The 57,671-nt window shown below is 41.7% G+C and carries 56 protein-coding genes (1 of these 56 running past the window's edge); 3 read left to right on the plus strand and 53 right to left on the minus strand.

Features of this window, described 5'->3' with window-relative positions; genetic code table 11:
• From AB4298_RS17605 to rfaH, 14 genes are all read right to left on the minus strand, one after another.
• The coding region (locus AB4298_RS17605) for an O-antigen polymerase (RefSeq protein ID WP_371987720.1) at nucleotides 1-1,216 on the minus strand (1,216 nt) is incomplete at its 3' end.
• The gene (locus tag AB4298_RS17610) at nucleotides 1,204-2,079 is read right to left on the minus strand and encodes a glycosyltransferase (RefSeq protein ID WP_371987721.1); all 876 of its coding nucleotides are present in this window, start codon (nucleotides 2,077-2,079) and stop codon (nucleotides 1,204-1,206) included. The genes AB4298_RS17605 and AB4298_RS17610, both read right to left, overlap by 13 nt.
• 46 nt (nucleotides 2,080-2,125) lie before the next feature.
• Complete coding sequence (locus tag AB4298_RS17615; RefSeq protein ID WP_371987723.1) at nucleotides 2,126-3,349, minus strand: O-antigen translocase; 1,224 nt, start codon at nucleotides 3,347-3,349, stop codon at nucleotides 2,126-2,128.
• Nucleotides 3,350-3,372: 23 nt separating this feature from the next.
• The gene (locus AB4298_RS17620; RefSeq protein ID WP_371987724.1) at nucleotides 3,373-4,476 is read right to left on the minus strand and encodes a DegT/DnrJ/EryC1/StrS family aminotransferase; all 1,104 of its coding nucleotides are present in this window, start codon (nucleotides 4,474-4,476) and stop codon (nucleotides 3,373-3,375) included.
• Nucleotides 4,473-4,922 carry an acyltransferase gene (locus AB4298_RS17625; RefSeq protein ID WP_371987726.1) on the minus strand — a complete coding sequence of 150 codons (450 nt, stop codon included), beginning with the start codon at nucleotides 4,920-4,922 and terminating at the stop codon, nucleotides 4,473-4,475. Before AB4298_RS17625 ends, AB4298_RS17620 begins: the two co-directional genes overlap by 4 nt.
• Entirely contained in the window at nucleotides 4,912-5,316 is a 405-nt protein-coding gene (locus AB4298_RS17630) for a sugar 3,4-ketoisomerase (RefSeq protein WP_371987727.1), read from the minus strand. Before AB4298_RS17630 ends, AB4298_RS17625 begins: the two co-directional genes overlap by 11 nt.
• Nucleotides 5,313-5,861 carry a dTDP-4-dehydrorhamnose 3,5-epimerase gene (gene rfbC / locus AB4298_RS17635; RefSeq protein ID WP_371987728.1) on the minus strand — a complete coding sequence of 183 codons (549 nt, stop codon included), beginning with the start codon at nucleotides 5,859-5,861 and terminating at the stop codon, nucleotides 5,313-5,315. The genes AB4298_RS17630 and rfbC overlap by 4 nt, the downstream gene beginning before the upstream one ends.
• A 4-nt stretch (nucleotides 5,862-5,865) precedes the next feature.
• The gene (rfbD, locus tag AB4298_RS17640; protein ID WP_371987730.1) at nucleotides 5,866-6,747 is read right to left on the minus strand and encodes a dTDP-4-dehydrorhamnose reductase; all 882 of its coding nucleotides are present in this window, start codon (nucleotides 6,745-6,747) and stop codon (nucleotides 5,866-5,868) included.
• Nucleotides 6,747-7,634, minus strand: a complete 888-nt coding sequence (gene rfbA / locus AB4298_RS17645) for a glucose-1-phosphate thymidylyltransferase RfbA (protein WP_371987732.1) — start codon at nucleotides 7,632-7,634, stop codon at nucleotides 6,747-6,749. The genes rfbD and rfbA overlap by 1 nt, the downstream gene beginning before the upstream one ends.
• Complete coding sequence (rfbB, locus tag AB4298_RS17650) at nucleotides 7,634-8,749, minus strand: dTDP-glucose 4,6-dehydratase (RefSeq protein ID WP_371987733.1); 1,116 nt, start codon at nucleotides 8,747-8,749, stop codon at nucleotides 7,634-7,636. The genes rfbA and rfbB overlap by 1 nt, the downstream gene beginning before the upstream one ends.
• Before the next feature lie 231 nt (nucleotides 8,750-8,980).
• Nucleotides 8,981-9,988, minus strand: a complete 1,008-nt coding sequence (locus AB4298_RS17655; RefSeq protein ID WP_371987734.1) for a Wzz/FepE/Etk N-terminal domain-containing protein — start codon at nucleotides 9,986-9,988, stop codon at nucleotides 8,981-8,983.
• A gap of 63 nt (nucleotides 9,989-10,051) precedes the next feature.
• Nucleotides 10,052-10,447: a four helix bundle protein gene (locus tag AB4298_RS17660; protein WP_371987735.1), complete on the minus strand. Its 396-nt coding sequence runs from the start codon at nucleotides 10,445-10,447 to the stop codon at nucleotides 10,052-10,054.
• 69 nt (nucleotides 10,448-10,516) lie between these two features.
• A complete protein-coding gene (locus AB4298_RS17665) occupies nucleotides 10,517-13,258 on the minus strand; it encodes an SLBB domain-containing protein (protein ID WP_371987736.1) in 2,742 nt (913 codons plus the stop codon).
• A 742-nt stretch (nucleotides 13,259-14,000) separates the two neighbouring features.
• Complete coding sequence (rfaH, locus tag AB4298_RS17670; RefSeq protein ID WP_371987738.1) at nucleotides 14,001-14,519, minus strand: transcription/translation regulatory transformer protein RfaH; 519 nt, start codon at nucleotides 14,517-14,519, stop codon at nucleotides 14,001-14,003.
• Between the two features lie 431 nt (nucleotides 14,520-14,950).
• On the opposite strand from rfaH, the gene AB4298_RS17675 reads away from it, so the two are divergent.
• Nucleotides 14,951-16,423, plus strand: coding sequence for a peptide MFS transporter (locus tag AB4298_RS17675; protein WP_371987740.1), 1,473 nt, complete (start codon nucleotides 14,951-14,953; stop codon nucleotides 16,421-16,423).
• 189 nt (nucleotides 16,424-16,612) lie between these two features.
• Here the strand turns inward: AB4298_RS17675 and AB4298_RS17680 are convergent, their stop codons facing one another.
• Both AB4298_RS17680 and AB4298_RS17685 read right to left on the minus strand, forming a co-directional pair.
• The gene (locus tag AB4298_RS17680) at nucleotides 16,613-17,719 is read right to left on the minus strand and encodes a response regulator (protein WP_248997864.1); all 1,107 of its coding nucleotides are present in this window, start codon (nucleotides 17,717-17,719) and stop codon (nucleotides 16,613-16,615) included.
• Between the two features lie 96 nt (nucleotides 17,720-17,815).
• Complete coding sequence (locus AB4298_RS17685; RefSeq protein ID WP_248997865.1) at nucleotides 17,816-18,586, minus strand: MlaA family lipoprotein; 771 nt, start codon at nucleotides 18,584-18,586, stop codon at nucleotides 17,816-17,818.
• Between the two features lie 403 nt (nucleotides 18,587-18,989).
• Here AB4298_RS17685 and AB4298_RS17690 point away from each other — a divergent pair, with 403 nt between their 5' ends.
• Nucleotides 18,990-20,735, plus strand: coding sequence for a hypothetical protein (locus AB4298_RS17690; RefSeq protein ID WP_371987742.1), 1,746 nt, complete (start codon nucleotides 18,990-18,992; stop codon nucleotides 20,733-20,735).
• Nucleotides 20,736-20,782: 47 nt separating this feature from the next.
• Complete coding sequence (locus AB4298_RS17695; protein WP_371987743.1) at nucleotides 20,783-21,091, plus strand: EscU/YscU/HrcU family type III secretion system export apparatus switch protein; 309 nt, start codon at nucleotides 20,783-20,785, stop codon at nucleotides 21,089-21,091.
• 103 nt (nucleotides 21,092-21,194) lie between these two features.
• Here AB4298_RS17695 and AB4298_RS17700 read toward each other — a convergent pair whose 3' ends face one another.
• The 37 genes from AB4298_RS17700 to AB4298_RS17880 all read right to left on the minus strand — a co-directional run.
• Complete coding sequence (locus tag AB4298_RS17700; RefSeq protein ID WP_371987744.1) at nucleotides 21,195-21,599, minus strand: DUF2802 domain-containing protein; 405 nt, start codon at nucleotides 21,597-21,599, stop codon at nucleotides 21,195-21,197.
• 175 nt (nucleotides 21,600-21,774) lie between these two features.
• A complete protein-coding gene (locus tag AB4298_RS17705; RefSeq protein WP_248997868.1) occupies nucleotides 21,775-22,266 on the minus strand; it encodes a chemotaxis protein CheW in 492 nt (163 codons plus the stop codon).
• Between the two features lie 233 nt (nucleotides 22,267-22,499).
• Nucleotides 22,500-23,438: a chemotaxis protein CheW gene (locus AB4298_RS17710; protein WP_371987746.1), complete on the minus strand. Its 939-nt coding sequence runs from the start codon at nucleotides 23,436-23,438 to the stop codon at nucleotides 22,500-22,502.
• Complete coding sequence (locus tag AB4298_RS17715; protein WP_371987747.1) at nucleotides 23,422-24,213, minus strand: ParA family protein; 792 nt, start codon at nucleotides 24,211-24,213, stop codon at nucleotides 23,422-23,424. The genes AB4298_RS17710 and AB4298_RS17715 overlap by 17 nt, the downstream gene beginning before the upstream one ends.
• An 87-nt stretch (nucleotides 24,214-24,300) precedes the next feature.
• Nucleotides 24,301-24,975, minus strand: coding sequence for a hypothetical protein (locus tag AB4298_RS17720; RefSeq protein WP_371987748.1), 675 nt, complete (start codon nucleotides 24,973-24,975; stop codon nucleotides 24,301-24,303).
• A complete protein-coding gene (gene cheB, locus AB4298_RS17725; RefSeq protein WP_371987749.1) occupies nucleotides 24,968-26,146 on the minus strand; it encodes a protein-glutamate methylesterase/protein-glutamine glutaminase in 1,179 nt (392 codons plus the stop codon). The genes AB4298_RS17720 and cheB overlap by 8 nt, the downstream gene beginning before the upstream one ends.
• Nucleotides 26,147-26,237: 91 nt before the next feature.
• Entirely contained in the window at nucleotides 26,238-28,442 is a 2,205-nt protein-coding gene (locus AB4298_RS17730) for a chemotaxis protein CheA (RefSeq protein WP_371987750.1), read from the minus strand.
• A 12-nt stretch (nucleotides 28,443-28,454) separates the two neighbouring features.
• Nucleotides 28,455-29,192 carry a protein phosphatase CheZ gene (locus AB4298_RS17735; protein ID WP_248997874.1) on the minus strand — a complete coding sequence of 246 codons (738 nt, stop codon included), beginning with the start codon at nucleotides 29,190-29,192 and terminating at the stop codon, nucleotides 28,455-28,457.
• Between the two features lie 13 nt (nucleotides 29,193-29,205).
• The gene (cheY, locus tag AB4298_RS17740) at nucleotides 29,206-29,589 is read right to left on the minus strand and encodes a chemotaxis response regulator CheY (protein ID WP_012276572.1); all 384 of its coding nucleotides are present in this window, start codon (nucleotides 29,587-29,589) and stop codon (nucleotides 29,206-29,208) included.
• Nucleotides 29,590-29,650: 61 nt separating this feature from the next.
• Nucleotides 29,651-30,370, minus strand: coding sequence for an RNA polymerase sigma factor FliA (locus AB4298_RS17745; protein ID WP_248997875.1), 720 nt, complete (start codon nucleotides 30,368-30,370; stop codon nucleotides 29,651-29,653).
• On the minus strand, nucleotides 30,363-31,244 hold the full coding sequence (locus AB4298_RS17750; RefSeq protein WP_248997876.1) for a MinD/ParA family protein: 882 nt from the start codon (nucleotides 31,242-31,244) through the stop codon (nucleotides 30,363-30,365). Before AB4298_RS17750 ends, AB4298_RS17745 begins: the two co-directional genes overlap by 8 nt.
• A 4-nt stretch (nucleotides 31,245-31,248) precedes the next feature.
• Nucleotides 31,249-32,658, minus strand: a complete 1,410-nt coding sequence (gene flhF, locus AB4298_RS17755) for a flagellar biosynthesis GTPase FlhF (RefSeq protein WP_371987752.1) — start codon at nucleotides 32,656-32,658, stop codon at nucleotides 31,249-31,251.
• 11 nt (nucleotides 32,659-32,669) lie between these two features.
• Nucleotides 32,670-34,769, minus strand: coding sequence for a flagellar biosynthesis protein FlhA (flhA, locus tag AB4298_RS17760; protein ID WP_248997878.1), 2,100 nt, complete (start codon nucleotides 34,767-34,769; stop codon nucleotides 32,670-32,672).
• Nucleotides 34,770-34,920: 151 nt separating this feature from the next.
• On the minus strand, nucleotides 34,921-36,054 hold the full coding sequence (gene flhB, locus AB4298_RS17765) for a flagellar biosynthesis protein FlhB (RefSeq protein WP_248997879.1): 1,134 nt from the start codon (nucleotides 36,052-36,054) through the stop codon (nucleotides 34,921-34,923).
• Between the two features lie 80 nt (nucleotides 36,055-36,134).
• Nucleotides 36,135-36,935, minus strand: a complete 801-nt coding sequence (gene fliR / locus AB4298_RS17770) for a flagellar biosynthetic protein FliR (protein ID WP_371987754.1) — start codon at nucleotides 36,933-36,935, stop codon at nucleotides 36,135-36,137.
• Nucleotides 36,936-36,958: 23 nt separating this feature from the next.
• A complete protein-coding gene (gene fliQ, locus AB4298_RS17775; RefSeq protein WP_248997881.1) occupies nucleotides 36,959-37,228 on the minus strand; it encodes a flagellar biosynthesis protein FliQ in 270 nt (89 codons plus the stop codon).
• A 7-nt stretch (nucleotides 37,229-37,235) separates the two neighbouring features.
• The gene (fliP, locus tag AB4298_RS17780) at nucleotides 37,236-37,982 is read right to left on the minus strand and encodes a flagellar type III secretion system pore protein FliP (RefSeq protein ID WP_248997882.1); all 747 of its coding nucleotides are present in this window, start codon (nucleotides 37,980-37,982) and stop codon (nucleotides 37,236-37,238) included.
• Entirely contained in the window at nucleotides 37,979-38,377 is a 399-nt protein-coding gene (gene fliO / locus AB4298_RS17785; RefSeq protein ID WP_248997883.1) for a flagellar biosynthetic protein FliO, read from the minus strand. Before fliO ends, fliP begins: the two co-directional genes overlap by 4 nt.
• A gap of 19 nt (nucleotides 38,378-38,396) precedes the next feature.
• Nucleotides 38,397-38,774: a flagellar motor switch protein FliN gene (fliN, locus tag AB4298_RS17790; RefSeq protein ID WP_371987755.1), complete on the minus strand. Its 378-nt coding sequence runs from the start codon at nucleotides 38,772-38,774 to the stop codon at nucleotides 38,397-38,399.
• A gap of 12 nt (nucleotides 38,775-38,786) precedes the next feature.
• On the minus strand, nucleotides 38,787-39,815 hold the full coding sequence (gene fliM, locus AB4298_RS17795) for a flagellar motor switch protein FliM (protein WP_248997885.1): 1,029 nt from the start codon (nucleotides 39,813-39,815) through the stop codon (nucleotides 38,787-38,789).
• Nucleotides 39,816-39,853: 38 nt separating this feature from the next.
• Nucleotides 39,854-40,372: a flagellar basal body-associated protein FliL gene (fliL, locus tag AB4298_RS17800; RefSeq protein WP_371987756.1), complete on the minus strand. Its 519-nt coding sequence runs from the start codon at nucleotides 40,370-40,372 to the stop codon at nucleotides 39,854-39,856.
• A 73-nt stretch (nucleotides 40,373-40,445) separates the two neighbouring features.
• A complete protein-coding gene (locus tag AB4298_RS17805; protein WP_371987757.1) occupies nucleotides 40,446-41,996 on the minus strand; it encodes a flagellar hook-length control protein FliK in 1,551 nt (516 codons plus the stop codon).
• A 274-nt stretch (nucleotides 41,997-42,270) separates the two neighbouring features.
• Nucleotides 42,271-42,717 carry a flagellar export protein FliJ gene (gene fliJ, locus AB4298_RS17810; RefSeq protein ID WP_248997888.1) on the minus strand — a complete coding sequence of 149 codons (447 nt, stop codon included), beginning with the start codon at nucleotides 42,715-42,717 and terminating at the stop codon, nucleotides 42,271-42,273.
• Between the two features lie 27 nt (nucleotides 42,718-42,744).
• Nucleotides 42,745-44,085 carry a flagellar protein export ATPase FliI gene (fliI, locus tag AB4298_RS17815; protein WP_248998064.1) on the minus strand — a complete coding sequence of 447 codons (1,341 nt, stop codon included), beginning with the start codon at nucleotides 44,083-44,085 and terminating at the stop codon, nucleotides 42,745-42,747.
• A complete protein-coding gene (fliH, locus tag AB4298_RS17820) occupies nucleotides 44,057-45,055 on the minus strand; it encodes a flagellar assembly protein FliH (protein WP_371987758.1) in 999 nt (332 codons plus the stop codon). The genes fliI and fliH overlap by 29 nt, the downstream gene beginning before the upstream one ends.
• Nucleotides 45,055-46,104, minus strand: coding sequence for a flagellar motor switch protein FliG (gene fliG, locus AB4298_RS17825; protein ID WP_248997890.1), 1,050 nt, complete (start codon nucleotides 46,102-46,104; stop codon nucleotides 45,055-45,057). Before fliG ends, fliH begins: the two co-directional genes overlap by 1 nt.
• A complete protein-coding gene (fliF, locus tag AB4298_RS17830; protein ID WP_371987864.1) occupies nucleotides 46,094-47,794 on the minus strand; it encodes a flagellar basal-body MS-ring/collar protein FliF in 1,701 nt (566 codons plus the stop codon). The genes fliG and fliF overlap by 11 nt, the downstream gene beginning before the upstream one ends.
• Nucleotides 47,795-47,836: 42 nt before the next feature.
• Nucleotides 47,837-48,169: a flagellar hook-basal body complex protein FliE gene (gene fliE / locus AB4298_RS17835; protein ID WP_248997891.1), complete on the minus strand. Its 333-nt coding sequence runs from the start codon at nucleotides 48,167-48,169 to the stop codon at nucleotides 47,837-47,839.
• Nucleotides 48,170-48,538: 369 nt separating this feature from the next.
• Complete coding sequence (locus tag AB4298_RS17840; RefSeq protein ID WP_371987759.1) at nucleotides 48,539-49,891, minus strand: sigma-54-dependent transcriptional regulator; 1,353 nt, start codon at nucleotides 49,889-49,891, stop codon at nucleotides 48,539-48,541.
• On the minus strand, nucleotides 49,884-50,981 hold the full coding sequence (locus tag AB4298_RS17845) for a sensor histidine kinase (RefSeq protein WP_248997893.1): 1,098 nt from the start codon (nucleotides 50,979-50,981) through the stop codon (nucleotides 49,884-49,886). Before AB4298_RS17845 ends, AB4298_RS17840 begins: the two co-directional genes overlap by 8 nt.
• Nucleotides 50,982-51,379: 398 nt before the next feature.
• The gene (locus AB4298_RS17850) at nucleotides 51,380-52,813 is read right to left on the minus strand and encodes a sigma-54 dependent transcriptional regulator (protein ID WP_283107177.1); all 1,434 of its coding nucleotides are present in this window, start codon (nucleotides 52,811-52,813) and stop codon (nucleotides 51,380-51,382) included.
• Between the two features lie 279 nt (nucleotides 52,814-53,092).
• The gene (gene fliS, locus AB4298_RS17855; protein WP_248997894.1) at nucleotides 53,093-53,503 is read right to left on the minus strand and encodes a flagellar export chaperone FliS; all 411 of its coding nucleotides are present in this window, start codon (nucleotides 53,501-53,503) and stop codon (nucleotides 53,093-53,095) included.
• Nucleotides 53,504-53,510: 7 nt separating this feature from the next.
• Nucleotides 53,511-53,837, minus strand: coding sequence for a hypothetical protein (locus tag AB4298_RS17860; RefSeq protein ID WP_371987761.1), 327 nt, complete (start codon nucleotides 53,835-53,837; stop codon nucleotides 53,511-53,513).
• Between the two features lie 38 nt (nucleotides 53,838-53,875).
• Complete coding sequence (gene fliD, locus AB4298_RS17865) at nucleotides 53,876-55,246, minus strand: flagellar filament capping protein FliD (protein WP_248997896.1); 1,371 nt, start codon at nucleotides 55,244-55,246, stop codon at nucleotides 53,876-53,878.
• 42 nt (nucleotides 55,247-55,288) lie between these two features.
• Nucleotides 55,289-55,666, minus strand: a complete 378-nt coding sequence (locus AB4298_RS17870; RefSeq protein ID WP_371987762.1) for a flagellar protein FlaG — start codon at nucleotides 55,664-55,666, stop codon at nucleotides 55,289-55,291.
• A 147-nt stretch (nucleotides 55,667-55,813) separates the two neighbouring features.
• Nucleotides 55,814-56,632 (minus strand): flagellin N-terminal helical domain-containing protein, encoded by an 819-nt coding sequence (locus AB4298_RS17875; RefSeq protein ID WP_248950756.1) that lies wholly within the window; start codon nucleotides 56,630-56,632, stop codon nucleotides 55,814-55,816.
• A gap of 332 nt (nucleotides 56,633-56,964) precedes the next feature.
• A protein-coding gene (locus tag AB4298_RS17880; protein WP_248997899.1) for a flagellin N-terminal helical domain-containing protein crosses the window boundary here: on the minus strand, nucleotides 56,965-57,671 show its 3' portion. It continues 115 nt past the right edge of the window; 707 of the gene's 822 nt are visible here — the last part of the coding sequence; the start codon falls outside the window, past its right edge; the stop codon is at nucleotides 56,965-56,967.

Raw genomic sequence — 57,671 nt, forward strand, 5'->3', positions numbered from 1 at the left:
ACATTGTAGAAATCCAAATTTGAGGATTATATATTAAAGTATAAGCACCTATAGCAATAATAGTATAAAATATTAAATGGGCTTCATTTTTCAACCTAGGTCTATACTTTGCAAAGAAACCAACAAAAATACCTATAAAAATAGAAATTACGTATGAAAAATAATTGAAATAAACATAATTAAATATATCAAATGTAGATGATGGCCCAATATTATCCTTTAAATAAGGATAATGAATATGCATAACCTTTACGCCTAAAGAAGGGCCAGTAAGCTGCACTCCAAAAATGGAAAAAAGCCCTTTAAGTTCAAAAAACAAAATGCTTAGAATATCTTCTCCGTTATATAACTGGTCAACATAACCATTGGGCAAAGATAAAATTTGCATATCGCCTGACATCGCTAAACGTTGAACAACCAACTGTAATGGATTTACAGTAGTACCATTCGTATATAACTGATTAAAAAAAACTCCACCTAATACAACTACAAAAAACAATGTCGACAAAAATAATACTTTCTTAACCTTTTCTCGGTCTAATCTAATACCAAATAGAAAATGCACAAGGTAATAAATAAAAAAATATGAAAGGAAAAACATTTTTGAACCGGAAAGTAAACCTGTTACAAGTAAAATAAAAATAATAAACTTATCAAAATAACTAAGCTTAATTTTACGAATTACTTTAATAGTAATAAATACAATTATAAAAATATAAGTAGAACTTCCTAATCGACCTATTATTCCAGCTAAAGGAATAGATGAAAAAACAGACCATTTACTATTTTCAAATAATGGTATCCCAAAAGCTATATATGTAACTAAAATTGAAAAAATATAAATATAACATGACAATTTATATGAAAAATTAAATCCTGTGGAGCAATTAAAACCAATAGAGTTAAATCTATCAATCCTATCTACTGACAGTCTACTAACAATAAATATTGAAAAAAAGAAACCTATCCAGAACAGTGCCTGAACCATATAGAAGTAGTAGGCATATTTACTTTCTATATAACCAAGTATATCTAGGTAGATAACACCAACCAGTGCAAATTGATAATTAAAAAAAACAAAAAAAACAACAGGGTGAAAATACTCAAATCGACATAATTTTAACAAAATGAATGATAGAAACATCACACTGAAAAGTACACTATAATATAGATATGGATTATCAAAAAATAGCAACCAAAAATCTAACTTAGACATATTTTTCCGATAATCTTTTTATAAATTAGTTTAATGGTTTTTTGTGGATAAACTATAAAACATTGAAATTTGGAGCCAAAATGAAACATTAACCATGCTCTATATGAGCTTTCTAGATTACCTGAACTCCCATAGGTACCACTTTCTAATTTACTCAATATCTTATAGTAATCTTTTTGCAGCATAGGATTTATACCCGATGTAGATACACCACCAGTTTTATAATATATAATAACCTTACTTAGATGATAAATTTTGGTCCCTTTGGACAGTGATTTTAGATAAAAAGGTAAATCTTCTAATAGCCTAAAATCTTCGTCGAAATAACCCAAATTTTCAATAAAGCTTCTCCGATAAGAAGTCCTAGCTCCAGAAATAAAATTCCCGTATTGCAAGATGTGAGCTAAAATACATTCCGAGCTTAATTGAAGTAATGCTCTATCTTTCTTTTTTGGTAATAGACTGCCTATCTCTTTAGATGGCTCTTCATCATATACTAAACAGTCATAAGTGACTAAATTGACGTTTCCTTTATTAAAAGCAAAAGCTATTTCTTTAACAGATGTATGATCATAAAACACATCTCCTGAAGATAAGGGGATAATAAGTTCACATGACGTTTTTAATAAGCAAAAATTAAAAGCTTTTACTGTGCCCTGATTTTCTTCTTTTCTTATATAAGTAACATTTTTTCTGTTTACTATTAAATCAAATAACTCTGAGATAACGCTATCATCTAAAACACTAGAACCATCATCATAAATAATATATTGATAATCGAAGTCCTGCTCCAAAACAGAATTAACTGTCTTTATTAGAGAGTTATAATTATTGTAAATTAACGTAACAATACAAGCTTTCATTTTTGCCTTATCATAAATAGCTTTTAGCCTATTGAGGGAAGTAGAGTCATCGAACTATTTTTTTTATATTAAAAAATAAAAGAGCAAAATAGATAGAGTAGTTAATAAAATAAGCAAGATTCGCACCTTGAGTTTGATACTCTGACACTAAAATATACGTTAGAAAAACAAAACTAAAAGCAAACAATATTTCTGATGTGATAAATATTTTTGTTTCGCCACGTGAGATCATAGGAAAAGCATAAATCCAACTTGCGATTTTCATAACGTCCCCCATTAACTGGACACTAAATAGTTCTCGCGCAGAATAGAACTCTTTAGTAAATAACAACCAAATAGCTAAATCACGAAATAGGTAAACAACCAAAGATAGGAGCATCACTAAAGGTATTATGAATTTTGCGGTTTGATGTATTTCAGCGATAATTTCATCAACTTTACTAATGGATGAAAGCCTTGGCAAGTAATACGTTCCCAATGCTACTGTTATGACTCCTAAATATACCTCTGAAATTTTCCATACTGCCTGCCAATGTCCTGTTTCATCCCAACCGACTTCGCCTATCAGTATATTCCGGACAAAGATTAACGCAATAGGAAGTGATAACCCGGATGTAATAGCCATCAAAATATAGCCACCAATATCCATTTTTGCCTTGGAAGTACTCCGCCCCCAGCAATACTTCAACTTTAACCATGGCTGCCTAATATTGACTAAGAACATAAAAGCACCAATGATTGCTGATTGTGAGGCTGCAGCTAACAGAGCTCCTTCTATACCAGCCCACCAAATCATTAGAGACATTATAAAGCTAGATATCGTAACCGCTATCATACCCAAACATACATAGCGTCGATATTGTTGCTGCCCGTTAATAACAGAATTGCAAAAAGTCCCCAACGCAGCAATAGGTAGGAGTACAACTGAAATCTCTATAACCCAACGATACTTAACGTCGTGAAATAACCACAAAGCGACATATTCAGAAACAAATAGGCCTACCGGAATAATTATCAATGAGAGTATAACAACCCATTGAACAGAAGCTCGCCACCATGGCGAGCAACTTATAAAACCTTCCTTATGATTCTCAGAGGTAAATCTTACTACTCCGTTACTCACAGGGGCTGTGACTAAACTATTTAAAACACTAATCAGACTTTGGACTTGCCCCAAAACAGCCATACCGGAAGGTCCGGAATATATAGCTATTAACTTTGCAATAACAAAACCCATTAACATTTTTAGTAGCGTCAACAAACCGGTCATGGATGTAACTTTGATTAGTCTTTTCATTTACAAAAACTATTGATAGTTCTTACTACGAAATCAACATCTTCTGCTCTCATAGTTGGATCCATGGGTAAAGATAATACTTCTGTATGAATACGCTCAGTTATAGGCAATGACATATTGTGAAAATCTGAATATGCTTTTTGCTTGTGTACAGGTATAGGGTAATGTATTAATGTTTCTATACCTTGTGTACCCAAAAATTGTTGTAGATCATCTCTGTATTTTGTTCTTATAACAAACAAATGCCAAACATGCTCATACTTACATTCAACTTTCGGTGTAACAATAAGAGGATTATCGATGCCATTTATATAGCTTTGAGCTATCAACCTTCTTTTCTCAATATCAGAATCTAAAAAAGCTAATTTTACTCTTAACATAGCAGCTTGAATTTCATCCAAACGACTATTTGTTCCTTGATAAAGATTTTCATATTTTTTATGAGAACCATAATTTCTTAGTGCTTGTATTGTTTCTGCAAGCTCTTTATCATTAGTTGTAACAGCTCCTGCATCCCCTAAGGCCCCTAAGTTTTTCCCAGGATAGAAACTAAATGCTCCAGCATCACCCCAAGCTCCAGCTCGTACATTTCCAATTGAAGAACCGTGTGCCTGAGCACAGTCCTCTAGAACCAATAAATCATGTTGTTTTGCAAACGCCATAATTTCTTTCATAGGCGAGATTCTACCGTATAAATGCACTGGTAAAATTACTTTAGTTTTTCTGCTTATACTTTTTTTAATGTTATCTATTGTAAGATTGAAAGTAAGGGGATCTGGTTCCACTAAAACAGGAGTTAAATTATTATTAGATATTGCAATAACTGATGCTATATAAGTGTTTGCAGGGACTATTACTTCATCACCATCTTTTAACTTACCTAGCTCTTTCCAAGCTTTCAAAACAAGCGTCAAGGCATCTAAGCCATTCGCAACACCGATTACATTTTGGCTATCACAATACTCAGCAAACTCCTTTTCGAATGATGCTAATTCATTTCCCGTAATATACCAACCAGAATCAATTACACGCGAACAAGCTTTCTTTAATTCTTTTTCATATTTTTGATTTATTGCCTTTAAATCTAAGAAAGGGATCATTTAATTATTTCTCTAGCAGGATTACCGATAACGGTGGAGTATGGTTTAACATCTTTAGTAACTACAGAGCCCGCACCTATCATTGCAAATTCCCCAATAGTAATTCCGGGCAAAATAGTTGAGTTAGCACCTATAGATGCATTTTTCTTAATAATTGTTTTAAAAAAGTAGTCTGGATATTCTTTTGAGCGTGGTGACTTATCATTAGTAAAAGTTACATTTGGACCAATAAACACATTATCCTCAACTTTTATACCATCCCAAATTTGCACGCCACTTTTAATAGTAACTCTATCGCCAATCTCTACATCGTTTTCTATCAAACAATGAGAACATATATTACATTCTTTACCTATTTTAGCTTGGGGTAGAACAACACAGAACTGCCATATATTTGTATCATTTCCAATATCTATTGATTGAACGTCCGATAAGTTATGAATCATCTTTCGCGATCTCCAAAAAAGACTGATAGTCTCTAATATAATCAGTTTCATCATAAAATGAGTCTGCTAAAACCAATAAAACACAGTCTTCAGAAAAGTCAAACATCTCTCTCCAGATAAATGATTCAATAAATAATCCTTGGGATGGATTATCTAGCAGCAACTCAATTTTTTCTTTCCCGTCATCTAACATAAAACGACAAGAACCTTTAAGTACAATAGCTAATTGCTTTAGCTGCTTATGAGCGTGAAAGCCACGTCTCACATTTTTTTTAGTATCAAAAATGTAATAAGCTCGCTTGATTGTAAAAGGAATATTCTTATGATCTTCTAATGAAACTAAGGAACCGCGTTCATCACCGTGACTTTGAAACTGTATAAATTTAATGTTCATTTCAATATGCCTATTTGACTAATACTTAATCCATTTTTATCTTTTCCTGAAAGTATAACTGGGCCATTCAAAGGCCATTTAATTCCTATATCAGGATCATTCCACAAAATACTAATTTCAGAATCAGGATGGTAATAGTTACTACATTTATAAACAAACTCTGCTTCATCGCTAGTCACATAAAAACCATGTGCAAAGCCTTCAGGTACCCAGAGTTGACGTTTATTCTCCGCAGAAAGATATTCACCAACCCATTGGCCAAATGTTGGAGACCCCTTTCTTATATCCACAGCCACATCAAATACCTCCCCGGAAACGACACGGACTAGTTTTCCTTGCGTATTTTCAATCTGGTAATGCAAACCACGCAAAATCCCTTTTTTAGATTTAGAGTGGTTATCTTGTACAAATTGTGTAGGCTTGCCTGTTACTAATTCTTCGAAGCGTTTTTTATTCCAGGTTTCCATAAAGAAGCCGCGTTCGTCGCCAAACACGCTAGGCTCAATAATTTTTACATCAGGTATACGGGTATTTATGACTTTCATACTTCTATCCTGTATATGCTTGAATATTATTTAACGCCATTTTCCAATCACTTGCTTCAATAGAAAATACATTGTTAATTTTATCAGTACATAGACGAGAACTACTAGGTCGCTTTGCCGGTGTTGGATATTTCTCAGTAGTAATACTATTAAGGCTAGGCTTTTTGTGGATTAGGCCTTGTCTGACTGCTGTATCAAAAATAGTCTCTGCAAACTCGTACCAACTTACATGTGGTAAACCAGAAAAATGATATATACCAAACTCAATAGCACCACCTTGTTCAATGCGCTTCGCTATTTGTATTAATGCATTAGCAATATCACCTGCGTAGGTTGGTCCACCATACTGATCACCAACAATACTCAATTTATCTTGCGCAGCCCCTAAGCGCAGCATAGTTTTTACAAAGTTGTTGCCATTCTCACCAAACACCCAAGCAGTTCGCAGAATTACGTGCTTACTGCATGCTTCAGATACAGCGATTTCACCTGCCAACTTACTGTTGCCATAAACACCTTGTGGATTTGTGATGTCACTTTCTACATATTCACCGACTTTATTGCCTTCAAAGACATAATCAGTAGATATATGGAGTATTGCAGCCCCTACGTCTTGCGCTGCTTGAGCTAAATATTTCGGGCCATCACGGTTAATCGCATAGGAAAGTTCAACTTCTTCTTCTGCTTTATCAACTGCAGTATGCGCTGCTGCATTAATGATGATCGTAGGTTTAAACTCGGTAACAGCTGCATTAACGGCTTTTTGATTCGTAATATCAAGGCTATCTCTATCAAGCGCTAATACTTCTGTATTCGTGTCCTTAGCTAATTGCTCAGTAAGGCTAGAGCCTACTTGTCCATAACATCCTGTAATTAGTACTCGCATTAACTCAAAGCCTTCTTTTGGTTTTCATTAACAAAACGAGTCAAATACTGTCCGTATTCATTCTTCATCATCGGCTTTGCAAGGGATAACACTTGCTCATTAGTCAACCAACCATTACGCCATGCTATTTCTTCTAAACAGGCAACTTTTAGACCTTGAACATTTTCAATGGTTTGAACAAAAGAAGAGGCTTCATGAAGGCTTTCATGAGTGCCGGTGTCTAACCAAGCAAAACCGCGTCCTAATAATTCGACGTTTAATAAGCCATCATTAAGATACATTTCATTCAAGGTAGTAATTTCAAGTTCGCCACGATGAGAAGGTTTAACTTGTTTTGCCATTTCAACAACACGATTGTCGTAAAAATAAAGACCTGTAACAGCATAGTTTGATTTTGGTGTCTCAGGCTTCTCTTCAATCGATATAGCTTTCATATCTTCATCAAACTCAACTACACCAAACCGCTCAGGGTCTTTCACTTGATATCCAAAAACAGTTGCTCCGGATTTACGTGAAGCAGCATTTTTTAATGTACTTGAAAAAGATTGGCCATAGAAAATGTTATCGCCAAGTACCAAACAAACGCTATCATCACCAATAAACTCTTCACCAATAATAAAGGCTTGTGCTAGACCATCTGGACTTGGTTGAATAGCGTACTCAAGATTAATACCAAAATCAGAGCCATCACCTAATAAACGTTGAAAGCCCGCATTATCTTCAGGAGTTGTTATGATTAATATATCTTTGATGCCAGCCAACATTAAAGTCGAGATAGGATAAAAAACCATTGGTTTATCATAAATAGGGAGGAGTTGCTTTGATACCCCCCTAGTCAATGGGTATAAACGAGTTCCACTTCCACCGGCTAATACAATACCTTTCATTACGCTTCTTCCTTCGTAGTCAGTGACTCTACACCTAAACGTTCTCGCTGATAACTGCCATCTTGTACGTGTTGACACCATTCTTGGTTAGTTAAATACCATTCAATAGTCTTTTTCAGACCTGTTTCAAACGTCTCTACTGGCGTCCAACCAAGTTCACGTTGCATTTTACTTGAGTCAATTGCGTAGCGTCTGTCGTGGCCAGGTCTATCAGTTACATAAATTATTTGCTCTTGGTACTGAGTTTCCTTTGGCACTAAAGAATCTAAAATTGTGCAAATAGCTTGAACGACTTCTAGGTTCTGCTTTTCGTTATGACCACCAATGTTATAGGTTTCTCCGACTACACCTTCAGTGACAACTCTATAAAGTGCCCTTGCGTGATCTTCAACATATAGCCAATCTCGAATTTGGTCACCTTTACCGTAGATAGGTAGTGACTTTCCTTCTAGTGCATTTAAAATAACTAATGGGATCAGCTTTTCAGGAAAGTGGTATGGACCATAATTATTTGAGCAATTGGTTACTATAGTTGGTAGACCATAGGTTCTTAGCCAAGCGCGAACTAGATGGTCGGAACTTGCTTTAGATGCAGAGTAAGGGCTCGATGGTTCGTATGCTGTTGTTTCAGTAAACAGCGATAACTCTTTATTCGCTGAAGGCTCTGTACCATCTTCAATATCGTCAGGGTGCGGTAAATCGCCATAGACTTCATCGGTAGATATATGATGGAAACGGAATGCTTTCTTAGCATCTTCAGATAATGTGTTCCAATATGCTCTTGTAGCTTCGAGAAGAGTGTAAGTACCCACGATATTCGTTTGGATAAAATCAGCTGGTCCAGTGATCGAACGATCAACGTGAGATTCTGCTGCCAAATGCATAACAGCATCGGGCTGACATTGACTGAAAACCCTGTCTAGTTCAGCGCGGTCACAAATATCAACTTGCTCGAAAACATAACGCTCACTTGACTCAACACTCACTAACGACTCGAGGTTACCAGCATAGGTTAATTTGTCGACATTGATAACACTATCTTGTGTCTTATTGATGATATGACGCACTACCGCTGAGCCAATAAAGCCTGCTCCACCTGTGACTAAAATTTTCATTTTTATGCTTCCAAGATGTATTACTTGTCTAACAACAAGTTCAATTTAGACGTTGTGAATTGAATAATCACACTTTCCAATCTCAGCCTGTAAATCCAGGCTGAGACACTTTTAATCCATTTTGAGACAGTCGCTCTTATTGCTAAGTAAGCGCTATCCCTTATAAGCCTTGGGTTTCGTTGTTTTTCTGCTCTTTCTCTTAAAACAGTCCCAATAGGCAAACAGAAGGTCCTAGGTCCTAGGTCCTAGGACGTCTTCTTTTCTAACGAAATGTCTTATTAAAACAATCATTACAGCTAGCATGCCGCCTAACATTGTACCAAGCACACATATTAGCGCTCTTTTAGGGCCGGCTTTTTCTTCCGGTACTAATGCAGGGTCGATCGTTTTAAAAACATATTCATCGCGCACTTCAGCAAACATAATTGTTTTTGCTTGTTCTTCAATTAGTTTGTAAAGGATTGAACGGATATCGGCAACGTTTGTAAGCGCTATCTGCTTATTAAGGAACTCACTACTCCGAATGGCCTCGGCAACATCACGATCTTTCATCACTTTGTTGATGTCTAAAATTAACCAATCTACCCATTGTTGAGCAACACTAGGAGACAAATGCTCAACTGATATAGTTACCATTCCTGTATCTTTGGCCGAGTTAACAGAAATAGCTTTACTGAACTCTTTATAGGCTTCTTGCATTGAAGGTTCAGGTTTGAACGGCGCTTTAACTTCACGTACCCAGGTTTTAGTTTCTGAGTTATAGATTTCAGCATCATAATTTAGCGTATCAGCTGACATATTCCACTCTTCAGCAGCCATTAAGTCAGGCAGTATATTATGAGATTTGATGAAGTTACTCGCAAATTGACGCGATTTTATCACCTCAATCGCCATTTGGGTTTTATCAACGCCACCACCTGCACCAAGGTTAATACCCGCCATACTTGCTAAACCACCAAACTGGCCTGCTAAAGCACTAAGACCACCGCCTTGTTCTTCACTTGCCGGAGCTAACAATGCTTGAGATTTGTAAGTATTTGGTTGTGATAAAGCAAAAATAACAGAGCCAATTGCAAAAACAGCTGTTATTGCAATAATTAACCATTTTCCTTGCCAGATGACGGAAAAGAGTTCGCGAAGGTCGATTTCGTCGTCGGCGGGTGAAGTCGGTGAATTGTGCACTGAGTTCATATGAGGAAACTGTGCGTCAGTATGGTTTGATTGTACTTGTTTATTCATTATATAAAGGTCCTAGGTCCTAGGTTCTAGTTCCTAGGTGCAGGTTCCGCTTGTAATTTAAAATTAGATGTTAGGTTTGATATTGTATTCAGCTGCTGATTCTCTAACGCAACCTTTTCTAATCTTTATCAAAGCACCTAACATTGCTGAAATCTCTCTAGCTTCGTTAATCAGCTTCATGCCGTTTTGCTTTTCAATTACGCCTATTTCTATAGCGATATAAATCTGAGTAGCAAGTTCACCTGATGAGCCTTTTGCAAAATAAAGGAATCTTGCTGATTCGGCCTTAGATTCCCTTTCTTCACCCTCTGCAATATTTGAAGCAATAGAAACTGCAGCTCGTGTCATTTGGTCCTTTAAACCAAAATCGCGGCAGGTTTTCAGCTCTTTATAGATATCGCAAGCTAAACGACTCGCACGCTTCCACACATCTAAATCTTGAAATGCAAATAATTTCACCGAATACCATCCTTGGCTAAAAGGTCCTAGGTTATAGAATCTAGGACCTACTCTTTCTCAAACCTTCTTTTAAAGATTTGCGACGGTGGCGAATGCGACTGCAGTGTTGTAGATGATGCTTGTTACTTGAGTCCAAAGCGTTAGGTTGTCTTTGTATTCAGTATCAAGTGGAACAATGATGGTATCGCCTGGCTGTAGGCTTTGCTCGCTGCTAAACCACATAGAGCGACTAGGTAACATTACTGAACCATCAGCTTTGATGATGTAAGTTCTGTCATCATCGGCACGCTCTCTTGCTCCACCAGACATAGCTAGATATTGGTCAACCGTCTGACCTTCTTTAAATCTATGCGTTGCAGCATGCTGAACTTCACCCATTACTGCAATTGTTTGCTTAGTTGATGGAATATACAGTACGTCTTTATCTTCTAACTGAAGATCAGCTTGTTTGATACCAATTGATATAGCAGACATGTCGACCACAAGGCGGCCTACTGCTTTAATGGTCTCTAAATCAGTTAGCATCATTTGCGCGTCAGAGTAGTTGATTACGTTACCGTCTTTTGACACTCCACGCGTTGCAATGTCACGACGCAGTTGGTCAGCAAGCTTCTTAATCTCTAACTGCTCTTGCTGACGCACTGACTCGCGCACAAATACCGATGAAGGAAGATACGCGTATTCAGTAAAACCGCCTGCACGTTGTAATACATCCGCTAATGTTTCACCGCGGCGGATATTGTAAGTGCCTGGGAATCGCACTTCACCGCGCAGCTCTACTGATTTATTTTCTTGCCAATCTGGCGTTGTCATCACAGTTAAAATATCGCGCCCTTTTAACGCGATATTTTGTGTTTCATCACCTTGCAGCGCTGCTTCTAAAGCAATATTAGTGTGCTTTATTGCGGAGCCATCAACTGTTGTGTAAGTACTGGTTAACTCTGCTCTAGACGTATAAGCGCCTTCTTCTAGTCCGCCAGCCGCTGCAACTAAATCTTTAATACGCGCATTAACTGATAGAGGATAAATACCAGGGTTATTAACACGGCCACTAATTGCTACAGCTTTTACGCCATTACCCGCTCGACCTTGGCTATTTAACTTCATCACTACAGGATAAAGCAGTTCACCGCGATTCATCTCGCCGCTAAGCTTGATTAAATCACGGTCTTCAAACAAGTTAACTAACATCTTGTTAACTTCGCTTTTTACAGCTTTAGCGGTTGGATCTTGTTCTTGTGCTTGGCTATTAATCGCTACGCCGCCTAATTCAGTGCGGTCAGCAAATTTTTGTTGATTTAACTGTGAAAAACCTGCGCTAAATAAGTCATTGCCGATTAATGAGTCGCCAGCTAATGACTGAACTTTTTTAACACGCTCTTTTACTAGTTTATTCAGCTCATAACGATTTTGAGTCAAGTCGCTAAAGTTAAAGAAGATCACTTTATCGCGCGCTTGTAGCGTAATGTCTTGTGCTGCATCTTTACCGTTAATCGCCTTAACTGGCGAGAATTGGTAAACCTGAATATCACCTTGCTTATTAATTTCACGCACCACAATCGCGTATTCGAGGTCCACAGAGACATTCAGGTCACCCCAAATAGATGGCACTAAATCACTGATTTTCTGACCTTGGTACCACTGGTATTTACCAGGGCGAACAACCGCTCCAACCACTGTAATGGCATCTTCGTATTGCGTTGTAGCGCTCTTAACTCGAATAACATCACCTGCTACCGCTTTAGTCGCTTTGCCTGTTTTCGTAGTTAAGTCGACATTTAGAATGGTCTTTAAACTGTTATCGTTAAAGCGCTCGACGCTGCTACGCCTTGGATATGCACCAGGTTTAATACCTGCAGCCATTTCGATAACTTCAGCCATCGTTTCATGTTTTTTTAGCTCATAGATAGCAGGGCGGCGGACTTCACCCGTTACGCTAACTAAACCGCCAACAGATGGAATAAAGACTACATCACCAGAGCGAAGCGAAATATCACCCGACGCATCACCGCGTAGCAACAAGTCGTATAGATCCATGCTACCTACTAGCTTGCCTTTACGTTTTACTTGAATGTTACGTAGCGAACCAATTTCATTGACGCCACCTGCAACAAACAATGCTTGAGTAATAGTAGAAAGGCTAGAAACGGTATATGAGCCAGGGTTATAAGCATCACCCGCCACAAAAATACGAATTGAGCGTAACTCACCCATCGTAATGTTTGACTGGATGCCAATCATTTGTTGGCTAATACGGCTAGTTAATGTTTCGCGCAACTCGCTAAACGTTAAGCCTGCAACCGTAATAGGTCCAAGCTCAGGGAACTGAATAACACCTGCACGATTAATCACTAGGTCGTATTCTTTGTTATCTTTTCCGTAAAGCTGAACTTTTATGTTATCACCTGGGCCAACTAGATACTCACTCGGGACTGGTACATCTGAAACTGGCGCGAATGTTGTTGGTGAGCCAGCAAAAAGATCATAACCAAATCGCTGTAGCTCTTGCTTATTGTTGTCTTGCTGAAAATCCAACTCATTTTTAGCGTCCGAGGACTGATCTACAATAGCTTTACTATCAGCACGTTGATTAACAACTTGTGGGTTTTCAACTTTTGGTTGCGAACCTCCACCGCCTAGCATTGATGGGTCGATACCATATTGCTTAGCTAAGCGCTGTTGCTCCGATGCTGGTAGATTCTTAAATTGCTCTATCATTTGTGGCGAAGGCGTAATAGCACTCGCCTGCCCTGACAGTAGGATCAGCGCTGACATGCCAGCTATGATGAGTTTTTTAGTCTTATTAAGCACCGATTGTCTCCAAGAGAGGTTGTGTTGTTGAAAAAGAAGTTGAAAGCGTTTAGACACGCTACCGCCCATGGATTGCGGCTTCCAAAGTGCCCACCTGCATAGCAGGTTTGTCATTTTTTATGTGGTAAATCATCAAGTTGATTTAATGTAAAAACATAACCTCGGCCAACACCTGAGTGCTAGGCTTATGTTATTCCATTAAAGCAACTCTTTACATCTCGCTTCTTTGCTGATGCTCCATTGAGCATTCAATAATCTACTAAATTAGCTTATCTATTTACATTTAGCGCAAACTTAAGCAGCGCAAGATTATACACGAACAAGCATAAAACGGCAGTAATTCAATAGCACGTTAGTTTTCGAATGCCGAAAGTTTGCCCAATAGCATTTTTCGATTGCATACCTTAAAAAGATTAAACCTGCCTCAATGTTTAAGTAACTAGCGACCTTAACTTAATAAAATAAACTATCAACAATCATTAATCCCTTACTGTAACTAGCTTTATGTATTCATTCACGCGCTTGTTCTTAGTGATTAAAATTTTACACACTTAGGATCCATTACAATAATACTTCATAGAAATCGCATGTTCAGCTTGGTAAAAAATAATGTTCTATGGCTAATGTCTCACAAGCATAATAATTAATATCTCACTAACCCATGACTCGCCCATGACTCACTCATTACCAAGCAGAGCTAAACCAAACCAAACCAAACTAGCCCATTGTTTTAGCAGGTCTTTTAAGCAATACAAATAGATTCTCTTTCCACTGCGACTCTTTGTTGTTTGCCCATTAATTCAAATAATACAAAACAACGCTTTTCGCCATTACGCTCATCAAAAATCCCTTCAAGCTCTACAAAAGGCCCTTCAGTAAAGCGTACCTTGTCACCTTGACTCAATTCTGGGATGGATGTTGCAACGGGTTCAGTGGGGAGTGACCGTGACAACAGTTTATGTTCACGCATTTTAATTGCATGAATCACACTGTCATCGATTGGCGTCATAAGTTCTTTACAACCAACAATTCGAATTACGCCACGGGTATTATGAATTCTAGCAACGCTAGTCACTTGCGGATCAAAGTTGATAAAAAGATAGCTAGGAAATAATGATACGCGTTTAATCGTCACTTCGCCTTTAAGCTTCTTTTCTTCTGGGTAGGTCGGCAGATAAGTTTCTATATGCTGAAGTGCCAAGTTTTGCTGAGCTCGCGCTTCACTACGAGATTTACAATACAGTAAATACCAAGCCTTCATTTTATATCCTCATATGCTGCATAACAAACAGTGACGTCCCTATTCACGGCGAGGAATTTTAGCAAACTTTTGATGTTAATTGAAAGCGAAACAATTTGAACCCTTTGTCAAAAGCTTCATTTTCGGCCATCTATAATCATCAACCTCCTGCTTGTACATAATCCCAGCAGTTACGTGCTCAAAATTGACTTCTACCGTCTATAAAGGGTATATAAGGTGGGCTTTATCGCATTTGACGCTATTTTTAGCCTCAAATTAAAAAAATTAGAATACAAGCCAAAAACAAAGCAGCAAAACACGCAACAAAACAACCTTAGTGATTAACACTTGAGATTGATTAACCTCGTAGTTTGGCTGAAATAATTTAAGCAAATAAATTTCTGTAGCAAAAATTGAGCTATAGGCAATCACAAGCGAAGGTGGAAGAATACATGAACGCAGCAAAACCCCAGGGGACGATGCTCGGGCATCCTAAGGGACTGTTCCTGTTATTTACAACAGAGTTATGGGAACGTTTTAGTTACTATGCAATGCGCGCAATTTTGGTTTTATACCTCGTTGACGCAGTGCAATCTCAAGGTGGTCACGGTCTGGGTTGGACCCAAGCTGATGCACTTTCCCTTTACGGTACATTCACAGGTTTAGTTTACTTAACTCCGCTTATTGGTGGTTGGTTAGCAGATACTTACCTAGGTCAACGCCGTGCAATTATGATTGGTGGCGCATTGATGGCTGCTGGTCAATTTATTTTAGGTACGCCTCATGCTTGGGTTCCAGGTATGGAAGTCGAAGTGTTTTATGTTGGTTTAGGTGTATTGATCCTTGGTAACGGTTTATTCAAGCCAAACATCTCTACTATGGTTGGTGACTTATACGAAGAAGGTGATCACCGTCGTGACGGCGCGTTTACTATCTTCTATATGGGTATTAACGTTGGTGCTTTCTTATCAGGTATTATCGTAGGTTCAGTTGTTGCCTATTACGATGGTAACTTCCAAGCAGGCTTTATCTGTGCCGGTATTGGTATGGTGCTTTCTCTTATCATCCAGTTCGTATATGCGCAAAAGCTACTTGGTGATATTGGCCGTGTTCCTGCCGCTCAGCTTGAAAAAGAAAAAGCGGCTGCAAGTGGTGAAGTGCGTAAAGAACCACTAACCAAAATTGAACGTGACCGTATTAAAGTTATTATGATCATGGGTCTATTCACAATCATTTTCTGGGCTGGTTTTGAGCAAGCCGGTGGTTTGATGAATATCTTCACCAATGACTTTACCGATCGTATGATTGGTGGCTGGGAAGTTCCAACAACTTGGTTCCAGTCATTAAACGCAATGTTTATTGTTATTTTTGCCCCTGTGATTGCCTCGATTTGGATCCGCCTAGGTAAAAATGAGCCAAATTCTCCAGTTAAATTTGCATTAGGTCTAGTCCTACTCGGTATTGGTTTCCTATTCATGATTGGTGCTGTTTTAGAAATGGGCGGTGACGCTAGCGCTAAATCAAGCATGTGGTGGTTAGTCGGTGCATACTTCTTCCATACTATGGGTGAATTATGTTTATCACCTATTGGTCTATCAATGGTGACTAAGCTTGCTCCGCTACGTATCGCTTCATTAATGATGGGCGCATGGTTCCTATTTATTGCTGCTGCTAACAAGATTGGTGGTATCGTCGGTTCGTTAATCGGGCACGGTGGTGGTAAAGAAGAACAACTTGCGAATGCAATGTCTATCTTCGCCGGTATTGCTATTACCGCAGCGGTTTCTGGTGTCATTCTATACTTTATGGCTGACAAGCTTGTTGACTGGATGCACGGTGCTGAAGACAGCACTCACCACACTGAAGAGCAAGCATTAGAAGAAGAGATTGCTGTTACAGCTGAACACGAAGTAATTAGAAGATAAAAGCTATACAGGTGACTCACCACTAGCTTAATCTAAAAAAACCAGAAGGGTTACCTTCTGGTTTTTTTGCTTTAAAGCCTAAAAGAACAAGACTGATGATGACCAGAAAAATCACTGAAAGCTCAAAACTCTGGTTTTTAACTCTGGTTTTTAACTCTAGCTTAGAACTCTGATAAGCGCGCCTTTAGCTTAACTAGCACTCAATTGAATATAACCACCTGGGCTGATATCAGGTTGGTAAATTAAGCCGTGAAACTCATCATTAATCAATTGCTGTTTATGCTCGTGGACCTGAGTTGATATACATAGCTTTTCACCCAATAACAATGTTCTAAATTGAATACTAGGCTTGCTCCAATCTGTCATACCTAGCTGTAAGGACTCGCTTAATGCTATAGGTGATAACCCCTCTTCATTTTTGATATAACACCTAAACTCGCTGCCAGCTTGTGCAATACTCACTCGATAATGTGTCAGATCTAAAACAACATAAGTCATATCAACAACAATGCCTAAGCCAGACTTACGCATTCTATCGTTCAAGTACACCATCATGTTAAACGGCTCTGTTATCACGTTAGATAAGCCATTTCGATAACGTTTAAGCTTATGGTTAACAAAACTTTTAAGCAGAACTGACGCAAAAGCAGCTCGATTATCATGGGGATGAAAATGAGCCATATACATCATCACATGGTGTTCACCTAGCATGGCGGTATCGATAAAGTGCGCACTAACATCATCAGTATTAAACAAACTATAATCGATCACAACATTGTGGTATTCAACACGACTTGGAGGAAAAAGCTGTTGCTGCACGCTCTTAGCAGCCTCTCCACACTGCTCTAGTTGCGCTAAGTTTTCGTTTAATTCGAGGTAAGATAGAGACTCTTGCTCATCAATATTCAACGAGTCTTCAAACGAGTGATTCAAGCATTCATGGATTGCATTTTCGATTAGATATAGGTCGGTTACCGGCTTAACAAGATAATCACTTGCGCCCTGCCGCAGCGCCTCAATGACATCCCCCATAGCCTGATTGCCCGAAATAATAATGGTAGGTATGCCGGCTTGATGTTGATTCATTTGCTTGAGCATATCTAAGCCGCCTAATTTTGGCATGCTCAAATCAGCTATAACAATATCAAACTCTTGGTTTTTAAACTGATCTAAGCCATCTTGACCATTATCAGACTCAACAACTGTGGCTCCGCGGCTACTAAGGAAAGACGTGACGATGTTGCGAAAGACTGGATCGTCTTCCACAAAAAGGATTGTTAACTCTGTTAGCGCCATAATTGCCCTTAACTGACAATAGCGTAAACACACGTCCTTGTATCATCGTTTGCGCTTCAGCGGAGTTATTGTTTTAATTTGTCCGCTTATCGAATGCTACTCTAATTCCTGCATGTATTCGTCAAGTAATTCATCATCATCTTCACTTTGAGGAATATCACCATCGTACACCTTGTAGTCCATATGCTGGAAATAAGCGTCTTTTACAAAGGTATATGGATCGAGCGCGTTATCAACTAATCTTTCCTGATCGATTGCAGACGCCCTTGTGTGCAGGTTCTTAAGACCCCATTTTAATACTGACTGCCAAAATGTCAGCTCTGATAAAGGGAAGTATAGATCATCAACCCAATCACTGGCGAGTTCACGGGTAACATAGGGGCCAATAAAGGGAGCCATAAAATAAGGGCCGCTAGGCACCCCGTAGTATCCTAGTACTTCATTAAAACTGTCTTGCTTACGTGGCATCCCCATCATATCAGCCACATCAATCACACCCAGCAATCCAAGAGTTGAGTTTACAGTAAAGCGACCACCGGCATTAGCGGCCCAGACCCACTTACCTTGCAACGTGTTATTGACCAGAGTTGAGGGTTCTTCCAAATTCAGTACAAAGTTGTTTATTCCCGTTTTTACAGGACGGGGAATATAGTCGTTATAGCCGTGAGCTACAGGGCGATAAAAATACCGATCCAGAAATAAATAGTTAAAATCCCACATCGCTCGGTTAAACCCTTCAATAGGATCTCGGGGATCATTGTATGTCACCGTAATTTGCTGACCACCATCCGTAGTCGTATCTTCTGTGGCACTTACAGCTGGGATGCCAAACATAGCCAGAGAAAGCACAATCCATTTAAACTTCATAATTGTCTCTTCGAAAAGGAGTTTCTGGTACCAACACGATCTATCATTAGCTAAGTGTTAGTACGTAACCTCACAGAATATTTTTCCAATCAACTCACAACAAGATAACGTTCAGCTAAAAATTATTTGCATAAAAGTCAGTAACACTAGAAGAGACCGAATCTACGACCTACTTGTTACATATTAGCGGTAAACAATTTACTAAAGTCATCGCTTATACCTGTCGATACAAAGTACAAGATGACTTTACCTGTCTAACCACACTGTTGCAGCTCAATATATGCAGATATTGTTGCGAGATGGCTAAGGATACTGGTTAAGACGTTAAGGTCAAATAGAAATTTGTGAATAAACATATCGAATTAGTCGATTAAACCTTTTAATGGCAAATGTAGGTCTATTTTTGAATAATGTAACAAATTCAGCGACAAGCTCGGCAATATCGATACCAAAAGAGTCGCCTAACTCTTTAGGGGCCAATTCCTTGATCCCTGTTACATTACAAACTACCGGTAAAGGGATCTACACTTGCATTGCAGGCCAACAATACCAGATTAATTCAGCGACTAAACTACCTATTCAGCAATTAAACTTTGCCCACAGCCTACTACTAAATATAGTGCATTCCTTAACAGGGACAAGCCAAACCCAGCTATTTGCGCTCGGTCAGACTTATCAACTGGCTTTACCAGCCCAAATAGTGATTAAGATGAGTCATAACTTAGAACAAGCTAAAAGGTTACAACAGCTCGCAAAAAGAAAAGAAGGTTATCGACTACCCAATGCAACCCTCAGCCATAATCAACTGATTTTTGCCAATGGCTCCAAAATTGAAGTAGAGTCATTACAAACGCTAGCTCAAGGTGAATACGTTGTTTCTATCGCTCACCAAGCACAGCAATTCACCTTAAAGTTATCACCTATTCAATTGAGGCAAACAGTGACCTTAACTCGGCAAGGGGAGGAGCAAAACCTTGATATTGATAGTGCTAATAAAGCCGATAATGGTAACCATCAAGCACCATCATCTGATGGTGATAAGGTAAGTCTAAAGACCAATATTAACTATCAATATAGTGCGTTGAATAGGCATCTTGAAAGCATTCCTTTACCTGATGATTACAACGAAAATCCAATAGGTGAAGCAAAAAAAGATCCATCGTTATCCAAAGAAACCGTCTTTAATAATAAGATTTGTAAACCAAACCAATTAAACAAATTAGACTCAAAGCCAAAAAGCTTATCAGCAAATGAGAACACTTTAGTAAAAGCGCCGAGTTCAGCACTTCTAGGTGCATTGCAAAAAGCTGGCGGATTACCCACGTCAACCGCAAAAGTACAACCAATTAAAGATAGTATCGCAAGTGCATTATTTAAGGCGCTTCCGGCACTAAAACCTCTCCCCTTAACTGACTTAGCTATGCCACATCAGGTAAAACAAGCCATTAATGACTGCAATGCCTTACCTTTGTCGCCAAATAACTGGGAACACGCGAGACTAGACACCCATAGCAATAGCATTGTGCTTTTATTGCAGTTATTGCTAGCTAAAGGTGCTCACAATAATGTGTCTGCAGAATTAAAACTAAAAATTAACCAACTACACACGCATTTAGGCTTACCAACACCATTGATGTGCTTATTAGAATCAGCCGCTGCGATGCCATTACTGGCTGACTTAGTCAATAATTTAGCCCTGTATCAACAAGCAAGCGATAATAGCGAACAAGCAAATCAGTATTACTTTGCTATCCCTTATTCAATTAACCATTATCAGGAGCAAATTGAAGGCCATATTAGTAAGACCCATGATGATAAACATAAGGACGGCGAAACATGGAACATACAACTAAAGTTTAATTTATCTAGCGGTGACTTATTAATTAAGGCAAAAGTAAATATTCAACCCAATACGTTAACTCACACTGGTTGTAAAGTTAGTTCTCAAGTCAAAAAACAAACTCCGCTAAATTTATCTTTTATGAGTAATAGCCATAGTCTGATTAACAAAATTAGTATTTTAACTCCAGCTTTAACAATAAAAATGGCAGCTCTTGGTTTTAATAACGTCAATATTAAAACTCATTGTGAACAAATTCCTATTAGTCTGTTTCCTAACGAAAATTATTTAGTAAAAGTGCAGGTCTAATTGTTATTAACAGCCTTACAAATAAAATTTATAAATAAGAAGCATATATGCACAACCAAAATGAATCAGACAAAGCGGTAGCTCTAAGCTACATCAATGGAAAAGCCCCCATAGTGACAGCTAAAGGTCAGGATTTACTGGCGCAAGAGATGATTGCCATTGCAGAGCAAGCCGGCATACATATCCATAAAGATGAAAATCTATGTGAGTTTTTACAAGGGTTAGAGGTAGGTGATGAAATACCTAACGAGCTCTATTTATTGATTGCCGAGCTAATCGCCTTTGTTTACGTGCTCGATGGCAAGTTTCCCGAAAAATGGCAAAACATGCATCAGAAGATAATGGAAGAGGTTTAAAGCTAAGAAGGACGCTGCGCTATGAGATAAAAGGGAAGAAAGGTCCTAGCAGGACGAAGTACGCCCTAGAAGCACCCTCGCAGTGAGCCTGCGAATGTTCTTCTTACTTACCATGTAATCGTATTAACAATTCAGCTTCCGCTTTAGGTAGCTCACACTCTTCTATAAGCTCCTCAACACCGGCGCCCAAGGCAACCATTTTCATTGCACGAGAATAAAGTCTAGCTTGAGGATCTTGTTGACTCCCCTCTTCTAACTTAGCATCTTGCTGAGCAAGTTTCTTTTCTAGCTCTAACATGCGTCTACCAACGCCAATCGTGCCACTTCTAAGCTCTTGTAATTCACGTTTAACCGCTTCTCTTTGCTTATCACTGTCCTTAACTAAAAGAGTCAAGGCTTCAACTTTTACACGCAATTTGCTTGTTTGTTTCAGTAAGTAAAATACTAAAGCTAAGCACGCAATGACAAAAACTAACGCTGCAGCGAGTAAAATCTCTTCAATAAGCATAATTGGCTCTTTAATTAACGTTTTTACGTTGAGATGACACAATAGACGATAATGTAGGTTTAGGGTAACACTAAAGCAGCAATGTAAATAAAGCTAAAAACTGCAAGTTAATATCGACAGTACAAAATGATATTAACCTACAGTACTTCTGTTATTGGTGAAGAGTTTATGCCCGTTATATCTGGGTCAACTCCATCCATTCTTCATCAGAAAGCAGCTTATCCAAATCAACCAAAATCAGCAGTTCATTCTCTCGATTACTTACACCCTGAATAAACTTAGCACTCTCTTCAGTCCCGACGTTTGGCGCATTATCAATTTCAGAGCGACGAAGATAGACGACTTCTGCAACACTATCGACCAAAATCCCAATAACTTGCTTTTCGGCTTCAATAATAACAATTCGAGTAGAATCATTAACGTTCGCAGACGCTAAGCCAAAACGAGAGCGGGTATCGATAACAGTAACCACATTACCACGTAGGTTAATAATACCTAATACATAATGCGGAGCGCCTGGTACTGGAGCAATCTCAGTATAACGCAGGACTTCTTGTACCTGCATCACGTTGATCCCATAGGTTTCATTATCAAGCTTAAAAGTTACCCATTGTAAAACTGCATCTTCACTACCTGCCGCAACGGCCACACTGTTTGAACTTGTCATAAATCCCTCAATCAATAGCTAGGTAGCTATCTAGTCAACGATATTCTTCTTTTGCCGATAGAATGTCTGTTTTAAGTTATAAACAGCATAAGTAATTCAGCACTTTAGTAATGTGACTAAGCATATCGCTCTATATGCTTAGTTCCAATACTCTTTGTATTTAGTAATAGCTTTATCGACCAGTAATCTACATTCTTTATAGTTTGGTCACATCTTAACGACTAATGGTTTGGTTAAGGTAATGCTAAAGATGGCTCAATGTGATCTTGATAGCCCAAGCCAGCATTTAACATTTGTACTAGCGCACCTACATTCAACATGCCACACATTTGCTCTTTTACCACACCTGCAAGCCAAGGTCTTTTTCCAGCCTGAGTACGCCAATTAATTTGTGATTTTTTTATCGTTACGGTATCAACTAGTGCCTCGCAGCTTAGCCCCCACGCGCTATCTTCAAGGACAACAACATACTGGTAGTCCACGCTATCCGCCAATGGTTGATCATACTTCTCCGGCATAACCCAAGCGCAGGTATCAACCACATTTAATTGACTACCTCTGTGTTGCTGCACGCCCTTATACCATTTAGGTCGACCAATCAGTGGCGTTAACTTCTCTATATTCACAATACCACCGAGGCTTACCAAAGGAACGGCTAACGTGAGCCCTGCCACTTTAAAAAACAGCACCTGAAACTCTTCATCAAGCTGCTCTAATAGCGTTTTTGTTGATATTAACGGCTCAGATGAGCTTTTTATGTCATCACTAATTACTAAGTTAGCAACGTTATCTGCACTGTTCTCAAACTCTGCTGCCGTTTGACTTAAAACAGAACTCATATCCGCGGGTTTTGTACCTTGAGCTTGAAGGTCAGCAGCCTTTTCAACAGGCTCTTCGATAATGTTATCTTTGACAATAACAGCTTGAATCATTGACTCTTGAGCCAATGCTGTTTCTGTTTCAGGATCAGCAGGTTTAGTCGAGTTGGCAAAAAGCAGCTCTAATGATTGTCTGTTTACGTTATGCAATTCACTGTCTTGCGCCAATAGCGCTTCGTTATCAATAAAGCTTGCTGAAGGCTCTTGTTGCGCTTTCAGAGGCTCTGGCACCGGAGTCTCATTTAATAACAGTGAAAAATAATCGCATACCGCGTCATCAACCAAGTTTGACATGAGACGGTTCCTTCGCGATTAAATATTCTAATAATCTATTGTAAGCTTTCACGCCGCGGCTGCTAGGAGCATAGTGTGAAGCGGGTAAATGACTCAAACTAGCATCTCTAAATTTGGTATCAACAGGGATCACGTCCTGCCATAGCTCTTCATTATAATCTTGGGTAAGTTGCAGCAGCGCAGCAGAAGCCGCACGCGTGCGTTTATCGTACATTGTTGGCACTATTGTATAGCTATAAGAGACTTTCTTAGAACGGCCCATTAACAGCATGGTTTTTACCATTCGGTCTAAGCCTTTCAATGCTAAAAACTCGGTTTGTACCGGTACAATAATATGCTCACTTGCCGCTAAAGCATTAACCATTAAAACACCTAATACAGGCGGGCAATCAATAAGTACAACATCGTACCTATCTTCTATTAGCTGTAACGCTTTCTTTAAGATAAGTCCCATGCCTTCTTGATGCCCGAGACTACGATCTAATGTAGCCAATGCCATTGTTGCAGGCATCAGATCTAGGCCCTCAACATTAGTCGGCACAATATGCATTTGTACTGTATCAGCTGTTAGTGTCTTATTAGCTAAAAAGAGGTTGTACAATGAGCTAGGTAATTGCTCGCTATCAATACCAAGGTAATAGCCAAGCGATGCATGAGGATCGGTATCAACCATGAGTACCCGCTGACCACGCTTAACAAAAGAGCCAGCTAAGCTAGCGACTGTTGTCGTTTTACCCACCCCACCTTTTTGGTTTGCTATGGTCCAGATTTTCAAAGGTTTCGTCCTCAGATTTATCAAACTTGTAAAAACGAATGGTAAAAATTACTAAATAGCTAAGCGCCTTAAATTAGCCCTAACGGCTCACTCACTCGGCTCTCTTGTTGTTATCAGCACTCCACCATGTGGCAAACGAATCATCTTTACCCCATCATCTGTTTCGGTAAGTGTGACCGCCTTAGTTACAGGCTCGGTTGATTGTGTTTTTGCTTGTAATGCGTTGGAAGCTTTGTTACTTACACCAGCTTTTTCCTGTGATGGTTTTACCTCTAACGGTTTAATAGCTGCTGAGCGTTCAGTTTCTTGAGCATAATCTTGCTCCATGGTCTTACTTTTATTTAAAGTTTTTGCAGCTTTTTGGTCGACCGCTTGTTCTATTGAGGCTTGCTGCGAGTTACCAATATGGCTAACGGGCTGCTCCACTCCGGGGCCTATTGGCAGCAAAGTGGTTTCACCTTGGCGTGCCTTTTCAATAAACGACTGCACAAAATCTGGGTTATTTGCCATCCAATTTGCCATCACTTCGGCTTGTTCATCGGGCACCATTAGCAAAACTTGCGAATCTTTTAGCTTGTCAACTTCAGCTGACAACAGTTTATTTTTGTGGCTAGACTCGAAATATAAAGAGCCAAAAGTAAAACAGCTAATGCTAAGCAAAAACATAATAAGCAATGAGAATGTATTCACTGCGCCACGTTGACGTATGAGGGCAACAGCCAGAGTTTGCTTATTCGCTGGCTTAGCCAGCAACCTAGCCACCTGCAGTCTCTTTCAAAATTGATTCTGCCATTTGTTCTAATGCAATTGACTTAGTCGCAATACCTGCAACTGTCACCGCTTGTGGCATACCATAAACCACACAACTGGCTTCATCTTGTGCCCAAATGGTTGCGCCTGTATTTTTAAGCATTCTCGCGCCTTCTCGACCATCTGCGCCCATGCCCGTTAACACAACGGCCAATATTTCTGCGCCAATCACCTTAGATGCAGATGCAAATGTAATATCAACACTTGGCTTATAATTCATTTCTGGCTTGCCCGCCAAGACTTTAATTCGGCCGTGCACGCCACCGCGTTCTAGCATCATCTGCATACCACCCGGCGCTAAATATGCGCAGCCAGGTTTTAGCACATCACCTGTTTCCGCCTCTTTTACCTCAATCTTACATAAGCTGTTAAGTCTCGTGGCAAATGTAGGCGTAAATGCCGCCGGCATATGCTGAATAAGCAATATAGGATGCGGGTAATTAGCAGGTAGCTGCGTTAACACTTTTTGCAGTGCAACCGGTCCACCAGTAGAAGTGCCTATCAATACAGCCTTGTACTTTTTACCACTGGCGCGTGTCACGCCGTTTGCTCGCGGTTTATCTTGAACGGAGGTATTCAAAGTCGTGTTGTTGACAGCGCCTGCAGTGCTACGGCTTAAACTCGCTTGACGAGCTTGCGGCATAGGCAAATTCGGACGTGCGCGTTCTAAGCTTGACGGTGCTTGCTCAATAACTAGCGCAGTTCTGCTTATAGGCCTAAATAATCGTCTACGGCCGAGTGCTTTTATTCGCTGCTGTAACAGCAAAATAGCATCGTCTTTGTTACTGGCGATATCTTCAAAACGTTTTGGTAAAAAGTCTAATGCACCAGCCTCTAATGCCTCTAACGTGGCACGGGCACCATCATGAGTTAATGAAGAAAACATTAGAATAGGGATTGGCTTACTCGCCATGATCTGCTTAACTGCTGTGATCCCGTCCATGACAGGCATTTCAATATCCATGGTGATCACTTGTGGATTAAGTTCAGCAGCCATTTTTACCGCTTCGGCACCATTATTGGCAGTACCAACGACCTCAAGCTCTGGATCTTGATTAACGATTTCACTTACACGTCGTCTAAAAAAACTTGAATCATCAACGACTAAAACTTTTATGCCCATTAATATTCCTATACCGCACTTAGCATTGGCCAATGCCGTATTTAAAAAGACTAACTGAGTCCATCACTCGGTTAGTCCCTAGCTAACCCAATTAGCTTTTATTACGTGCGTAATACTTAAGCAAACCCGGTACATCTAATATCAGTGCAATACCGCCATCAGAAGTAATGGTTGCTCCCGCCATACCTGGCGTGCCGTGTAATAGCGTACCTAGTGGTTTAATTACCACCTCTTCTTGACCAATCAAAGCATCAACAACAAAACCAACTTGAATAGTACCTAGTTGCACAATGACCACATGACCATGTTGCTTGTCACCATGATTAAAACTCAAGCCTTTACGCGATAACCATTGCTCTAAATAGAATAATGGAACGGCTTTATCACGAACAATCACCGTTAATTGGCCATCGACTACGTTAGTTTTAGTCAGATCTAAATGGAAAATCTCATTCACACTTGATAGTGGTAATGCAAACACCTGCTCGGCAACTTCTACCATAAGAGTTGGCATAATAGCGAGAGTGAGCGGCACCTTAATCTCTAAACGCGTTCCTTTACCTTGCTCTGAATCGATATAAACCGAACCATTAAGCTGAGTGATGCGAGTTTTAACCACATCCATGCCAACGCCACGACCTGAAATATCAGAGATCTCAACCTTAGTCGAAAAACCAGGCGCAAAAATGAGGTTATAGGCTTCTTCATCAGTCATACGTGCAGCAGCATCTTCGTCTAACACGCCACGACTAATCGCAATCCCTTTCAGTTTTTCAGGGTCCATGCCTGCGCCATCGTCCTCGATTTTAAGCAGGATATGGTCGCCTTCTTGACTCGCTGACAGCGTAATTGTACCGGTGCGCGTCTTACCATTAGCTTCACGAGCATCTGGCATCTCGATCCCATGATCAACAGAGTTTCGAACCAAGTGGACTAACGGATCGGCAAGCGCTTCAACCAGATTTTTATCAAGATCAGTGTCTTCACCGACCATAACAAGATCAATTTCTTTATTTAGGCTACGTGCTAAATCTCGAACCACGCGTGGGAAGCGACCAAAGACTTTCTTAATTGGTTGCATGCGGGTTTTCATCACCGCACCTTGCAGATCTGCCGTCACTAAATCAAGATTAGCTAACGCTTTAGACATCTCTTCGTCTTCACGAGCAACACCTAAGCTTAATAAACGGTTACGTACTAATACCAGCTCACCAACCATATTCATGATCTGGTCAAGTCTTGATGTATCAACCCTAACCGTAGTTTCAGCTTGCGGCATATTATTGCCAGCAGGTTTGGGCGCGACTTTTGCTACCGGTTTAACCTCTTGTGGCTTAGCAACCGGCTCAGCTTCTACTGGTTTTTGTTGTGCAGTTGTAATCGCTTGAGTGGTCACAACGGGTTGTGGCGATGTTTGCGCAGCCACAGGCGGGACTGGGGTTGACTGCGAACCAGGACCGGAGCCAGAGCCGTGAAGCTCATCGAGCAAACGCTCGAACTCATCATCTGATATTTCATCTGAATCAACAGTGCTAATGTTAACCTCAACCGCTGCAGGCGCAGCTGATTGAGTTTTAAATTGGCCTGAACCATGTAACTCATCAAGTAACGACTCAAACTCGTCGTCGGTAATGTCATCTGACACTGATTGAGAGGTGCTAGTATCGTCAGCGCTTGCCGCTGTCGTACCGGGTCCATTACCTGAACCGTGTAAAGCGTCAAGCAAGGCTTCAAACTCAACGTCGTCGATATCATCAATACTGCCAGAGCCTTGTGGGCTAGTAGCACTAGAAGACTCAACCACGTTTAATTCAACAGGTGCTTGTTCGATAATAGGTTCAGCAGGTGTAATATTTTCAACAGGAGCTTGTTGCTGCGGCTCACTAGCCATTTCTGATGCTAATAATTCACCCGCACTTAAGGTTTTGAGCTGTGCTAATAAAGCAGGTTCTGCAGGAGACTGCGGCTGTCCAGCTTGCGTCTGCGCAAACATTGAGTTGATGGCGTCAACGGCTTGTAAAATGACATCCATTAAATTAGCAGAGACACTTCGCTTACCCGTCCGCAATAAATCGAAGGTATTTTCAGCTTCATGACAAACGTCGACCATGGGCGATAAACCTAGGAAACCTGCGCCACCTTTAACCGTGTGGAAACCGCGGAAGATAGCGTTCAATAGATCGGTATCATCAGGGTTGTTTTCTAGTGCGACTAATTGTTCCTGTAGAAGCTCTAAAATCTCGCCAGCTTCGATCAAAAAGTCCTGCAGTATCTCTTCATCAACATCAAAGGACATTATTTGACTCCTTTAAAAACCTAAACTCGAAAGCAGATCGTCAACTTCATCTTGACCCGTCACCACGTCCTGGCGGTGTTCTGCATTCATAATAGGACCTTCAGCTTCAACATTTAGTTTTGGCTTGTCGTCAGCTGCATTAGCAGGCTGCTCGCCAAATACCGTCAACATTGACACTAAGCTACTTTCTACTTCTCTAACTAAATCAATCACTCGGCGGATCATTTGCCCAGTAAGATCTTGGAAGTCCTGTGCCAATAAAATTTGGTTCAGAAGTTCTTTCACTCGTCCCGCGTCCGACTCACTTCTTTCAACAAATAGTTGGATGTCATGACACAAGGTTTTAAACTCAGCTAACGGCAGCTCTCTACGCATCAATTTATCCCAAGCAGGCTTAACCGCTTGAATATTATCGCTAAGAGCGCTCGCTAAAGGTAAGCATTCTTCTACAGCATCCATGGTTTTATTAGCAGCTTGCTCAGTCATATCAATGACATAAGTTAAGCGCTCTTTTGCGTCCGGGATCTCTGTATTGGCTAATTCAATTAGACGGCTATCAAACTGAAAGTCTGAAATAGCACTATGAAGTTGTCGTGTTAAACGGCCAACTTCATCAAAAAGATCTTTCTGAATCGGTGCAGCTATCTCCTTGACCAATTCATCTGCTTTCTCTTGCTCTCCTTGAGACAGGAAGGCAACGAGCCTCTCAGCTTGCTCGAGAGTAATCAGCGGTATAGATTGTTGCTGCATTGCTCATCCCTGCTTAGCCGAGTCGCTCGAAAATTTTGTCTAACTTTTCTTTTAGTGTCGCAGCAGTAAATGGCTTAACCACATAACCGTTTACCCCCGCTTGCGCCGCAGCAATAATCTGTTCACGCTTTGCCTCAGCTGTCACCATTAATACTGGTAAGTGCTTAAGGTTATCGTCTGCGCGAATAGCCTTTAATAAATCAATACCTTGCATGCCTGGCATGTTCCAATCAGTCACGACAAAATCAAAGTCGCCCTTTTGTAACATAGGTAAGGCTGTTGAACCGTCATCAGCTTCTTGAGTATTGTTAAAGCCCAAGTCACGTAACAAGTTCTTAATGATACGTCTCATTGTTGAAAAATCATCAACAACAAGAATCTTCATATTCTTGTCCAAGGTTTCCTCCGCGGAGCGCGCTCAAATGCGCGTGTAAAAGTGCTATCAAATATTATTGATTTTATTCTTGCGTCCAGTGCTTGAGTTTACCTTTAAGTCTAAGCATCGCCTGACTCAGGATCTGGCTAACTCTAGACTCACTGACCTCAAGAATGGCCCCAATCTCTTTTAAATTAAGTGCTTCATCATAATAAAGCGACAATACCAATGCATCTCTTTCAGGTAAAAGCTTAATAGCGGCTACCAAAGCAGAATGAAACTCAACTTCTGCAAGCGATTCATAGGCATCGTTTGTGTGACCATCTTCAGAGCATGCTCCTTCTACCGCCACACCTAAATCTTCTATACCAACAACCTTACCAACTGATACATCGTTCAAAATGGTGTAGTACTCATCGAGCGGCATCTCTAACCGCTCAGCAATTTCACCATCACGAGCATCACGACCCAGTTCTTGCTCAAGTTCATCGATGACTTGTGCCACTCGGCGTTGATTGCGGTGAACAGAACGTGGCACCCAATCGCCACGTCTTATTTCATCTAACATAGAGCCACGAATTCGAATACCAGCAAAGGTCTCAAATTTCGCGCCTTTACTACCATCAAAGTTCGATGACGCTTCAAGTAGCCCCATCATGCCAGCTTGCAATAAGTCATCAAGCTGAACAGATGCAGGTAAGCGAGCCAAAAGATGATGGGCTATTCTTTTTACAAGCGGTGCATACTGTTCAACGATAGACGTCTTATTATCAAAACGAGTATACGCGGCCGCTTTATTCACCCGACTTATCCTCTTGATAATCAGGACGTTGAACTAGTCGTTCAACAAAAAACTCTAAATGACCACCAGGCTGAGAAGGCACTGGCCAACTCATAATTTTGTTAGCTAAACCGTGGTAAGCAATGGCCGCTGGAGACTTTGGAAATGCCTCTACAATCAACTTTTGCTTACGTACTGATTTACGTAAATTTTCATCAAATGGTACCGTTGCTACAAGCTCTAAGGCAACGTCCAAGAATCTATCGGTCACTTTACTTAATTTGGCAAAAAGTTCCATGCCTTCACGTAAACTGCGCACCATATTTGCCACAATTTTGAAGCGGAACACGCCATGCTCACGACTCAAGATTTTAATTAGTGCGTAAGCATCGGTAATCGAAGTTGGTTCATCACACACGACTATGAGTACATCTTGTGAAGCACGTGAGAAGCTCAATACCATATCTGAAATACCCGCTGCGGTATCAACGATTAAAATATCAAACTGCGTTCGCATTTCACTAAAGGCACGAATAAGACCCGCATGCTGCGCTTGAGTCAACTCCACCATTGCTTGAGTACCTGATGTGGCCGGAATAATACCAATGCCTTTCGGTCCTCTAAGGATCACATCATCTAATTCGGCATCTCCCGACAAAACATGAGATAAATTTCGCTCTGCGCGTAAACCTAACATCACATCGACGTTAGCCAAACCTAAGTCAGCATCCAATACCAATACACGTTTGCCCTTTTCGGCCAACGCAACGGCAGTGTTGATAGACACGCTGGTTTTACCAACGCCACCTTTACCACCTGATACGGCGATAACTTTTACTTTTTCATTATTTGGCTGATTCATCATACGTAAACCGCTTGCTTGATCTGGAGTCATGGTTTCACTCAAATGCAAAGGCCATCTCTTGGGAGCCTTCATTATTCTGTAATGGTTCTGTGGATTCGTTATCTAATGCAGCTAATGCGCGATTGGCTAAAGATAAAGTATCTGCCACCTGCATATCTTCAGGAACTCTTTGTCCATCAGTGACATAACTTAAAGGCAATCCACTTTGAATCAAGACACTTAGCGCGGGCGCTAACGATATTGATTCGTCTAATTTTGTCAGTACTGCGCCCGAAAGCGGAATACGCGTAAACTGCTTTACAGCATCTTCTAATACACGACGCTGACCTGTTGCTGACATTACCAGATAACTACGAATAGGTAATCTGCTATTTGCGGCTAAGCTATCGAGCTGTTGGAATAAACGCTGATCTCTTTGGCCCATGCCAGCAGTATCAATTAAAACCAGTTTACGATTTCTAAATTGATACAGAATTTGTTCTAACTCATTAAAATCATGAGCCTGTTTTACTGGGCATCCCATTATTTTGCCATAAGTTGCCAATTGCTCAAAGGCTCCAATGCGATAATGGTCTGTCGTAATCAATGCAACTTGATCTGAGCCATGATAAGCCGCAAATCGTGCCGCTAATTTTGCCACTGTGGTGGTTTTACCTACACCCGTTGGCCCAACAAAAGCAACGACACCACCCTGACGAACAATATCATCGCCTTGGTTATCTAGCAGGTTAGCTAAACTACGTGGTAAAGAAGCGACAAGCTCCGCAGGAGTGTAGTGTTCACTTAAACTCGACAGTTTTTTAGCAATAGCTGGCGAAAACTCAGCTTCTAACAATTTACTTTCAAGCATTGCCCCCACAGGGTCGACACGCTTTTTCTGCTCAACCATCAAACTGCTGACTTGATGGGTCAATAAACTACGAATAGATGCCAGCTCTTCTTTCATCGCATCCATTTCAGCACTGCTACTTGCTTTTGCATTGTGGTAGCTATCTAGTGCGCGATTTGGCGTAAACTCGGCTTTTGCAGGCTCTGCTCGTTTAGGCATTTGTGCCTGCAAGCCTTTTGCCCAGTCAGGCATATCTAAATCTTCACTGCGTGTAGTCTGTGTTTGCTGACTAATACGACTTTGTTGACGCTCTAAAAGTGCCTGTAATGAATCGGGAGCTGGCGTTGGTTTAGGCTGACTTTGCGCTCTTACATTCGCAGCACCGCTGCCACCGCCCAGTGTGACTCTTTCTTCAGATAAATCAGTGAACATCTGCGCTGATGGCTTAGGCGCTGCAACCTTTGGCTTAGGATCGTCATAATCCACAGCAGCAACGATTTCAATACCACCAGTGACTTTCTTATTTGACATAATCACAGCATCAGAACCCAAGGTCTCTTTCACTTGGGCTAAGGCCGAGCGCATATCTTTTGCTAAAAACCTTTTAATCTTCAATTATTCGACCTCTACTGACCTACTGCCGAAACGATGCGGATCTGCTTCTCATCGGGCACTTCTTGGTAAGAAATAACCCTTAAATTCGGAATCGTGTGCTTAACAAACCGTGATAACGTTGAACGTAACATGCCGGACGTCAATAAAATTGCCGGTTGTCCTACCATTTCTTGACGCTGTGTGGCATCAACTAATGACTTTTGCATGCGCTCTGCAAGGCTTGGCTCAATATTAGGGCCATCACCTCCGGTTGCCTGCATTGACTGATGCAACATTTGTTCCAACTCTGGCGCCAAAGTAATGACAGGGATTTCAAGCTCTGGGCCACTGATCTCTTGTACGATCATGCGTTTTAGCGCTATTCGCACTGCTGCAGTTAATACTTCGGTGTCACTACTCTTAGGTCCATATTCCAGTAATGTCTGTACTATGGTCTTCATATCACGAATAGACACACCTTCGTTAAGCAGGTTTTGCATCACTTTAACCACAGTACCTAATGGCATCACATCGGGTATAAAGCCATCCACTAACTTAGGTGAGTGTTTACCAAGCATTTCAAGTAGCTGCTGAACCTCTTCATAACCCAGTAATTTTGCAGCATTATTAGATAACAACTGACTTATGTGGGTTGCTACAACCGTTGAGGCATCGACCACGGTATAACCTAAAGTTTGCGCATGCTCGCGCATCTCAGGGGCAATCCAAACTGCATCTAAACCAAATGCAGGATCTTTGGTTTCAATACCATCAAGCTTGCCATACACTTGACCGGGATTAATCGCCAATTCACAGTCGTGACGAATTTCAGCCTCACCAGAGGAAACACCCATTAATGAAATACGATAGGCATTAGGCGACAAGTCTAAATTATCGCGAATATGAACAGCAGGAACCAAGAAACCTAGCTCTTGTGACAACTTTTTACGTACACCTTTAATTCTACCTAGCAGTTCGCCACCTTGACCTTTATCCACTAGTGGAATTAAACGGTAACCAACTTCTAAGCCAATCGTATCAACGTGTTGCACGTCGTCCCAGCTCAACTCTTTTGGCTGAGCATCGCGTTGCTCTACAGGGCCTGCTTTTGCCACTTCAAGCGCTCTAGCGCGATCTGTTTCTTGCTTCTTCTTAATAAAATAAGCACCAGCACCAGCCATAACAGCACATGAAAGAAATACCAAATGTGGCATTCCCGGCACAATGCCCATAATAAACATGACTGCCGCAGCGATAGTTAATGCCTTAGGACTGTCAAACATCTGACCCATGACCATCTCGCCCATGTCACCAGATTCGTTTTGTCGCGTCACCATTAGCGCCGCGGCAATCGATAATAGTAGACCTGGGATCTGCGCAACTAAGCCGTCACCGATAGTCAGTAGCGTGTAAATTTCAACAGCCGAAGAAAAATCTAAACCATGCTGCGCCATACCAATAATAAAGCCACCAACAATGTTGATAACCAAAATTAAGATACCGGCAATCGCATCACCTTTTACAAATTTTGATGCACCATCCATTGCACCGTAAAAGTCAGCTTCACGGGTCACTTCTGCACGGCGAGAACGGGCTTCTTCTTGGGTTAAAAGCCCTGCATTAAGGTCGGCATCAATCGCCATCTGTTTACCTGGCATGGCGTCAAGGGTAAAGCGAGCACTTACCTCAGATATACGGCCAGCACCTTTGGTTACAACCGCGAAATTGATGATAATAAGGATTAAAAAAACCACTAAACCAACGGCGTAGTTCCCACCTATCACCACAGAACCAAAGGCTTCAATCACTTTACCAGCCGCATCGCCACCATTGTGCCCTTCGAGCAACACCACTCGGGTCGAAGCTACGTTGAGCGCCAGTCGCAGCAAAGTGGCAACTAAAAGGACTGTGGGAAATGCAGCAAAATCAAGCGGGCGGTCACTATAAATAGCTACCAAAAGAACGACTAACGCTAGCGCAATATTGAAGGTAAAAAGAATATCGAGCAGGAACGCAGGCATAGGTAAGATGATCATAGCCAATGCGGCTAAAACCAATAGAGGTGTACCAATACCTTTTAAATGTGCAGGCTTTATCTGTTTTAATTGGCCTAGACTTGCTTTAAGTTCCATTCACCCTGAGTCCGATCTTTGACGTCTAACGCCTATACAGCAAATACTGTACCAATTATTGGTTTAGCCTATTGCCATGACTATAACCTGAAAGCGATTTACAAAGAATAACCTAGGTATCGAATGATGTTTTTTTGGACGACAATATGGACTAATGTTTTAAATCATCAGGGATTGGCTGTTTTACAGGAATTGGGTTCGGGCGTCGCCCCTTACCTTTTTGGTATTGCCTTAGTTGAAAAACATAGGCAAGCACTTGAGCAACGGCGGTAAATAAGCCTTCAGGGATCTCTTGATCTATCTTAGTGGTATGAAAAATAGCTCGAGCAAGTGGCGGCGCAGAGACAATTGCCACGTCGTGTTCACGGGCAATTTCACGAATTTTAAATGCCACTTCATCAACACCTTTGGCCACGACAAACGGCGCGGTAGAGCGAGCAGCATCATACTTAACAGCAACAGCATAATGTTCTGGGTTCACCACTATCACATCCGCATTGGGCACTTCTCCCATCATCCGCCGTTGAGACATTTCATGTTGTAATTGACGAATACGCCCCTTAACCTCAGGTTTACCTTCGGTATCCTTGTATTCGTCTTTGACTTCTTGTTTAGTCATCTTAAGCTGTTTTGCATGGTTCCAGATCTGAAACGGCACATCAATGACCACAATTAAGAATGTCGATGCGCACAGCAGTATAAAAATCCATACCACAATATCCATCGCATGGTAGATATTGCCAGGTAAATGCTCTTGCGAAAGTAACAAGATATCATTGAGGTAAACAGTTAACAGTAAATAAGCAGTAATCGCCACGACTGAAAACTTAGCAATACCTTTGGTTAGTTCAACCAAAGCTTGCACGCCAAACATTCGCTTAAAGCCCGCTACAGGACTCATTTTACTGGCTTTTGGCATAAAAGCTTTAACCGAAAATGACATACCTCCCAGTGCCACATTGCCAGCAAAAGCGATTAACGCTAAAAAAGCAATAAAACCAAATAAAGGCACCGCAAGCTCTGAACCGACCATGCCCCAAACATTCATCATCTGGTTCACGTCAAAAATATCATCCCGACTCAAAGTAAAAAGCTTGGTCATAATATTGTGCAGTGCCTGTGCAATATCAGGCCCCGTCATCAATAATCCCACCGATGCAGCAATTAATACTGCCGATGTACCGAGTTCTTTTGAACGTGCAACCTGCCCTTTGTCTTTGGCCTGTTGCAACTTTCTGGAGGTTGCTTCCTCGGTTTTTTCTTGGCTGCTATCGTTTTCTGACATCTATCGATCGCCTCCAATAATTACACGAGAATCCCATCGGTCTTTGCCAAACAAGCATGTCAAAGCAGAGGAAGTCATGACTAATTCAATCCGCCATCGACTTTACATTGCAGTTCGAGCGCATTACATAACAGCAATTGTACTTCACGCCACACTTCATCGAAGTGCGACATAATCGGCGATAGAGTCAGCCATAAAATAAATAGACCGGCAACCATGGTCACCGGAAAACCAACCGCAAAGATATTGAGCTGCGGCGAAGCGCGAGTCATTACACCAAAAGACAAGTTAATCGTTAATAGTGCAACAATCGCCGACAACGACATGGTTAACGCGGCGCCAAACATATAACCGACAAACTCAGTAAACAAACGATAGCTCGCTAAACTAAGGCCCTGCATCGATACAGGAATAGAATCAAAACTGGCAATAACCATTTTAATCAGTAGCAAATGACCATCTACAGCAAGGAAAATCATTGTGGTGAGTAACAAAAAGAAGTTACCAATTACAGGTGTTTGTTGACCTGAACTTGGATCAACCATTGAGGCAAAACCTAAGCTGGTTTGCATACCAATGATTTGGCCAGTTAGTACAAAGGTTTGCATTAACAGCAATGTGGCAAACCCCATTGCAACACCAATAATGATTTGCTGCGCAGTAACAAACGCCGCACTTAAGGAAAACAAATCAATGCTTGGCATCGCTGGCAATACAGGAGCGACGGCAGCAGTTACGGTTACCGACAGAATAAGTCTAACTCGAGTGGGAGTCGTAGTTGCGCCAAATACAGCCATCACCATAAACATGCTGGAAATTCGCGTCAGCGGCCACAAATAACCTGCGATGCCGTCCATTAAGGTATCGAGCAAGATCTCCATGGTTAGCTTAGCTCAATCATGGCTTAACCTATGACCTGCGGGATCATATCGACCATCTGGTAAAAAAAATCCATCATCATCTGTACCAACATGTGTCCCATTAACATGAGGGCTAACAAAGTGGTAAGCAAACGCGGTAAAAAGCTCAAGGTCTGCTCATTGATTGACGTTGCCGCCTGAAATACCGCTACAACAAGACCAATAATGAGGCCCGGTACAATAATCATCGACACTATGATGACAATAACAGCCAGTGCTTCACGGAAGATATCAATCAGTGCTTCTGGGCTCATAGCTTACCTATAATCCAAAACTGTTAGCTAAGGTGCCCATGACTAGGCTCCAACCGTCTACAAGTACAAATAGCATAATTTTAAACGGTAAAGACACAATCATAGGTGATAGCATCATCATACCCATCGCCATCAAAATACTAGCAACAACTAAGTCGAGTACCAAAAATGGCACAAATAGCATAAAGCCAATCTGAAATGCAGTTTTAAGTTCGCTGGTGATAAATGCAGGAATAATGACCGTCATTGGTGCATCTTCAGGTTCATTGATGCCTTGATAACCTGAAATTTCAATAAAAGTATTTAAATCAGTTAAACGAGTTTGTGCCAACATAAAGTCTTTTAACGGACCTTGCCCTTTGGTAAAGGCATCTTGGATCGGCATTCCTTGTTCTATATAGGGCTGAACAGCTTGGTCATAGATCTTGTCGAACACCGGCGACATAATAAAAAATGTCATAAACATACTAATACCAATCAGCACTTGGTTCGATGGTGTTTGTTGTAAACCAATGGCTTGTCGCAAAATTGACAAGACTACGATGATCCGTGTGAACGAAGTCAGCATGATCACCATGGCAGGAATAAAACTGAGTGCAGTCATCAACAACAAGATCTGCATAGTGACAGAATATTGCGTTGAACCGTCCGCGCCAGTTGATACCGTTACAGCTGGTAAAATACCATTTTCAGCAAAGGCTGGCGCCGTAAAAGACAACGCCATAGTCGCTAAGAGTAATATCCATTTTATCATTGTGTAGCCTTGGCTTGTCGTAATCGGTTGGCAAAAGACTCTGTTTCGATTTCAACTGGCTGAGCTAACTTATCTACCAGACTAATTTGTTGTTGAGTCACCCCGAGCAAATATTGCTGACCATTGACCTCAACCAATACTAACTTCTCTTTTTGTCCTAATGGCGTTACCGCAATTGTTTTTAATACCCCTTGGCTACTTGGTACTAAATTAAAGCGCTTAACGAGATAAGCTAAAAAGAAAATAAGAATAAGAACAACAATTAGACCGCCAACCATACTTGAAAGCGTCGCAATACTCGACGCTGAGCTAGTGGTAGTTGCGGCGTTATTTACTGCGCTGCTAGCTTCTGTATCTACAGTTGCCAAACTGGCTAAGACCCAATTAACGCTCATCAATAATCCCTAATTCTTATTATCTTAGCTTTTTAATGCGCTCTGTTTGGCTAATGACATCAGTTAATCGAATACCAAATTTGTCGTTGACGACAACCACTTCACCATGGGCAATCAAGGTACCGTTAACCATAACATCTAAAGGTTCACCAGCAACACGATCGAGCTCAACTACAGAGCCTTGGTTTAACTGCAATAAGTTGCGAATGTTAATAAAACTGCGGCCAACTTCCATCGAAATCGTTACCGGGATATCCATAATCGCATCGAGTTTAGATGCTTCTTCTTCGCTTAAAGGCGCACTATCATTGCTAAACTCATCGAGCTCTACTGCTTTTGCTTCTTCAATTGCTTGTTCAGCCATTGCTGATGCCCAATCATCTGTATCTGTACTCATTTACTCTTCGCCTTATATCTCAGAACGATCACGTGCTCGACCTTTATGAGTCACTAGTTGCAACTCAGACTTAACTGTTTCAGGTCGTGGAATTTGCTCGCAAATTTTTAATGCTAAATTTTCTTTGCTTTTACCCATCTTACAACGGTAAGTAGGCAAGTCTTCGACTTTCAAAATAATATGTTCAGGTAACTCAACCGGAATAACATCTCCCGCTTTAAACTCAAGAACCTCGCGCAGCGTAACCTTATGTTCAACAACTGTCGCATCAATACCAACATCAACATCCATGATCTCATCGCGGAGTGCTTGTGACCAGCGCATATCAGTATCTTGGGTGTCGCTCTGCACACCTGCATCGAGTAGCTCTCGAATAGGCTCAATCATCGAATACGGCATGGTAATATGAAAATCACCACCACCACCGTCAACTTCGATATGAAACGAGCTAACAACAACCACTTCAGTTGGACTGACAATGTTTGCCATCGCGGGGTTAACTTCAGAATCAAGATAATCGAACTGTACATCCATCACTGGCGCCCATGCATCTTTGTAATCTTCAAAGATGATTTTAAGTAGCAACTGAACAATGCGCCGTTCGGTAGGTGTAAACTCTCGGCCTTCAATTTTGGCGTGAAAACGTCCGTCACCACCAAAAAAGTTATCAACTAAGATAAATACCAGCCTGGCTTCCATAGTAATAAGTGCCGTGCCTTTTAATGGGCTAAAACGCACCATATTCAGGCTAGTCGGTACGAACAAGGTATGTACGTACTCACCAAACTTCAGCATTTGTACACCGTTAATCGATACTTCTGCCGCACGGCGCATCATGTTAAACATACTTATCCGTAAATGACGTGCAAAACGTTCATTAACGATTTCAAGCGTTGGCATCCGCCCACGAACGATTCTGTCTTGCGACGAGAAGTCATAAGAGCGTGCATCAAGTTCATTGTCATCAATAATGTCATCATCAACATCATCGACACCATGAAGCAGTGCATCAATTTCGTCTTGGCTTAATAAATCACTCACGGTATCGCCTTAGCTTTTAACATAAATCGGTCTTATGCTTACTGCATAACAAAACCGGTAAATAATACTTTCTCTACCACAGTGCGTCCGGTAACCGGCTGCAAGGTATTTTGCACATTACGCAGTGCTAACAAACGCAACTCGTCTTTACCTGCTGGAGAGCTCATTTTTTGAATATCGGCGGCGCTAAAGGTTGTCAGCAACGCATCCTCAATTAATGGAATGTGCTTTTTTATCAAAGTGTCGTCATCGACGCCACGCACCATTAATTGCACTTTTATTTCGACTAAACGTGTACGGCCATTATCTGGCAAGTTAAACAAGAAAGGCCTTGGCATTGCAGCGTAAAAAGCTTCGCCGGTATTAACGACCTTTTGCTCTGTTGCAGTGTCAGCCGTTTGAGTCGTATCACTTGCATCCGATGAGCCTAATAATACCCATGCCGTAACCGCAATAATGGTTATTAACACAACACCAATAACACCAAATAAAATAAGCTTCTTTTTACTTTTAGGTTCTGGATTATCTTCCAGCTCTAAGCTTGCTTCTTCCGCCATTTGCCTTCCCTAATTAAGCATTGATTAACCTCAACGCCATACTGTTCCTATTTAGTTGCTATAGGTTACCTGCTTATGCGTAATAATCTATACCCGAAGCTGAACTAGTTGATAGATTTGACCTTGTTAACATCTCTTCTGCTGAAAATTCATCCGAATCAGTCATGCTATTCCCCTTACCTTGACCATTTCCGCCTTCACCTTGGGCTCCGCCACCATTGCCTTGTGAGACTTGACCATCGGTTAATTGCATTCCTTGCTCGGCTAACATCTCTCTTAGCCTCGGCATAGCTTGCTCAACCAGCTCTCGGGTTTGGTGTTGGCTCACCTGAAACTGAACTTGAGTTGTATCACCTTGAACTTGAATACGTACCATCATTTGCCCAAGCTCTGGTGGATCTAAGCGAATTTCAGCTTGTTGCACACCATTACTCACCATAGTAATTAACTGCTGATTCATCATTGGCGAAAATCGTTGGATCATCTGCTGCATTGGTGGTGTTTGCTCTGCAGCTTGTTTTAGTGAAACATGAAATTGTGGTAGGTCTTGACGGTTATTCGCCGATGTTTGCTGCAACTGCTGATTTTGTAGTGCAGAGAATGATTTCATATCGAGATTTGATTCTTCGCTGCTCGCGCTAAGACTCCCTTCTAAACTTGCCTGAACGGGTGTCATTCGTACTGATAAATCAGCATTTTTTAGTTGCAAAGCAGCCTTCGCGGCATCGTCAGAGTTAGTATTTTTTTTATCTAAGTCAGCACTCGCTGTATTGGCGCCTTCAATTCCGAGTTCTTTACCAAAAATATCGCGGGTATCAGTCCCTAAATGATCACTTTGAGCTTTGGCGTCTAGGCTATTGGTCGCAAGTTTGTTGGCAGATAAGCTGTTTGCAGCAAGATTACCGCTTTCAGTCAGTTTAGTGTCTGTACTTTTGCCTTCTAGGGAAGCAGCTTTTGTTTCTGCAAAGCCATTAATACTACTTCCATTTACAACACTCCCATTAGGTCCCTGCTGCTCAGCAGTTGAATCTTCAGCTCCAACTGTTGCTAGCGGTTGCTCAATAGCAAGTTCACTTTGACCTGTCAGTATTGGATTTTGCTTTAAAAGCGCTGCAAGTTCCTCTGGTGAGAGTTGATTTAGCTCTTGTTCATTCAGGCCTGTTTGCTGCATCAATACCTGTATTACGTCATCAGATAGCTCTTGTTCTGCCTCGGTATCATTTGCGGCAACAATGCTTAACGGCAAGGTTTCGCCGTCAACGGCAACTTGTTCAATAGCAACCTGATTATTCGATGAGTTTCCGAAATTATTGGCAAGGTTAATTTGTGCAAATATTTGACTCACATCATCTTGCTCTGTTGGCTGAGGATCATCGGCAGTAACAAGTTCAGTAACTGGTTCAGAGTCTTCAGCTAGCGGATTAAATTTTTCGACCTGAGTAGCTTGGGTATTTGTATGTGCGTTATTAGCGCTGCCAGCCTTTTCAAGCTCAGCAGTGAAACGATTATCGACCAGTCCGCTATTAGACTCCATCTTAGAATCGTTGGTTTTGCTATTATGCGCGCCGCCTGATTTGTTGCTTGTATCAGAACTGCCAAGAAAAATATTACTCATCTGCTGCATGCTCTCTCCATCAGCGTTTACGGTACAAACCAGACTCTATTTACCAAAATTGTCAAAATAACGGCTCGAATACAGCCGGCAGAAGATAACAAAGCAATAATAATGCCAACAAGAATGGGGGCTGGAATATAAAGAATCGATTAAGAGTAAAACAGGCTGGGTATATGACGAGCTATATTGATCGTTTGCCGAGACAGGCAAAGCAATGGTAAACCTTAGGATTGTTAGCGATTACCGACTACGAGCAATTAATCAGTGCCTTTAAGTTATCTACCTAGCGTAATTTCTTGCGATAAAATTGCTGTGAGGCAAACTCATCAATCATTTTTTGCTCTTGACGTCGCTCCGCTAGCAATGCCTTTTCAGCTTTATTGGCAAGCAGTAACTCTACAGCCTTGCGTTTTTGCTGCTTTTCTTGCCAATGGCTTTGTCGATGATGTTTTAAACCCTCTGCCTCTTTTACCGCATGGACCTGTTGCCCGATAGCTGTATCGACTTGCCTTACAAACTGGTGAAACTGATGATAATTGCTTGCGCTAATGCTTTGACCTTGTTGCTGCTCCATCTGTTTCATGTAATCCAAACGGTAATTTTGCAGCGCTAACAGCTGATTTTGTCGCCTTTGTAGCTCAAACTCCGCCGAGCGCAGTTGTAAAGAAGCCTGCTCTTCTGCTTCTTCGGCTAACTTGAGAACTAGGTGTAGCGGATCAGGCTTAGCCATACTACAAACTACCTATACGAGTAACATTTAAACTTGGCATTGAGCCCCCATCTGACCCAGCATTAATGTACTACTTTCAAATGTCACCGAGTCTTTCATCGTCTGCCTTAAAAAAGCATTCATTGCAGGCTGCAAGCGAATCGCATTATCAATGCGGGGATCACTTCCTTGGCTATAGGCACCAATAGAAATCAAATCTTTATTTTGCTGATATAGCGAGTAAACCTGTTTCACTTTGCGCATAGCTTCTAAATGCTCAGGTGTGATCACCATAGGCGCTACACGGCTAATAGAGGCTTCAATATCGATTGCAGGATAGTGACCAGAATCGGCAAGCGAGCGCGACAATACAATATGCCCATCAAGGATAGCTCTCGATGCATCGGCGATTGGATCTTGTAAATCATCACCCTCGGTTAATACGGTATAAAATGCCGTAATAGAGCCCTGTTTACCACCGCCATTACCTGCACGTTCAACGAGCTTAGGCAGTTTAGCAAACACTGATGGCGGATAACCTTTGGTCGCAGGTGGTTCCCCAACAGCTAAGGCAATTTCACGTTGTGCTTGAGCATAACGGGTTAAACTATCCATTAGTAACAACACGTTATAGCCTAAATCACGAAAATACTCGGCGATACGCGTTGAAGTTTCACAAGCCCTAAGGCGCATTAAAGGTGAAGTGTCGGCGGGTGCCGCTACAACCACAGAACGTGCTCGTCCTTCTGGCCCCAAAATCTCTTCAATAAACTCTTTCACCTCGCGACCACGTTCACCCACGAGCCCCACAACAATAATATCGGCGTTGGTTCCCCGAGTCATCATGCCCAAGAGTACACTCTTACCCACCCCTGAGCCGGCGAATAACCCCATGCGCTGACCTTTACCGACAGTTAGCATGGCATTAATTGCCCGCACGCCCACATCAAGGGGTTCGCTAATAGCTCGCCTTGCTAGCGGATTAATTGCAGCCACATGGTTTGATGCTTTTTGATCTGTTTTTAAGTTACCTAAGCCGTCAATCGGCTGACCACTACCATCCAGTACACGACCTAATAGTGATAAACCGACATTTAACCCTGACTGCTCACCAAGAGGCGTAACTTTAGCGCCAGGCAATACACCGCGTAACTCTTCAATCGGCATAAGGTAAAGCAATTGATCATCAAATCCGATAACCTCAGCTACAAGGTTGCCCGATAGCGTTTCAATAGCGCACAAACTGCCAACAGCTGCTCGACAACCCGTCGCCTCAAGAGTCAGCCCTACTACGCGAACTAATTGGCCACTCGCCTCGACCACGAAAGGATGAATTTTTTGCTGATGCTGAGCAAGTTTATTACGCAGTTGGTGTTGGCGTGTGGTCATGCTCACCTTCATTGGTAACTGCACTTGTTGCAATATCGACAGTTTTGCCGCTATCGTTTGGCGACATGCCTTCGTCATTCTCAAGACCAGTGTTATTCAGTGCCGCCTGCTGTTGCATTGTTTGCGCATACTCACTCGCCTTAAGCTGTCTGTCAGCTTCAAGCTCATCTTGTTGCTGCTCTTTTAATTGCAGTAAATCTTGCTGGTGCTTATCAAGCTCGGAAAATACATGCTGGATCCGTGTCTCCACACTCATATCAATATGGCTACGGCCACTATTAATAATGCAGTCGCCAGGAGCTAAGCTCGGATCTGATTCTATTTCCCAATGATTTCGCGCTAGCTGCTCTGGAGTGTATAGATCGACGACGAGTTGCTGATCGCTCGGTGCCAAGCGAATATTCACTTTTTGCTCTTTTATCGGTAACGAGTCAACACCTTGACGTAATGCCGCTAAAATATGTTCTGGGTGGGTTTTCAGCTCATGACCAATAACGGCTTTAGCAAGTGTAGTGGCTGTTGATAATAGCTCTTTCTCAATTTCAGTATCTAAAATTGCCAAAGGAGCTTCAAATTGAGCTAATAGGCCTTCAAAACGTTGCAGCATTTCGTTCGCGCTTTTGAGGCCTTCTTCATAACCTTGCTGTTGCCCTTGCGAAAAACCTTCGCCATGGCCTTGCTCTAAACCTTCTAACCGACCTTTCTCTAAACCTTCGCTATAACCTTTTTCTTTCCCTTCAGTAAAACCTTCCTGCTCGGCATGAGCACGGATATCTTCTATTTCACTTAAGGTAGGCGGAAGTATTGTTTCCGTTTCAACATCTTCTTCAGCTTGAACTTGTAGGCTTTGGCGACCAAACATATTCAGAGAATCAGGAGCTATCTCTTGGCTAATATCAGGAAGATCCCAATGACCAAACTCGTCAATATTACCTAAGGTTGCGCCCCGCGGCTGTTTAGGCTCAGTCATTATAAGAACTCTTCTCCGCCGCCACCGCCGAGCATGATTTCGCCACTGTCACTTAAACGACGAGCAATAGAAAGGATCTCTTTTTGTGCCACTTCAACTTCACTAATACGAATTGGGCCCATGGCTTCCAAATCATCTCTCAGTAATTCAGCTGCGCGCTTAGACATATTGCTTAGCAGCTTTTCTTTCAACTGCTCATCAGCCCCTTTGAGAGCCTTCATTAACACGTCTTGTTGTACTTCACGCAGTAATACTTGGATCCCTAAATCGTCAACATCGCTTAGGTTTTCAAACACAAACATTAAGTCTTGGATCTGTTGCGCCATCTCTTCATCAGATTCTCGCATAGTTTCCATTAGATGACTTTCAACGCCAGTGTCGAGGTAGTTCATAATGTTAGCCGCCGCTTTCAAGCCACCCATTTTCGCTGCCTGTGCGCCACCTTGACCAGCAAACTGTTTCTCCATGATATCGTTAAGCTCTTGCAATGCTGCTGGCTGTACTTCTTCCAGATTGGCAATTCGCATCATTAGATCTAAACGGGTATTTTCAGGGAATTGAGCAAAGATCTCTGCGGCTTGATCAGGTTCTAGATAGGACAATACGATAGTTTGAATTTGTGGATGTTCATTTTGAATAATAGTCGCAACTTGACGCGCATCCATCCATTTCAGTGAATCAAGACCTTTGGCGCCGCTGCCCATAATGATCTGTTCAATCAAGTTACCGGCTTTATCTTCACCCAGTGCAGCAGTTAATGCCTTGCGTACAAACTCTTCACTGTTAAAACCAATTGAGGAGTACTTCTGAATATCATCGAGAAATAGCTTGTGTACGCCAATGACTTTTTCTTGTCCAAAGTCCTGCATTGCTGCCATCGCCATACCGACTTTCTGTACTTGCTTAGGCTCAAGATGCTTTAGAATTGATGCCGCATCACTTTCACTCAAACTTAACAACAAGATAGCGGTTTTCTCAATACCGGTTAAGTCACTTGGTTTAAAACCAGCAACTTCAGTTTTGTTTTCTACACTCATCTCATTTGTCATCTTCAATTAACCAATTCTTCACGACTTGTGTCGATAGTTCAGGCTCGTTGGCCACTAATGCGCGGATGGCTTTAATCATGTCATCATCTTTATGCAAATTAGGGATCAAAATTGAACCATCATCAGCATAACTGTATTCCGCTTCTGGGCGCTGCAACATACCCAGTGTATCCGCAGCATATTGATCTTCAATTTCAGCTAAGTCACCACCCATTTGTGGCTCCTCTGGCATCTTGACGCTATCAGGATAAACCAACTTTTTAAGCATTGGACGTACAACAGCTAAGATGAGGACTAAGATAACCAATGCACCAAGAACTAACTTAACTGCACGCCAAAACCAAGGCTCTTCCCACATTTCAGGCGCTGGAGCCGCTTCAATCAACTGATCCATAAATGGCACAGTGACAACTTCAATAATATCACCACGCTGAGTGTTAAAACCGACTGCGCCCTCTAATAAGCGACGGATATTAGCAATTTCTTGTTCGGTACGAGGTACACGGCTTACGCTGCCATCTTCTGCAACTGGCGCATTTTTAAAATCTACCGCAACCGACACACTCACTCGGCGCAATGTGCCAATTTGTTGGCGAGTATGACTAATCGTGGTATCAAGCTCAAAGTTACGAGTAGCTTCTTTGTGTGAACTGCCAGATGTTTGTGTTGCAACCTCTGTTGCATTGACCTCTTGCGGGATCTCAGCGTTCATTGGCGGCTGATTTGATAGTGCGCCTGGAATGCCACCTGTCGTGCCGCCGTTAGAGTTGTTCTCAACCACCATCTCACTTCTCAGCGCTGGTAAATCAGGATTATAACGTTTTGCAGTTTGCTCTACCGCGGTAAAATCCATACTAACATCGACTTGAGCTGTAAAGTTCTCAGGGCCTAAAATTGGCATTAAAATCGATTCAATCTTATTACGGTATTCAGATTCTTTTTGCTGCACGATTTCTAGCTCGCGACGAGCAATTGCTGATACACCGTCTTGGCTACCAGAGTTAAGCAGACGACCATTTGAATCTGTTACTGTAACTTTATTAGGCTCGAGGTTATGCACTGCAGACGCAACGATATCGACAATCGAGTCCACTTCTTCTTGGCTTAACCCCACACGACGAGTGCTCACCACAACAGTGGCACTTGGCTTAGAACGGTTTCGTGCAAAAACGTTTTCTTTTGGCAGAGCTAAAATAACTTTAGCGCGAGTAACACTTCTTAATTCTTCAATTGCACGAGCAAGGTTTTGCTCTTGGCTATGCTTTAAGCGCGCTTGTTCCATGCGCTGACTAACACCAAAACCACTGTCTTTATTCAGAAAGTCATTATTAGCTTCAACATTATCGAGCCCTTCTCGGCTCATCAACATCTTAACTTCTTGGTACTTATCTTCAGGAATTTTAACCACATCACCTTGGATCTGATATTTAACCTGATTTTTATCTAAAACATCGAGTACTTGTACCATTTCAGCTGTGGTCATTTCTCCCAGCGGACGGTATTCAGGCTCCTGTGCCCAGATCATCACAAAAACAGCGAGAGCTAAACAGATAGCAAGAGCCAAAATCATCGTCACTTGGCGCAGCATATCAACACCGCCAATTGACCCCATGATGCCAGGCTTATGCTCTTCTTGCACACCTGTTGCTTGCGGATCGGTAGCTAAACCGGAACCTGTTCCTACGACCATTTCTGTACTCACTATTGCACCCTGCTTTTAGTTATCAAAGGCCTAAACAGGCATGCTCATAATTTCTTTATAAGCTTCTACGAGCTTGTTTCGCACTTGAACAGTTGCTTCAAATGCCACGCTTGATTTTTCTCTGGCGATCACGGTATCAGATAATGTCACCGTGGTATCTCCCATCTCAAGTCGAGTGGCGAGATTAGCAGCATTTGATTGAAGTTCGCTTACATTTCCAACAGCTTGGGAGAGAAGTTGTCCGAAATCAGCACCCGATGTATTTTGTACTTGGCGCGAGATCCCTGTTTGAATGCTTGAAGTACCAATTTGACCGTTAAGTGACTGCATCTCTTGCAGTAATGAATTAGCACCAATTTGCATACTTAGCTCCCTTGTCGTTTTCTTGACGAAAATGTTGATATACAGGGATAAAGCAAATAGCTTGCCAGTTTGTAAAAAGAAGGGAAGAGCCAAGAAGGTGCTAGGAAAAGCGAAGGCGAACGACCTGCGGCCTCACAGCACGTTGCTATTTACTTTAATAGAGGGCCACTACAGAACGCTGCGCTTACGGAAAAATAAGATTGAAAGCGACGGCAATAAAAAACCAGAAGACTCAGCTTCTGGCTTATTCACGAAAGATCTTAACTTTAACCGACTCAGCTTGAATCATCTTAACTTGTACCGTCAGCGCAGCGTCCTCGGATTGAGCCTGCGAACGCTCTAACAGCCCAAAGGTCGCCCTTCTTAGCCTTAAGCCGGTATTTGAATGCCTAAATCGCGCATTTTTGCCATTTTATAACGTAAAGTTCTAGCGCTTATCCCTAGTTTTTCGGCAACTAATTTACGACTGCCATTACATTGAGATAAGGTTTCTAAAATAATCACATGCTCTTGAGCTTTAAGCTCATCTCCTAAACCTTCAAGCTCTTGGGGTTTAGCGTCGGTTACGGGGGCTGCTTCAGCACTGAAATCTAACTCTAAAGAGTCGATAATAATGTCTGCCGCGGTGATCTCATTGCTAATAGATAAAATCAACGCTCGTTGAACCACGTTATCTAGCTCTCGCACATTCCCCGGCCAGCGGTGAGTTAATAAGCGTCTTGAAGCGCACTCACTAAATTCAGGCAGTTCATTACGATTAGCGATCAGCGCATGCCGCTGCAGTAAATGTCGTGCTAACGGCAAAATATCGGCAGGACGTTGATTCAATGCAGGCCAAGTTAATGGAAACACATTAATCCGATAATAGAGATCTTCACGAAACTCGCCAGATGCAGCCATCGCCTTTAAATCGCGGTTTGAGGTCGCCAATACCCGAACATTCAGTTTTATCGTTTTACGACCACCTAAACGCTCAACTTCACGCTCTTGCAGCACTCGCAGTAGCTTAGCTTGCAAACCCACTTCCATTTCTGAAATTTCATCAAGCAATAAAGTGCCACCTTGCGCTTGTTCAAACTTGCCAGGACAAGCCTGGTAAGCCCCGGTAAATGCACCTTTTTCATAGCCAAACAGCGTAGCTTCTAACATATTTTCTGGAATTGCAGCGCAGTTTATCGCCACAAAAGGTTCTGACGCGCGCCGACTATTTTGATGAATATAACGCGCTAGAACTTCTTTACCGCTGCCGCTTGGGCCCATAATCATCACCGAGGCATCTGATGCCGCAACTCGCTGAGCTAACGCAAGTAAAGCTAAACTTTTTTCATCAGCAACGATGGGATTGCCTTCAGCAGCCTTGACCGGCATATAACGCGACACCTGATTAAGCAATACTTCTGGTGAGAAAGGTTTTGACAAATAATCAACCGCGCCAAGTTTCATCGCGTTAACCGCATTGTCGATAGTCGCATACGCGGTCATCAATAAAACGGGGAGCTTAGGTTGGTGTTGTTGCAAATAATTAAGCAGCCCTATGCCGCCAACACCTTCCATCTGCACATCGCTTATCACCATGTCAAAGCTTTGGCTTTTTAACGCCAAAATAGCCTCTTCGGCAGAGCCTACATCTACACACTCATAATGAGCTAAAAGTAATGTATCTAGCAGAGCTTCACGCAGTGATGCATCATCTTCAACAAGCAGTAACTTACCTTCAGACATGCTTTACATCTCCGAGCATTTCTTCGCTCTTATTTTTTAAAATCAGTGGAAACTTTAGTGATGCAGTACAGCCAGCGCCTGAATGACAACTAAAACGCATCATACCGCCATGATTGCTCACCACCGATTGCACCACAGCCAAACCTAGGCCTGTACCTTGGGATTTAGTGGTATAAAATGGCTCGAGTACCTTGTGCTGCATTTCACTATCAAGGCCTTTCCCGTTATCGATTACGTCAAGATGCAATGCCGTCGCCGTATCGTACGCCTGCAATTTAATACAATTGGCACCTGCTTCTAAACTGTTCATTACCAAATTATTAATTGCTGAACATAAAGCGGCATCATTGGCTCTAATTTTCTGTTTAGATTGATTATCAAACACTAAGCGACAACCCTTTTGCTCTGCGATAGGCAAACAATTGCCTAAAACATTATCAACCACTTCATCAATGGTTAATATGCTATCGAGCTCTTGTTGACGTCCTTTAGCCATTAACAACATGTCGTTGACTTGATGCTCTAATTCATTAAGCCTATCAACCAGTTTGCCTTGGAAGCGCTTTCTTGCATCAGCAGATATCTTTGGACTTGCTAAGTTCGACGCATACAAAAGCGCAGCACTTAGGGGCGTTCTGACTTGGTGCGCTAACGTAGCCACCATTTTTCCTAACGCTGATAATCGTTGCAGATGAGATAAGTTTTTTTGCAGCAAGCGAGTTTCAGTTAGATCCGTCAATACAATCAACTGCCCCGGCTCAGGTGTTAATGGGGTTATAGCAAGTTTGACTCGGCGACCATTACGTAATGAAACTTCATGACCATCATCATCTTGCGGGGAAAAAGCTCGATTAATGATTTGTAGCCAGCGTAGGCCTTCTAAAGGACTGCCTAAGAGTTCAATTGCAACCGGATTTGCATCGGTCACTATTCCATCGCCATTAATAATCACCACTCCAGACGGCATCGCTTGCAGAATATGGTCCATACGATTAGACATATTTGCGGCTTGCTGAACGTCGACTAACTGTGGACGCTGCGACTTACTAGCATCTACAGGCTTAACCTGTGGTTTTAAAATAGCGGACATGGTAACCCCGTCAAAAAAACTGCATATGCGCGGTTTAAAGCAGGAATTATGCCAGTTATTTAAAGCTAAGAAGGACGCTGCGTTGTGAGGGCGTCACTTAGTGACTTTTAGGTTCTAGATTCTAGGTTCTAGGGAAAAGCTAAGAACAAAATGCAAAGATGGAACGACCTGCGGCCTTACGGCACGTGACTATTTAATTGAATTGCAGATCACTATAGAACGCTTCGCTTACAGAAAAGGTTAAAACGAAAGCAATAAAAAAAGCCAGAAGACTCAGCTTCTGGCTTATTCGCGAAAGATCTTTGCTAGTGCCGCCTCAGCTTGTACCGTCAGCGCAGCGTTCTGTGAGTGAGTCAGCGAACGTTCCCTCTTCCGTGAGCGAAGCGGTTATCTCAGCCCTAATCTTTACTTAAACCGTACTTACGCATTTTCTCAACGAGAGTTGTCCGGCGTATACCGAGCATTTCAGCTGCGCGAGCCACGACATTGTCTTGTTGGTCTAACGCTTGTCGAATCATGTCGATTTCAAGCTCAGCAAGTAGGTCCTTTAGGTTAACCCCTTCTGGCGGCAGTTCGCTTGGGAAACGGGTTTCAGGGATCTCGATAGGTTCTTCATCATTGAAGATAGAAGCAAGTGCATCACGCTCAAGCTGTTCTTCACTGACTTCAACACAATATTCAGGAACATCGATATGGCGATACTTTATAGGTAAATCATTTACGTCAACTAACCCACCTGGATAAAGAATTGTTAAACGTTCTACCAAATTGGACAGTTCACGCACGTTACCCGACCAAGAATGCTCTTTAAGCGATTCAATCGCACGCTGGGTGAAGCGCACTCTGCCGCGCCCTTCGTTATATACTCGGCTAACTAACTCTTGAAGCAGTAACGGAATATCTTCTTTGCGTTCACATAATGCGGGCATTTCAATTGGAAACACATTGAGTCTGTAATATAGATCTTCTCTGAAATCACCAATTTCAATCATGCTTTCAAGGTTTCTATGTGTCGCTGCAACGACTCGTACATCAGCTACGATTGATTTGCTGCCACCAACTCGCTCAAACATGCGCTCTTGCAATACACGTAATAACTTAACTTGCATTTGCAATGGCATGTCGCCGATTTCATCAAGGAACAAAGTACCTTTTTCGGCAAGTTCAAAGCGACCTTTACGCGCGCTTATTGCGCCTGTAAATGAGCCTTTCTCATGACCGAACAGTTCACTTTCTAATAATTCAGGAGGAATTGCACCACAGTTAACCGGTATAAACGGTCCGTCACGGCGATCAGAAATATAATGAATATTTCGAGCGACCACCTCTTTACCGGTACCTGATTGTCCGAGGATAAGCACTGTAGCTTCAGAGCTAGCAACTTGATTGATTAGGTGTCGAACGTTAGCGATACCTTCACTGCGTCCAACCAAACTTCTAAACAACTTAGTCTGATTTGCGCTCGTCGGGATCTCTGGGCGCTTAACCTGCCCATAGACTTGACAAAAGTGCAGCAATTCAGTTAATTGCGGATAATTTAATGGTTCTTCGATACTACCGAGAATGTTCGACGCTTTAACGTCGTCTCTTTCCCCGAGCATTAAAAAAGGTTGCCATGGAAGCATACCAGCCAAAGACTGAATCGCTTCTTTCTCTTGATTTCCAGATGGCAAAACAATCGCGCGAAAACGCGTTTGTTTAGTATGAGCTTCAAGTTTATCAAAGTCGGTCAATTCGACCTGCTCACCTAAAAATTCAAATACACATGACAAGCGATTAATTCGCTCGGATTGGCTACCGACAAGTAGAATTCGTTGATCTGTTTGCATCATTCCGAAGGCCATAAGGCTCAAATATTTCAGCGCATTAATTATTAGTGTTGGTTGCTTTTTTCAAGCTTATTTTTCAAGCGGGTAGTTATCTAAAATGCTTTATGAATTAACTACCGAATAGAATAGTGTATTATCAGCCCGCTATAAGCAAGCCCCTGATGACCTTTATGAGAAACTCAATTGTTTTTAGCTTAAAAACTCTTCACTGATGTATCAGATAGCCATCTTTTTGACAGGTGACAAAAAGGAGGTGGTAAAACCTCCCATTTTATCGACTGTCTATATCGCACTCGCATGAGAGTCAATATGGTGTTTATCTGCTGGTATCGCATCCCAACCTTCTTTAATCGTACGTATGATCTCGCTAACGTCATCGATTGCTTGAACATCATTGTTGATGTTAGCTTCAGAGATCCGGCGTAGCATAAAATCATATAAATCACTTAGGTTTTGAGCGATATCTCCACCAGCTTCCATGTTCAAACTATTGTTTAAACCAGTAATGATGCCAATCGCTTTACCTATAAATACGCCTTTGTTAGCCAAGTCATTATTCTCTATCGCGTAGCGACTTTGAGCAAGGCGCTGCAGCGCTCCATCAAACATCATCTGAATAATACGATGCGGTGAAGCAACTGAGATTTCACTATCTAACGAAACTTTACGATACGACTGAAGAGAGCTTCTCATTAAAAACCTACCTGTTAGAATCTATGGTCTTGTACATATTTAGCTGTTGTTTACTTTTACGTCCTGCATGTAGCAAAGACTGCCGATGCGCCTTAATCATATTGGCTTTTACCTCAAATGACTGACTCAGCGTAATCTGCTTTTTCAATTCAACAGCATCTGCTGCTGTCGCATTTTCAAAAGCTTTAACAAGTAAACTTTGACGCTTACCAACTAACTCCTGCAAGTATGATACCAACTCATCGGTCGACTCATCTTCAGCAGGCACGAGATTTAACTTATCTAACAGCGCGTCTAATTCATCATTTAGTTGGCATAGAGGCTTTAAATGCATACTGAACTCCTTAGAATCCGAAGGGAAACTCAATACAACTATGAACCGATCACACCTGGCAACGAGTTCAACCTATCAACTAATCCAGCACTTTGTTGATTCAACTGGCCAACGACAAGATCCATTGCATTAAACTGTTTAAACAGGCGTGCTTGTAGCATTTCCATTTTTAAACTAAATGCTTCACGTTGATCATCTAAACGCTGTTTATCATTGGTTAATGCGTTATCACGGCTATCAATCAATCCGCCAGACTTAACATAACCTTCAACTAAGTTATCTAAGCTGGCTGCAATACCTTTATCAGGGGTCGCAAATAAGCCCTCGACGGATCCCATATCTTCGGCGATGACTTTATCGAGCTTCTCATCGTTGATTGACATTTTGCCGTATCGGTCAGTTTCAATACCAATATCGTACAAAGCAATTGTTTCACCGTCGACATCAACGCGATTACTGATCATATTTCGCATCTGAGATTCAATCGAGCGCAACATTGAATCGCCTTGTAGGGCTGCGCCCTCTTCTTTTTCAGCATCATACTTAGATAAGCTGCTAATAGAGTCCACTAAGGTATTGTATGCATCTACAAAACCTTTTACATTTTCTTTTACTGCCTCATTATCTTGTTCAATTTTCAAGGTCGAAGTTTTAGCAAGATCGGCATCAGTCAAAGACAGTGTCACGCCAGCAATGGCATTTTCAACATCATTGCTTTGTGAAGTCACCTTTTGGCCATCAATGTGCAGTACTGCATCTTGCGCGGCTTGTAAGGTTTCTAAATTCGCCGCACCAAACATGTCATTGAGCCCTGAGCCCGAACCAACTGCATCTGCTGCTGTCACGCTAACCTGATTATCGGTACCAGTTTCATCAGAGCTGAATACAATTCGACTGCCACCATCACTTTTAATCACTGTGGCAGTAATCCCTGCATTATCGGCCGATTCATTGACTTTCTTGGCAATCGCATCGAGTGAATCACCCGCTTCAATCGCAACAGTAAAGGCTTTACCGTTAACTTCAAGGTCCAGTGTGCCTTGCCCGACTCCTGCAGTAGCATCGGCAACATTTTTACCTGCCAGTTTGTGAGATGCAGCAAGTTGTTCAACTTGGATTTGATAACTGCCTGACTGGGCATTTTTATCCGCTGTTGCAGTGAAGTAGTCGCTGTCACCTGTAGAGACTTTACGAATATTCAGTGCTGCGGGATCGCTCAGCTTTTCGAGGGCTTCCTGAAAAGTAGATAATTGGCTTTTGAGGGTGCCCATTGCAGATACCTTGGCTTCAATTGTCGCCTCAGTTTTATCAAAAATCGCTTCTTTAGGTACTTTTTCGGCATCAACTAACACTTTAACAATGGTGTTGATATCTAATCCAGAACCTATACCGGTCGCTGTTAATGCCATTTTTGCCCCCTAGACAAAATAAGTTATTTTTTGACGCTCAACCTATGCTTCAGTCTTAAGCAAAGATCCAGCCACTTCTGCAAGTTTTTGTGCTAATTCTAGCGCTTCTTCGTTAGGGATCTGTCTAATGATATCCCCAGAGTCGACATCTAATACGCTAACAATACTTTGCCCCGAATGTTCATCGACCTTAAAGGCAAGACCTTTACGCATCAGTGACATCATATCATTAAGTTCATTAGCGACTTGATGTATGTCAGCAGTTTTCTCTTCACTATCCTTGGTCAGCGGCGTTTTTTCTACACTGCTTGATTCTTTGAACAGAACGGCTTTATCTATTGAGTCGACTTCTGTCTGAGTACTGGTTAATTCCTGTTTAACAGCAATAGGATTGGTAGCACTCGTGAAATTCACATCCATTGTCATACATCACCTCGGTAACTATTCAATCTAGGACGTATACCTCTAGCTATTACGTCAAGGTTTATAAACAACAAAGGGAGATTCATCACGAATCTCCCTTTAAACTGCTACTTTATCGGTAAATACTCTTAACGAGAAACCCGATTAAAGAAGAGATAGTGCAACTTGTGGTAACTGGTTAGCTTGTGCAAGCATCGCAGAACCTGTTTGCTGTAGTACTTGGTTCTTAGTCATTGCAGATGTTTCTTTTGCGAAATCCACATCAACAATACGGCTCTTTGCATCAGCAACGTTTGCTTGTGTATTTGCACTGTTACTGATGTTGTGTGCTAGACGGTTTTGTACCGCACCCAAGTCAGCGCGTTGAGTATCAATCGTCTTGATTGCAGCATCAATCTTACCAAGCGCAGACTGACGAGCAGCTGAAGTTGCAAGCGTTAAACCGCCAACTGACAATGAAGTTGCGTCAGTCTTTTTAACTTTAACAGTAATATCTTCTTTAGCCTGGTGGCCAACTTGGAAGTTTTTACCGGCAGAGAAAGTACCAGTCATCAGCTTAGTGTTACCAAATGCGGTAGTTGTACCGATTGACGTAATCTCTGTTGCTAGTGCATCGATCTCTTTCTTAATCGCACCTAAGTCATCACTGTTGTTTGCACCGTTAGATGCCTGGATAGTTAGGTCACGCATACGCTGAAGCATGTTAGTTTGCTCCTGCATTGCACCTTCAGAGATTTGGGCAATTGAGATAGCATCGTTAGCGTTACGCATACCAACGTCTAGACCACGCACCTGTGAATCTAGACGGTTAGAAATTGCAAGACCCGCAGCATCGTCTTTCGCACTGTTGATACGAAGACCACTTGATAGACGCTCCATAGAGGTAGCCAAACCTTGGCTAGAAGAGTTCAAGTTCTTTTGCGCTTTCATAGAAGTCACGTTTGTGTTTACTGTAATAGCCATAATTTGTTTCCTCTTTAATACCTGGCTTTAAAACTTGCCTGTCTATTTACGCCAGGCGGGTCTATTGGGTTACAGTAACTTTAACGGCTGCTATTTTTTAATCTTTAGCACTTTTTTTAAAAAAAATAATGTTTTTCTACAAATACATATAAATCATAATAATATCAGTTACTAAACCGGTCATTTTAAACTAAAAAAATCCATATTAACTGAGTTAACAGTCAATATGGATTGTTATTTTTAAGCTAACTCAACCAATTGCTTTCAGTGCAATTAACTTAAGTGGATAGCATTAAGCGCCAATAGTACGTAAACGCATCGCTTATGGTTAATTAACCAAGTAGTGATAAGGCAACTTGTGGCAACTGGTTTGCCTGGGCAAGCATAGAACTACCTGTTTGCTGTAACACCTGGTTCTTGGTCATTTGAGCCGTTTCTTTAGCGAAATCGACATCAACAATACGGCTTTTCGCATCAGCAACGTTCGCTTGGGTGTTAGCACTGTTACTAATGTTATGAGCTAAACGGTTTTGCACCGCACCTAAATCCGCACGTTGGGTGTCAATTGTCTTAATAGCTGCATCGATTTTCCCCATAGCAGATTGACGAGCAGCAGATGTTGCTAAGGTTAAAGCCCCTACAGACAGCGACGTTGCATTTGACGTTTTAACCGTCACTTCAATATCTTCTTTGGCTTGATGGCCTACTTGGAAGTTTTTACCTGCAGAGAAACCACCATTCAATAATTTTGTATTACCAAAGGCTGTACTATTACCAATTGAGGTGATTTCAGTGGATAGCGCATCAATCTCTTTCTTAATAGCTGAAAGATCATCACTATTGTTAGCACCGTTAGATGCCTGAATGGTCAAATCACGCATACGCTGTAGCATGTTCGTCTGCTCTTGCATTGCACCTTCAGCAATTTGTGCAATAGAGATAGCATCATTGGCGTTACGCATACCTACATCAAGACCACGCACCTGTGAATCTAGACGATTAGAAATTGCTAGACCTGCAGCATCATCTTTTGCACTGT

It is taken from the genome of Shewanella sp. 10N.261.52.F9 (assembly GCF_041471165.1).
Lineage (GTDB): Bacteria > Pseudomonadota > Gammaproteobacteria > Enterobacterales > Shewanellaceae > Shewanella > Shewanella marinintestina.

Excerpts from the sequence above, each read along its gene's own strand:
- fliF (WP_371987864.1), bottom strand. The coding sequence starts at position 47,794 with ATGGTCGTAGGAACAGGTTCCGGTTTAGCTACCGATCCGCAAGCAACA.
- AB4298_RS17685 (WP_248997865.1), bottom strand. The coding sequence starts at position 18,586 with ATGAAGTTTAAATGGATTGTGCTTTCTCTGGCTATGTTTGGCATCCCA.
- AB4298_RS17625 (WP_371987726.1), bottom strand. The coding sequence starts at position 4,922 with ATGATTCATAACTTATCGGACGTTCAATCAATAGATATTGGAAATGAT.
- fliS (WP_248997894.1), bottom strand. The coding sequence starts at position 53,503 with ATGAGAAGCTCTCTTCAGTCGTATCGTAAAGTTTCGTTAGATAGTGAA.
- fliJ (WP_248997888.1), bottom strand. The coding sequence starts at position 42,717 with ATGGCTAAGCCTGATCCGCTACACCTAGTTCTCAAGTTAGCCGAAGAA.
- AB4298_RS17695 (WP_371987743.1), top strand. The coding sequence starts at position 20,783 with ATGCACAACCAAAATGAATCAGACAAAGCGGTAGCTCTAAGCTACATC.
- AB4298_RS17730 (WP_371987750.1), bottom strand. The coding sequence starts at position 28,442 with ATGTCCTTTGATGTTGATGAAGAGATACTGCAGGACTTTTTGATCGAA.
- fliD (WP_248997896.1), bottom strand. The coding sequence starts at position 55,246 with ATGGCATTAACAGCGACCGGTATAGGTTCTGGATTAGATATCAACACC.
- AB4298_RS17845 (WP_248997893.1), bottom strand. The coding sequence starts at position 50,981 with ATGTCCGCTATTTTAAAACCACAGGTTAAGCCTGTAGATGCTAGTAAG.
- AB4298_RS17860 (WP_371987761.1), bottom strand. The coding sequence starts at position 53,837 with ATGCATTTAAAGCCTCTATGCCAACTAAATGATGAATTAGACGCGCTG.
- fliH (WP_371987758.1), bottom strand. The coding sequence starts at position 45,055 with ATGACTGAGCCTAAACAGCCGCGGGGCGCAACCTTAGGTAATATTGAC.
- fliE (WP_248997891.1), bottom strand. The coding sequence starts at position 48,169 with ATGCAAATTGGTGCTAATTCATTACTGCAAGAGATGCAGTCACTTAAC.
- fliL (WP_371987756.1), bottom strand. The coding sequence starts at position 40,372 with ATGGCGGAAGAAGCAAGCTTAGAGCTGGAAGATAATCCAGAACCTAAA.
- AB4298_RS17700 (WP_371987744.1), bottom strand. The coding sequence starts at position 21,599 with ATGCTTATTGAAGAGATTTTACTCGCTGCAGCGTTAGTTTTTGTCATT.
- fliG (WP_248997890.1), bottom strand. The coding sequence starts at position 46,104 with ATGACAAATGAGATGAGTGTAGAAAACAAAACTGAAGTTGCTGGTTTT.
- AB4298_RS17655 (WP_371987734.1), bottom strand. The coding sequence starts at position 9,988 with ATGAATAAACAAGTACAATCAAACCATACTGACGCACAGTTTCCTCAT.
- AB4298_RS17875 (WP_248950756.1), bottom strand. The coding sequence starts at position 56,632 with ATGGCTATTACAGTAAACACAAACGTGACTTCTATGAAAGCGCAAAAG.
- AB4298_RS17620 (WP_371987724.1), bottom strand. The coding sequence starts at position 4,476 with ATGATCCCTTTCTTAGATTTAAAGGCAATAAATCAAAAATATGAAAAA.
- fliI (WP_248998064.1), bottom strand. The coding sequence starts at position 44,085 with ATGACCACACGCCAACACCAACTGCGTAATAAACTTGCTCAGCATCAG.
- AB4298_RS17615 (WP_371987723.1), bottom strand. The coding sequence starts at position 3,349 with ATGACCGGTTTGTTGACGCTACTAAAAATGTTAATGGGTTTTGTTATT.
- fliR (WP_371987754.1), bottom strand. The coding sequence starts at position 36,935 with ATGGAGATCTTGCTCGATACCTTAATGGACGGCATCGCAGGTTATTTG.
- rfbC (WP_371987728.1), bottom strand. The coding sequence starts at position 5,861 with ATGAAAGTCATAAATACCCGTATACCTGATGTAAAAATTATTGAGCCT.
- rfbD (WP_371987730.1), bottom strand. The coding sequence starts at position 6,747 with ATGCGAGTACTAATTACAGGATGTTATGGACAAGTAGGCTCTAGCCTT.
- rfbA (WP_371987732.1), bottom strand. The coding sequence starts at position 7,634 with ATGAAAGGTATTGTATTAGCCGGTGGAAGTGGAACTCGTTTATACCCA.
- fliQ (WP_248997881.1), bottom strand. The coding sequence starts at position 37,228 with ATGAGCCCAGAAGCACTGATTGATATCTTCCGTGAAGCACTGGCTGTT.
- AB4298_RS17630 (WP_371987727.1), bottom strand. The coding sequence starts at position 5,316 with ATGAACATTAAATTTATACAGTTTCAAAGTCACGGTGATGAACGCGGT.
- fliP (WP_248997882.1), bottom strand. The coding sequence starts at position 37,982 with ATGATAAAATGGATATTACTCTTAGCGACTATGGCGTTGTCTTTTACG.
- AB4298_RS17610 (WP_371987721.1), bottom strand. The coding sequence starts at position 2,079 with ATGAAAGCTTGTATTGTTACGTTAATTTACAATAATTATAACTCTCTA.
- AB4298_RS17850 (WP_283107177.1), bottom strand. The coding sequence starts at position 52,813 with ATGATGCAAACAGATCAACGAATTCTACTTGTCGGTAGCCAATCCGAG.
- flhB (WP_248997879.1), bottom strand. The coding sequence starts at position 36,054 with ATGTCAGAAAACGATAGCAGCCAAGAAAAAACCGAGGAAGCAACCTCC.
- rfbB (WP_371987733.1), bottom strand. The coding sequence starts at position 8,749 with ATGAAAATTTTAGTCACAGGTGGAGCAGGCTTTATTGGCTCAGCGGTA.
- fliO (WP_248997883.1), bottom strand. The coding sequence starts at position 38,377 with ATGAGCGTTAATTGGGTCTTAGCCAGTTTGGCAACTGTAGATACAGAA.
- flhA (WP_248997878.1), bottom strand. The coding sequence starts at position 34,769 with ATGGAACTTAAAGCAAGTCTAGGCCAATTAAAACAGATAAAGCCTGCA.
- cheB (WP_371987749.1), bottom strand. The coding sequence starts at position 26,146 with ATGGGCATAAAAGTTTTAGTCGTTGATGATTCAAGTTTTTTTAGACGA.
- fliN (WP_371987755.1), bottom strand. The coding sequence starts at position 38,774 with ATGAGTACAGATACAGATGATTGGGCATCAGCAATGGCTGAACAAGCA.
- AB4298_RS17680 (WP_248997864.1), bottom strand. The coding sequence starts at position 17,719 with ATGGCGCTAACAGAGTTAACAATCCTTTTTGTGGAAGACGATCCAGTC.
- AB4298_RS17675 (WP_371987740.1), top strand. The coding sequence starts at position 14,951 with ATGAACGCAGCAAAACCCCAGGGGACGATGCTCGGGCATCCTAAGGGA.
- rfaH (WP_371987738.1), bottom strand. The coding sequence starts at position 14,519 with ATGAAGGCTTGGTATTTACTGTATTGTAAATCTCGTAGTGAAGCGCGA.
- AB4298_RS17870 (WP_371987762.1), bottom strand. The coding sequence starts at position 55,666 with ATGGATGTGAATTTCACGAGTGCTACCAATCCTATTGCTGTTAAACAG.
- AB4298_RS17750 (WP_248997876.1), bottom strand. The coding sequence starts at position 31,244 with ATGACTCCAGATCAAGCAAGCGGTTTACGTATGATGAATCAGCCAAAT.
- AB4298_RS17805 (WP_371987757.1), bottom strand. The coding sequence starts at position 41,996 with ATGCAGCAGATGAGTAATATTTTTCTTGGCAGTTCTGATACAAGCAAC.
- AB4298_RS17710 (WP_371987746.1), bottom strand. The coding sequence starts at position 23,438 with ATGTCAAACTTGGTTGATGACGCGGTATGCGATTATTTTTCACTGTTA.
- AB4298_RS17735 (WP_248997874.1), bottom strand. The coding sequence starts at position 29,192 with ATGCAGCAACAATCTATACCGCTGATTACTCTCGAGCAAGCTGAGAGG.
- AB4298_RS17840 (WP_371987759.1), bottom strand. The coding sequence starts at position 49,891 with ATGTCTGAAGGTAAGTTACTGCTTGTTGAAGATGATGCATCACTGCGT.
- AB4298_RS17705 (WP_248997868.1), bottom strand. The coding sequence starts at position 22,266 with ATGACAAGTTCAAACAGTGTGGCCGTTGCGGCAGGTAGTGAAGATGCA.